This is a genomic window from Paraburkholderia kururiensis JCM 10599 = LMG 19447 (assembly GCF_003986935.1).
Classification (GTDB): domain Bacteria; phylum Pseudomonadota; class Gammaproteobacteria; order Burkholderiales; family Burkholderiaceae; genus Paraburkholderia; species Paraburkholderia kururiensis.
On sequence record NZ_RJZE01000009.1, the window covers coordinates 113,011 to 169,952 of the forward strand.

Consider the following 56,942-nt stretch of genomic DNA (forward strand, 5'->3'; position numbering starts at 1 on the left):
TGCATCTGGTAGGCCGCAAGCTGGGCCCGAACGCGTGGGCCGGCACCGCGTCGGAATGGGCGGATACCGAGTCCGTGGCGCGCGACCTCGTGCACGGGCTCTCGTTTGCGGAGCAAGTGGTCTCCGAGGTGAATTCGGTAGTCGTGATCGTCGACCGCGCGGGGCGCATCCAGCGCTTCAACCGCCTTGCCGAAGAACTCACCGGCATGAAGGAAGAGGACGTGGTGGGCCGCAACGTGTGGGCGCTCTTCATGTCCGAGGAAGCGGGCGCGGCGTCGAGCCAGAACATCTCGGGCTTTTTCAATCGCGGCGTCTCGTATGAAGTGGAACGGTGGGTGAAGACCGTTCATGGCGACCGACTCTTCCTCTTTCGCAACAAGTTCGTGCAAAGCGGCAGCGGCGTGAACGAGCAATACCTGATCTGCTCGGGCACGGACATTACCGAAGAGCGTCGTGCGCAGACGCGGCTCACCGAACTCGCCAACACCGATTCGCTCACGGGCCTGCCGAACCGCAACGCGATTCACGACAAGATTCGCGCGGCGATTGCCGACCGGTCCGCGGACGAGGCCGTCGGCATTCTGTTTCTCGACCTCGACAACTTCAAGCGGGTCAACGACCACTACGGCCACCTGTTCGGCGACAGGCTGTTGAAAGACGTGTCCGACGCGATACGCGCCTGCCTCGATCCGGGCGATACCCTCGCCCGGCTGGGCGGCGACGAATTCATCGTGCTGGCCGCGCCCACGACCCGGGCCGCGCTCGAGGCCACGGCGCAGCGCATCCTGGAGCGTCTGCGGGTGCCGTTCAGCCTGGGGCTCGTCGAGGTCTACACCGGCTGTTCGATCGGCATTGCCCTGTGCCCCGATCACGCGGGCACGCTGGAAACGATGGTGCGCTGCGCCGACACGGCCATGTACGTGGCAAAAGATGAAGGCAAACGCACCTGGCGCGTGTTTTCGCCCGAGATGAACCGCAAGGTTGCCGAGTACATGTGGCTCGATACCAACCTGCGACGCGGACTCGACGAAGGGCAGCTCACGCTCTGCTATCAGCCGAAGATCACCCTCGCGAGCGGCACCGTGCAGAGCGTGGAAGCGCTCGTGCGCTGGAATTCACCCGAGCGCGGCCAGATCATGCCGGGCGAGTTCATCCGTTATGCCGAGGAGTCCGGTCTGATCGGCGCGCTGGGTCAGTGGGTCATGCGCACGGCCGCGGACCAGGCCGCGATCTGGAAGGAGCGCGGCCTGAACCTTCGCGTGGCCATCAACGTGTCGCCGCGGCAGCTTGCCGATACCGACGTGGTGCGGCACTTCCGCGAGGCGCTCGAACAGGCGAAGCTCGACCCCTGCCTCATCGACATCGAGTTGACGGAAAGCTGCCTGATCGAAGATGAAGCGGCTGCACTGGAACGCATCCAGCAGTTCCGGCAGTTGGGTGCACAAGTGCACCTCGATGACTTCGGTACCGGCTACTCGTCGCTTTCGCAGCTCGGCCGCATTCCGCTCGACGTCATCAAGCTCGACCGCAGTTTCGTGCATGCGATTCATGAGAAGCCGAAATCGCAGGCACTGGTTCGGTCCATGGTGGCCGTCGCACAGGAACTGAACCTCAAGGTCGTGGCCGAGGGCATCGAGACCGTGGCGGAAGAGCTGTTCATGCAGGACCTGGGTGTCGACTACGTGCAGGGCTATCTCTACGCGCACGCCATGCCGGCCGCGGATTTCGAGGCGTGGCTGCGGGAAAGGCAGCGGCCGAGGTTGATCGCCTGAGGCGGCACGGGACGACTCTCGGCGACAGCGTCTGGAACAGCGAAACGCCGGGCACGGACGTGCCCGGCGTGCGTGTCCGCGCCGAAGGTGCTGTTACTTCATCACTTCGGCAAAGCTCCGTTGAGCGAACTGAGCAGGCTCGTCGCGGGGCTGAGCGGACTCACGGTGCCCCCGCCCGCATGAGACGCCGTGTTCGTCACGGAGGCCACGAGCCCCGTGACCGGTGCAAGCAGACTCGCCGTGGACGGACCCGCCGACGCCCCGAGCGCATTGGCGCCGGACGCCACCGCAGCACCTGTCGCGTTCGCGCCCACGCCGATGGCGTTGCCCGTCGCGGCAATCGCGCCGCCGAGTGCGCTTCCCCCTGCTCCGAAGCCCGCGCCGAGCGCACCCGCCCCGGCAACGGCTGCGTTGGCGCTCGAACCCGCCACCGTGTTGAGCGCCGTGGCGAGCGGCGCGATGGACGCGCCGCCGCTGCCCGGCGCGGGCACGGCGTTCGTCAGCGCGCCGAGGGCGGTCGTGAGAGGCGCGAGCGGATTGCCGCCGCTCGCCGGGTTCGGCAGCGAACTGAGAATGCTCGTGATCGGCGCGATCGGGCTGCCGCCGTTGGTGACGCCGCCGAGGGCGTTGGTGAGGGGGGCGAGCGGATTGCCGCCGCTTGTGGGGTTCGGCAACGAGCCCAGCACGTTCGTGATCGGCGCCAGCGGGTTACCGCCGCTCGTGGGATTCGGCAGTGAGCCGAGGACGTTCGTGATGGGCGCCAGCGGGTTGCCACCGCTTGCTGGATTCGGCAACGAGCCCAGCACGTTCGTGATCGGCGCGAGCGGGTTACCGCCGCTCGTGGGATTCGGCAGTGAGCCGAGGACATTCGTGATCGGCGCCAGCGGATTGCCGCCACTCGCTGGGTTCGGCAACGAACCCAACACGCTCGTAATCGGCGCGAGCGGGTTACCGCCGCTCGTGGGATTCGGCAGTGAGCCGAGGACATTCGTAATCGGCGCCAGCGGATTGCCGCCACTCGCTGGATTCGGCAACGAGCCCAACGCCCCCGTCACAGGCGCAAGCGGATCGCTTCCGCCGGGCAGCGCGCCGCCCGGCAGACCGATGCTCGCGCCGCCCATCGGCAGCGTGAGGCTCGCGTTCACGGTGCCGCCGCCCGAGCCGATGCTCGCGCCGCCCGCGCCGCCGACCGTCACGTTATTGCCATCACTGGCGGCACCACCGTTGCCGCTGATTGCCCCTACCGGCAAGCCTGCTGTCGTTGTCTCCGCTATCGCCACACTGCTTTGTGCCATTGCAAAAGCCGCCATTGCGCCCAGCGCGGCAGCCGCAAGCGTGAAGCTCTTTTTCATGTCGCCGACCTTTCGAGTGAGTACTGCGGTTGAGAAGGCGGCCTCTCTCAGCAGAATGCGTGCCATATCAATCGGTGGGCACGTCGGCGGGGCAACGGGCTTGCGGGATCAAGGCGTGAGGCCGCCAGTCGCAGCCATGGCGCGCAGTCAGCGGTCACCACGCGCGCGTCATGTGGCGCAGAACATCGCGGCTGTTACGGGCGGCGTCACGTAACGCCGCCCGCAAAGCCGCTCGTCCAAGGCAAACGCGAAACGAACACGAAATAAACACGAAACAGGAAGAACGCCGCTCAGACCGCTTGCGCCATCTGCATCCGCGTCGCGGACGTGCGCCGGTTCTGCAGCGTGACGAGCCGTTCCATGAACGCGAGGTCCTTTTCCTCGATCGAAAACGCGGCGTCCACCCAGTCTTCGGTGATCTCCATCAGCTCCGCGCGCGAAAGCTGCAGCACGCGCTGGCGCGCGCGGATCATCGCGCGAATGCCGTTCAGCTTGGGCCGCAGCGTATCGATGAAGGTGCGCGTCGCCGTGTAGGCCTCGCCCGGTTCGAACAGCTGATCCACGAGGCCGCGCGACGCATACCATTCGGCCGTGTGCGATTCGCCGCCGCCGATCAGCTCTTCGGCGAGCCGCATGCCGGCGCGCCGCGCCACGAGTGAATAGCCGCCCATGCCCGGGAACAGGTTGAAGGCGATCTCGGGAAAGCCGAGTCGCGCGTCGTTCTGCGCGAGCAAGAAATGATGCGCGAGCGCGGCTTCGAAGCCGCCGCCCAGCGCCGTGCCTTCCACCATCGCGATCGATACCGCGCCCGTGTCGAACCCGCGCGAGGCCGCGTGCACGCAGTCCACGCAGGCGCGCGCGTAGGCCATCATCTCCTCGCGTCTGCCCGCGCGAATGGCCTCGGAGAAAAAGTCGAGATCGCCGCCCACGTTGAACATGGACGGCACGAGCGAGCCCGTGACCCAGAAATCGATGGGGAGTCCGGACTGCCGGGCGGCGCGGGCGAGCGCCAGGATGTCGTGAACGAGTTCGAGGTTGAAGCACGGACGAGGCTGCGAACGCAGCATCATCCACATGACGTTGCGCCCTTCTTCGTAGTAGGCACAGAGCTGGGAAAGATGGCCGGCATCGACGAACGGGCGGCAAGCGTGGTGATTTTGGAGGCTCATTTTGATCGGTCCTGTTTAGGTGATTTCATGGGGGTAAAGCAATACGAGCCTAAAACAGGCGTCCATTCGAAGAGGATGGTTACGTCACATAATCGAGTAGAAACCCTGATCGGTCATGAGCGCTGGCGCACAAAAGCCAGGGCGGCCGCTGTTGTACGGCGCGCCTTTCCTGGTGCCGGGAGGCGGGCGATCGGCCGCCTTGCACGGAGGTTCATCTCACGCGCAAAAAGCGATGCGATCGTATGAAACGCAATAGAGAGATATTGGTAAGCGGGCGAAAGGGCTTTAATTATTTTTTGCGCGCCTTTTTCGCCGTAAAGCTCATTGAAAGAGAACGGGATTTATGCTTGCCGCATATTGAATTTCGCTGCGCCCGCGAATTGCGCGTGGCCTGCTTGCACGAAGAGCAAGGAACGTGATGCGGCAGCGCAGGAAGCCGGCGCCCTCACCTTGCCCCACGTCGGCAGGCCGTTGCGCCGCCGCGTATTCAATCCACGCCGGCCGCCCAGCGGCGTGCCTCGTCGGCGGGCATGCCGGCCGCTATCGCGGCGTCGTGGATCTGCTCCCACGTCGCGGGATCCACGGGCACGCCGTGCGCTTCGCGTTGCGCGCGCATCTCGCGCTCCGGCTCGCCCGGCGCGTAGATGCGCTCCACGCCCTCGGCGCGCGGCGACGCCTTGACCCACTCGATGAACGCCTCGGCTTCGGCTTCGGCATTGCCGGCGTCGAACGCGTTCGGGTCCACGATCACCGACAGCATGCAGTTCACGATCGCGCTCGTTTTTTCCAGCGTGTCGGCATGCGTGGTGTAGCCGCCCGAAAGCGCCCCGCCGAAAATCTCGCACATCGCCGCGAGCCCGTAGCCCTTGTGGCCGCTGGCTTCTCCCCCCGTCGGCATGAGCGCGCCGAACGGCGCCTCGTGCATCACCTTCGGTTCGACGGTGGGCCGCCCCGCGTGATCGATCAGCGCACCGCCCGACACGCGCTTGCCCTGGTTGTAGGCCACGCGCGTCTTGCCGTAGGCAATTGCGCTCGTCGCGAAATCGAGCACGAGCGGCGGCTTGCCCGTGCGCGGAAAGGCGGCGCAAAACGGATTCGTGCCGATGCGCCGGTCGATGCCGCCGAACGGCGCGACGAGCGGGTCGCCCGCCACATTGGCGAAGTGGAACGAGACGAGCCCGGCCTGGGCGCACTGCTCCGCCCAATGCCCGATACGCCCGATGTGATGCGCGTTGCGCAGCCCCACCGCACAGACGCCCAGCTTCGCGGCGCGCTCGATGCCGCGCTCCATGGCCTCGGCGGCCACCACCTGGCCGAAGCCGCGGCCGCCGTCGATGGTCAGCACCGCGCCCACATCGCGCACCACCTGGGCGTGCAGGTTCAGCTTCAGTTCGCCCTCGCGCAGCGACGCCACATAGCGCGGAATCATGCCCACGCCGTGCGAATCATGGCCCGCCAGATTGGCGGCCACGAGATGGTCGGCCACCAGCCGCGCTTCCTGCGCGGCACTCCCGGCATGCTCCCAGATGGCGCGCACATAGGCGTGCAGCCGGTCGGGCAGGATGCGTGGCGAGGCAGCGGCAGTCGTGCGGGTGGCGTCGTTCATGGACGGAGTCGCTCCTGGGTGGCAAATGCAGTGGAAAGATGAGAAGCCGGCGCGGCGCCCCTCGCGGGCACGACGCGCCGGAAAGACGTCACGGCGCGGCCGCGATCACTTCGGCCACGGTAGCCGTGAGCTTCTTCGCGTACGGCACATGCAGGAATTCGTTCGGGCCATGTGCATTCGATTTCGGTCCCAGCACGCCGCACACCATGAACTGCGAGTTCGGGAAGCCCGCCTTCAGCACGTTCATGAGTGGAATCGTGCCGCCCTGGCCGATGTAGGCGCAATCTGCACCATAGTGCTCGCGCGAGGCGTCGTTGAGTGCAGACGACAGCCACGGCGCGAGGTCCGGCGCGCTCCAGCCGGTGGCCGCGCCCGCGTCGGGCTTGAACGTGACCTTCGCGTTGTAGGGCGGATCGAGTTCGAGCAGCGACTTCAGCTGCGCCACGGCCGTAGCCGCATCCACGAGTGGCGGCAGGCGCAGCGAAAGCTTGAACGCCGTGCGCGGACGCAGCACGTTGCCCGCGTCGGCAAGCGACGGCAAGCCCGCCGCGCCGGTCACCGAAAGCGACGGACGCCACGTCGAGTTCAGCAGCGCCTGCTGCGGATCGGTGGTGGTGGGCAGCACCGGCCGGCCGTCCTGTCCGCACGCCCAGGGCACGCTCTTCCAGACGCTGTCGCCGAGAATCTTCGCGGTGGCCTCGGCCTCGTGCAGCCGCTGCGGCGGAATCGGGCAGTGAAAGCCTTCGGGCAGCAGGTTGCCCGTGGCCGCGTCTTCGAGCCGTTCGAAGAGCTGCCGCATGACGCGGAAGCTCGACGGCGCGATGCCACCATAGCCGCCCGAGTGAATGCCTTCGTCGAGCACCTGCACTTCGAGGTCGCCCGCGACGAGCCCGCGCAGCGACGTGGTGAGCCACAGCTGGTCGTAGTTGCCCGCGCCCGAATCGAGGCACACCACGAGGCCGACGTTGCCGAGCCGCTCGCGCAGCGCGTCCACATAAGGCAGCAGGTCGTAGCTGCCCGACTCCTCGCAGGTCTCGATCAAGCCCACGCAGCGCGGCCGTTCGATACCCTGGGCGTCGAGCGCGGCCAGCGCTGTGATGCTCGCGTAGATGGCGTAGCCGTCGTCGGCGCCGCCGCGGCCGTAGAGCTTGCCGTCTTCGAGCTTGGGCGTCCACGGCCCCAGGTCGTTGCGCCAGCCCGAAAACTCCGGCTGCTTGTCGAGGTGGCCGTAGAGCACGATGGTGTCGGTGCTGCCCGAGCGCGTGGCGGGCGTTTCGAAGAAGATCACCGGCGTGCGGCCCGGCAGACGCACGATTTCGAGCGTGAGGCCGCGCACCGGCTGCTTTTCGGCCCATTGCGCGGCGTCGGCCACCACGCGCTCGATGTAGCCGTGGCGCGCCCAGTCGGGATCGAACGCGGGGCTCTTCGCGGGCACCGCGATGTAGTCGGTCAGCGCCGGCACGATCTCGTCGTTCCACTTACGCTCGACGAATTCGCGCAGCGTGTCGTGATTCACCTGATGGGCTTCTTTCGTGTCGGAGATCATGATGGGCTGACCCTGCAAATGAAAACGCCCATGATAGACCGATCCGTCTGGCGACGTGGTTCGCGCCGCGCACGCGCGGAACCGCGCGCGTAGGCGAGGCGGGCCTGACGGCACGGGGCACCGACATCCCGTTCACGCGAAAATCGGCACATTCAGGGTGCACTGCCCTGCACCATTCAAAGGGAGGGCTATGGGAAACAATCTGCTCGTTCAGGCGGTCGAGGTGTTCGCCGCGCTGACCCTCTACTTCCTGCCGTCGATTCTTGCGGACCGGCGCAAGCGCCGCGACGTGCTCACGATCGCCCTCTTCAACGCTGTGATGGGCTGGACCGTATTCGGCTGGTTGCTCGCGCTCTACTGGTCGCTGCAGCCGAACCCGCCGGAAAATGTCGCTGTGGACGTAACGGAGAAACGGCGTCTGCTCAGCATGGGGCGGTTTTCGCGTGCACTCGCCGAGCGGGTCAGTACACGTGTGAGGCGCACCGCTGCACGCGACCGGGCGCAGAAATAGCGAACGGCCAGTGCATGTCGAGCGCGCTTCTCGGGTGCGCTTCTCGGGTGCACTTCGCGGGTGCATGAAATAATCAGCACCCGAATGCATCTCACGTCCGCCCGCGATGAAGTGCGGGCGCCCTCCGCGGAACCCGCCCCTCACCACCTCACCCGACAGGAGCCCGCAGTGCCGCAAACCACCCACCTGCTCGCTTTCGCCGCCGTCGCCCTCGGCATGGCGCTCACGCCCGGACCCAACATGGTCTACCTGATCTCGCGCTCCATCTGCCAGGGGCGCACGGCAGGGCTGATTTCGCTCGGCGGCGTGGCGCTCGGCTTCGTGTTCTATATGTTGTGCGCCGCGTTCGGCATCACCGCGCTGCTGCTCGCCGTGCCGTTCGCCTACGATGCGCTGCGCTTCGGCGGCGCGCTGTATCTGCTGTGGCTTGCGTGGCAGGCCTTGCGTCCGGGCGGCCGTTCGCCGTTTCAGGTGCGCGAGCTGCCCGCGGACAGCTCGCGCAAGCTCTTCGCGATGGGCTTCGTCACCAACCTGCTGAACCCGAAAATCGCGGTGCTCTATCTCTCGCTGCTACCGCAGTTCATCGATCCCGTGCACGGCAGCGTGCTCGAGCAGTCGCTCGCACTCGGGGCCGTGCAGATTGCGCTTAGCATTTCGGTGAACGGAATCGTGGCCATGACGGCCGGTTCGATCGCCGCGTTCCTGGCCGGCCGGCCGGCGTGGCTCGCGCTTCAGCGCTGGCTGATGGGCACGGTGTTGATCGGCCTCGCCGCCCGCATGGCAACGGAAGCGCAGAAATGACGCGGGACGCGGCTGTAGACGCGGCTGCGTTGCCCATCCGCCCGCTCACACCGGACGACCTCGACCTCGTGTGCCATCACCGGCACGCGATGTTCCTCGAGGCAGGCAAAGACCCCGAGGACCTCGCGCGCATGACGCCGGCGTTTCGCGCGTGGCTCGCCCCGCGTCTCAACGACGGTTCGTACTTCGGGTTCGTGGCGATGGACGGCGAGCGGCCCGTTGCCGGGATCGGCCTGATGGAAATAGCGTGGCCGCCCCACCCGCTGCATCCGGACCAGGACCGGCGCGGTTACGTGCTGAACGTCTATGTGGAACCGGCGTACCGGCAGCGCGGACTGGCGCACGCGTTGATGAAGTGGGCCGACAACGCCTTCAGCGCGCGCGGTCTTCACTATGCGGTGCTGCACGCTACCGACATGGGGCGGCCACTGTATGAACGGCTGGGTTGGTCGCAGACCACTGAAATGGCGAAGGCGGTCTAGAGCGGGCGCGACGGCTGAGGCGTTGGCACGAGACAGCGCAAGACAGCGCGCGACGGTTCGTCGGCCGCCGCGCTGCCTCGCCACGTATGTCAGATGCGCCCGACGGTGGCGATGCCGAAATACTGATGCATCTGCACCGAGCCGGGCGGAATGGACCGCGGCTCGAGCCGCACACGGTCCTGCGCAAACATGTCCTGCCGCAGCTCGCCCTGCTCGTCGAACCATTGGCACACGAGCCAGTCCCCGTTCGCAAATCCCACCGGTCCCACGTAGGTCACCGTCATGCGCGGCCCGCCCGATCTGAGCGCGACGACGTCACCGATGCCGATGTTCTGCTCCTGCTGCATGTCGATCAGGGTTGCGCTGGACATGAGGATCCCCAATGGAAAACCGTGACTTGAAGCCCGTGGCGGGGTGGCATGGCGAATTGCCTTGCGCCTTTTTCGCTTTTCTTCGCGCCGACTGGCACGAAGCGTTAAAAGGCCAGCCAAGATTAACAATGCCAATAACCGTCTGCAAGCGATTTTTATAAATTCGATTTACAGGCAGATGAATATACCTGGGGAAATCCTGGGTGCGGGCAAAAACGCGCCAAGCCGCGCGCCGCCCCGCGCGACATGGCGCCGCAGCGGGCCTTGCGGCGGCAGGTCTTACGTATTCTCGAACGAACGTCCGTAAAACATGCCGAAGTGCGCACGCTGGCTGCGCACCCGGCATTAATCAACAAATAATCATACTGTTTTCATGATGGCGATTTTGTCAGCAATGGCATTTACGGCGCACTGCACAATATCTCACGTATATCGAAAACGTTTTTCCGGCACTTCTTTAATCGTTATGCATTTATCTGTAAAAGAGCGGTTCACCGGTGAGCAGGGGCATGGCGTATTTCAGCCCGCCGGCGTCTCGCGCGGCGCACGCGAAAGCAGTTCGCTGATTTCGACGTGGCTCACGGCGTCCGCTGCGTAGGTAAAGGTGCCGCGGTCGTGCATCTCGCGCGCGGCGCGCAGGAACGCCCCGTATGCGGCGCGCGCGAGCGACCCGCCCACGCTGATCCGTTTCACCCCCAGCGCCTCCAGTTCGGCGACGCTCAGCACGGCGCCCTGCAATCCCATCAACACGTTGACGGGCCGCGTAAGCGCGCTCACCACGGCCGCAATGTCCTCGCGCGAGCGCAGGCCTGGCGCGTAGAGCACGTCGGCGCCGGCCTCCTCGTAAGCCTGAAGGCGGCGAATCGTGTCGCGCAGGTCGTCGCGGCCGTGCAGGTGATTTTCGGCGCGCGCGGTCAAGGTGAACGGAAACGGCAATGCACGTGCCGCCTTCACGGCCGCACGCACACGCTCCACGGCCAGTTCGAACGGATAGATGGGATCGTCGGCACGGCCGGTGGCGTCTTCGATCGAGCCGCCCACCACACCCGCCCCGGCGGCGAGGCGTATGGTCTGCGCCGCAGTTTCGGGCGCGTCGCCGAAACCGTTCTCGAGATCGGCGCTCACGGGCAGGTCGGTGGCCGCGGCGATTTCTGCGAGGTGCACGAGCATTTGTTCGCGGCCCACCGCGCTGTCGGGCACGCCGCGCGAGAACGCATAGCCGGCGCTGCTGGTGGCGAGCGCCTTGAAGCCTGTCGCGGCCAGCAGCCGCGCCGAGCCGATGTCCCAGGGGTTAGGAATCACGAATGCGCCCGGCGCTTCGTGCAAGGCGCGCAAGCGCCGGGCCTTTGCCGCCTGGGTTTCCGCCTGGGTTTCCGCCTGGCTGATGGGGTCATGGGCCAACGGGCCAGTGGCACCACCTGCGGCCCCCTCTCCCGAAGGTCGGGTTGCTTCGGTCGTCATGATGGTTGTTGTCCTTGTAAAGTGAGTGTCAGAGAGAGCGCCGCCGGCGCGCCTGCGGTTACGCAACGGCTGCACGGCTGCATGGCCGCGATGGTGGCAATGCAGTGGCGATACGGCGGCAAATGAGGTAGCAATGAGGCGGCAAATGGGGCGGAAAGTGGGGCGGAACCGCGGAGCGCACGTTCTGCCCGATGGGCTCGCTCAACTTTCCAGTTTCGCGTCCATCGTGATGGTGGCGTTCAGCACTTTCGAGACCGGGCACCCCGCCTTTGCATCGGCCGTGGCCTTGTCGAATGCAGCCTTGTCGCCGCCCGGAATCTTCACGGTCACGTCGAGGTGCACGGCGGTAATGGCGAAGCCTGCCCCCGCCTTGTCGAGCGTGACGGTCGCGGTGGTCCCGATGCGCTCCGGCTTGATGCCGGCCTTGCCGAGTTCGGCGGACAACGCCATCGAAAAGCAGCCGGCGTGCGCTGCCGCAATCAGTTCCTCGGGATTGGTGCCGATGCCGTTTTCGAAGCGCGTCGAAAACGAATACTGGGTGTCCTCGAGGACGCCGCTATCGGTGGAAATGGAGCCCTTGCCGTCCTGCAGGCCGCCTTGCCAGACTGCCGATGCCTTGCGCTTCATCGCACTCTCCAGTGTGTGCCGCGCCGGCGGGGCCCGTCTCGCGCAAGCGATGCCCGCCGCAACGGTCGCGCCCTGGGGGAGTGGCGCAGGCATCGATCGCAGGCACACACGCCGGCGAGCGTGGGCGCGAACCGGACTTCATCATAGGCGGTTCTTCCCGATGCTGTGTTTTCGGCGCCCGCTGCAGAATCTTTCCGGTCGGTCCGGCCCCGCCGTGAACCTGCACTATTCTTCGAACGGCAACGTGTCCTGCCCCTGGGCGCGCATCTCGAAGACGTTCAGCGTCATCGCGACCAGCGCGTAGTAGCCAAGCAGGCCGACCAGGTTGATCACCACTTCATGGCCGAAGCGGGCCACGGCCTTCGCGTAGGTGGCATCGGAAACGCGCTTCATGTCGTAGAGTTCCGACGCGAAGGCGTGGATTAATGCATCGTCGGGATCGTCGAATTCGGGGGGGTTGCCCTGGCGCAGTGCCTCGGCGAGCGCCGGCGGCACCCCGGCTTCGAGCGCGATCGGATAGTGGATGTGCCACTCGGCCTGTGCACGCCAGCGTGCCGCCGTCACGAGAATCGCGAGTTCGGAAAGCCGCAGCGGCAGCCCCGTCTGATAACGGCAAAAGGCGCCGAGGCGCTGTGCGTGCTGAGCCAGTGCCGGGCTGTGGATCCAGCCGAGAAACGGGCCGTTGAGATTGCCGCGCGGGCCGGAGAGGATCTCGTCGAGCACGGCGCGCTGCGCGGGCGTTGCGTGCGAGAGATCGAATGGGGGAAGACGTTCGCTCATGAATGGCAGTGCCTTGACTGAAAAGGTTCGCTTCGCCTGAATCACGCGGCCGCATATCGGCACAACATGCCGGCAACATACCGCAGACATACCGCAGATAGAGAGCCGCGCAGACAGCCGCTCGCAGCATCATGCACTGCCGTTCAGCAAGTTCCGGTCGCGACGCCGCTCTTTCGCAACGCGGCTTCGATCGCTTCGGCGAGGCGTTCGACGATCGTGTCGATGTCAGTGGCCGTGCAGATGAACGGCGGCGCCAGCAGCACATGGTCGCCGAACCTGCCATCCACCGTGCCGCCCATGGGATACACCATCAGACCGCGCGAAAATGCCTCGCGCTTGATCGCGGCATGCAGTTTGAGTGCAGGATCGAACGGCGCTTTCGATGCACGATCGTGCACCAGTTCGACACCCACGAAGAGCCCGCGGCCCCGCACGTCGCCGACATACGGATGCCGCGCGTAACGTTCGAGCAAGCGGCCGCGCAGTTGCTCTCCCCTCGCCTGCACGTTGTCGAGCAGGCGATCCTCCGCGACTACGCGCTGCACTTCCAGTGCCGCCGCGCAGGCGGTGGCATGACCGATGTAGGTGTGGCCGTGCTGAAAATAGCCGGTACCGCCCACGATGGTTTCGTAGATGCGCTCGCTCACGAGCGTCGCGCCGATCGGCTGATAACCCGCGCCCAGCCCCTTCGCGATGGTGAGCAGGTCCGGCGTGACGCCGTCCTCCTCGCACGCGAACAGATGGCCGGTGCGGCCCATGCCGCACATGATCTCGTCGAGAATCAGCAGCACACCGTAGCGGTCACAGACGGCGCGGATCTTCCGGAAATAGTCGCGCACCGGCGGCACGGCACCCGCTGTGGCGCCCACCACTGTTTCGGCGACGAAGGCCGCCACCGTGTCGGGACCGAGTTCGAGGATCTTCTGCTCGAGTTCGTCGGCAAGACGCTGTGCGTAGGCGTCGTCGGTTTCTCCGTCGCGCCGCTCTCGGTACGCGAAGCACGGGCTCACATGGTGGGACTCGATCAGTAGCGGCAGGAACGGCTCGCGCCGCCAGGCGTTGCCCCCAATCGCAAGCGCGCCCAGCGTGTTGCCGTGATAGCTCTGACGCCGCGCAATGAAGTGGCGGCGCGCCGGCTCGCCGCGTTCCACGAAGTACTGGCGCGCGAGCTTGAGCGCGGCTTCGATGGCCTCGGAGCCGCCCGAAACGAAATACACATGGCGAAGCCCTTGCGGCGCGGCGGCGGCAAGCCGGTCAGCAAGCGCCTCGGCAGCTTCGTTCGTGAAGAACGAGGTATGCGCATAAGGCAGTTGCCGCGCCTGCTGCGCAATCGCCTCGATCACACGCGGATGGCTATGGCCGAGGCATGAAACGGCCGCGCCGCCGCTTGCATCGATATAGCGCTTGCCCGTCGAATCGATGATCTCGATACCCTCGCCGGCTACGGCGACGGGCAGCGGCTGCTTCGGCATGCGGTGAAAGACGGTAGACATGCGGCTCCTCCGTTGCATTGCCGCACTGTATCACAACATTTGTTGTCAAATGAGATCGAAGCGGCAACACAGGCAAACGCGCGTACGCTCAAACACGACCGAATCTGCGAACCAGGGAGCAAGAACAGCGCCCGGATGCGGCCATACCGCGCGCGCAAAGCCGCAGGAAAGTGCTTATGAAGAGACGAAGCGTGAAGGACGAAGCAAGCGGGACGGAACGTCGAAACGCCGCCTGTCAGGGCACGTAGTCGCCTTTCGCGTGCAACGAACGCTCCGCCTGCTCGAGCTGCTCGACAGCACCCGCGCCTTCCAGCGCGAGCAGATGCGCCACGAGCGACTCGGCAATCGCGGTGGCCGCGACGAGCGACGGGAAGAACGACGGGCTCTCATGCGAGAAGATCAGCAACTTGTCGGCGTTGAGTGCGATGGGCGACACCGCGCTGTCGGTAATCGCAACCAGCTTGCTGCCCTTTTCGAGCGCGGTTTCGGCCACGCGCACCGCTTCCACCGAATACGGCGCGAAGCTGATCACAACCGTCGCGCTGTCGCGATCGATGGCTCGCAGCTGCATGTCGAGCGTGCCCGCTTCGCCTGTGAGCAACGAAACGGACGAACGGAAAAACCGGTAGCCATAAACGAGCCCGAAGGCCACCGCATAGCACGACCGGTAACCGGCCACGTGCACGTGGCGCGCGCGACGCAAAATGCGCGCGGCCTCGATCAAGGTGCGTTCGTTCTGCGCGGCCGTTACATCGAGATTGTGCTGCTGCGCGACGAGCAGATCGTGTGCGAGCGACTGTTTGGCGTTGCCCGCAACGAGCGAGCGGGCGCGATTCGTGAGCGGCTCGGGCCGCGTGCGCACGCGCGCCACGAAGAGTTCGCGCATTTCGTTCCAGCCGGGAAAGCCGAGTTGCTGCGCAAGCCGCACGAGCGACGCCGGCTGCACCTGGGCGCGATCGGCCACCTTGCGCATCGAGAGCACGGCCACTTCGTCGGGATGATCGAGCAGAAACGCCGCGCCCGTCTGGAATTGCGGGCTCAGCCCGGCAAAGCGGGCACGAATCAGAACGGCGAGCTGGTCGAAGGTATCGGGCATGCGGCGACAGCGAAGTGGCGGCGGCAACGAATGGTATCACCGGGGCATCGGGCGACATGCAAGACTCCGTGCGTGAGCGGCCTTGAGTTGCGCCGCCCACGTTCACCGGAATGCGAACGTGCCCCTACAGCACCGCGACAACCTTCACGTCGCCCTTGTCCGCCGATGCCACGACCTTGCCGTCCATACGCCGGAACACGATGGAGACCGAGCCCTCGCCCACCTGCAGGTCGCCGACTTCGATCCAGTCGATGCCCTCGGGCAGCATGGGCTGCTCGATGCGCACCTCGCGGCTCGCGGCGTCGATCGTGATGCCGAGGCACGCTTCAAGCATCATGAACGGCGAGCCGGCCGCCCACGCCTGCGGCAGACACGCGACGGGATAAGCCGTAGGCGGTTCGCCGCGGCGGCGCGGGAAGCCACAGAAAAGCTCGGGCAGACGCATGTCGAAGGTCACGGCCGCTTCGAACAGCGCCTGCAGCAGCCGCACGGCCACGGCCTTGCCGCCGTAGCGCACGAGACCGCGCGCACAGAGCGCGTTGTCGTGCGGCCACACGGACCCGTTGTGATACGCCATCGGATTGAAGCGCGGCTGGCCCGCCGCCAGCGTGCGTACGCCCCAGCCCGTGTGGAACAGCGCGGAGTCGAGCGCGTCCACCACCTGCTTGCCGCGCTCCGGCGCAGGCAAGCCGAACGCGAGCAAATGCCCGGCATTCGATGCGAGCACACGACACAGTTCGCCGTGGCCATCCAGCGCGATGCCGTAGAAGCCCGATTCGGGCATCCAGTAGCGTTCCTCCACGCACGCGCGAATCTTCGCGGCGCGTGCGGCCCAGGCGGCGGCGTCCTTACCGAGGCCGCGCAGGGCCGAGAAATGCGCCATCGTGTCGAATGCCGCAGCCGCGTAGGCCTGCACCTCGACGAGCGCGATTGGGCCTTCGGGAAAGCGGCCGTCCGCGTGGAAGACCGAATCGTGGCTGTCCTTCCAGCCCTGGTTCGCAAGGCCCCCTTCGGACTCGCGCTGATAATCGAGCAGCCCGAAACGATTGCGATCGCATACGCCGGCCACCCAGTTCGCGGCGCGTTCCAGCGCGGGCCACAGTTCGTCGATGAGCGCGAGGTCGTGGGTGCGTGCCGCGTAGGCGCCCGCCAGCACGATGAAGAGCGGCGTGGTGTCCACACCGCCGTAGTACTGCGCGAACGGCACTTCGCCCGTGGCCGCCATCTCGCTCTTGCGCATCTCATGGATGATCTTGCCGACCGCTGCGTCACGGAACGGCGAGTTCTCGCGCGCCTGGTGCTCGGCCTGAAAGCGCAACACGCCGCGCGCAAGCGCCGGCTGCATCCAGAGGCTCTGCAGCGCCGTGATGACGGCATCGCGGCCAAACGGAGTGGAGAACCACGGAATGCCCGCGTACGGATACGGACCGCTTGCCAGATCGGTCGTGAGGAGACCCAGGTCGGCAAGCGAACGCTCGATCCACCCGTTGAAGAGCGGATTGCTGGAACGCACGCGCGCCGTCGTGCGCCTGCGCTCGCGCATGACGAGGTGGGCATCCACCATCGCCGCACGCACGGCGGCCCGGCCCACACGCGGGCGCGCCGCGTCGATCTGCGAGAGGTGCGCCTCGCTCACGAGATGCGCGGGCTGCACCGGTCCCGCGCTCGGCGTGTCGCGCGGTGCGTCGGGCAGCGCCTCCACGTGCACCGAAACCGACAGATAGACCGATACGCACGCCTGCGCCGGCAGCCGCACGGAATAATCGGCGCGGTCGCCGAACAGCTTGTCGGGCGCGGGCGAAAACGCGATGCGCACACGCCGTGCCACACGGTCGAGCCCGATATAGTCGAGCCGCACTTCGTCGTTCTCGATGCGTGCGGGCTCGATACTGCCGCGCTTCTCGCGTTTCAGGCCGCGCACTTCGAACATGTCGCGAAAGTCGCTCGCGAACGAGATGGAAAGCGGCACGACAGCGTCGCTCGTGCCGTAGTTGGTGAGTTCGATCGCCTCGTTGAGCACGGTGCCCGAGAGCACGCGCACACGCTGAACGTGGATTACGCCTTCGGGGGTGCTGCTGCCGCCGAGCGGTGGCAGCGGCCGGTTGGTGAGATGCGCGGTGAACGCCGTGTTGTCGTTGCTGACGCTGCCTGAGAGCAGCGACGGCGCGCGCCCGCCGAAGGTGAGCCTCAGCGACGAGAGCACGCGCGTGTCGTTGACGAAGAGACCGTCGTCGTGGCCCGTGATGTCACCCAGCGAGTCGTTGACGATAAACGTGTCGCCGGACTTCAGCACGTGCTGGGTCATGCTGGCGACATGCGCGGCCTCTGTCGGGATGAACGCGCCGTCTGCATCGTGCTGGGGAGACGGGGCGTGGTCCACGCCCCCTGCGTGCGTTACACCGCCGAGTGCTTCTGGATCCTGCATTGCATCGCTCCTGTGCCGTGTCTGCCGAATGCATCGCGTGCGCCGCGTTTAGCCGACGCACGCCGCCGATTGTAGAGGCTTCGAGCAGAGGGAGCGATTTTGGTTCAGAGCAATGCGGTGACGGCCTCGATTACCGCTTCGCGATCGGCTTCGCCTCGCGCGGCGTGGCGCCGATGAACAGCTGGCGCGGACGGCCGATCTTCTGCTCAGGGTCGGCGATCATTTCGTTCCACTGCGCGATCCAGCCCACCGTGCGTGCCATCGCGAAGATGCAGGTGAACATCGAGGTCGGAATGCCCAGCGCGCGCTGCACGATGCCCGAGTAGAAGTCCACGTTCGGGTACAGCTTGCGCGACACGAAGTATTCGTCTTCCAGCGCGATCTTTTCGAGCTGCATCGCGAGCTTGAAGAGCGGGTCGTCGTGCAGGCCCAGTTCTTCCAGCACTTCGTGGCACGTCTCGCGCATCAGCTTCGCGCGCGGGTCGTAGTTCTTGTAGACGCGGTGGCCAAAGCCCATCAGCTTCACGCCCGAGTTCTTGTCCTTCACCTGGCGGATGAATTCGGGAATGTTGTCCGGCGAGCCGATCTCTTCGAGCATGTTGAGCGCCGCTTCGTTGGCGCCGCCGTGTGCCGGGCCCCAGAGACACGCGATACCGGCCGCGATACACGCAAACGGGTTCGCGCCCGACGAGCCCGCGAGACGCACCGTCGAGGTCGATGCGTTCTGCTCGTGGTCCGCGTGCAGAATGAGGATGCGGTCGAGCGCGCGCACCAGCACGTCGTTGACCTTGTACTCCTCGCACGGGTTCGAGAACATCATGCGCATGAAGTTCGCGCTGTACGAGAGGTCATCGCGCGGATACACGAACGGTTGACCGATGCTGTACTTGTACGCCATCGCCACCAGCGTGGGCAGCTTGGCGATCATGCGGATCGCCGACACGTCGCGATGACGCGGGTTATTGATGTCGAGCGAGTCGTGGTAGAAGGCCGAGAGTGCGCCCACCGCGGCCACGAGAATCGACATCGGGTGCGCGTCGCGACGGAAGCCGCGGAAAAAGAGATGCATCTGCTCGTGGACCATCGTGTGGCTCGTGACGGTCTTCACGAACTCGTCCTTCTGGGCCTGGTTGGGCAATTCGCCCTTGAGCAGCAGGTAGCAGGTTTCGAGGAAGTCGGCGTTTTGCGCGAGGTTGTCGATCGGGTAGCCGCGGTACAGCAGTTCGCCCTTGTCCCCGTCGATGTACGTGATCGCCGAATTGCACGCCGCCGTCGACATGAAGCCCGGGTCGTACGTGAATTTGCCGGTCTGGCCGTACAGTTTGCGGATGTCGATGACGTCCGGGCCCAACGTGCCCTTGTAGACGGGCAGCTCGATGGTCTGGTCGCTATCGGAAAAGCGCAGCGTGGCGTGCGTGTTCGATTCGTTCATCTTCGGAGTCCTTTTTTGCCGGGGCATGAAAGACGCGGTGTGCCGTCGCGCGGGTTGCGGCGACCTGTCGCGGCTCTGGCCTCGCATTCTAAGGCGAGGAACTGGCCAAATTGATGCTGTGCAACACAACAAACCGTCTCGGGACTCGCAATACTCGAAGCAAGCAGACTGTAAGCGTCTTGCGCCTTGAAGACGAAGCGCGCATCAGCGCTCACATGCCGTGCTCTGGCACCCTCGCCTTCACGCCTGCGATGAACGTATCGACGTAGCGATTGAACGCCGCGGGATGCGCGAGGTTCATGCCGTGTGACGCGCCCTGCACTGTTTCGCGCCGTGCATCGGGCAGCCACGCGTCGAGCGCGCTGGCGGTACGCCGAAACATGTCCGGGCTTTTTTCGCCGTCGATCAGCAGGACGGGGCAACGCACGTCGGCAGCGTCCGCTGGCGTATAGGCCGGCAGCGGATCGCGAAACTGGCGGGCGAGCGTGTGCGCGTTGTCGGTGGCCATGGTGCGGAACGTCGTGGTGCTTTTGGCCCAGAAGCCCGGGCGGCTCACCGAATCGACGAACAGTTGGAGCCCGGCGTCGACGTGACCGTCCTCGATCAGTTGCGCCGCGCGGGCCCGCAACGCATTCACCGTTTCCGGCAATTGCGCGGGCGGGCGGCCCTCGATCTGCAACGGACCGCCGGGGTCCGCGAGCGTCAGCGTGCGTACGTGCTGCGGATGCCGCCGTGCGAAATGGAACGACACGCAGCCGCCGCGCGAATGGCCCACCACGTGCGCGGGGCCAGCACCGAGGCGCTCCACGAACGCCGCAAGTTCGTCCGCGTGGCGGCTCCAGCTGAAGGGCACGGCGCTCTGCCGGTCGGCGTCGGGCCAGTAATGCGTGAGACTCACGGCCACGCAGCGATAGCGGGCGGCAAGGCCATCGAGTTGCGGTTGCCAGTAGCGGTAGTCGCACAGCGAACCGTGCACGAAGAGCAGCAGTTCGCCCCTGCCGGCCTCGACGTAGGGCATGCGTAAGCCGTTGGCGAGCGCAATGAAGGACGGGACGAAAGCCGCGCGAGCGGAATCGGCTCGAACGGAGTGAGCCAGAGCAAAAGCGGGACGTTGATTCACAGACAAGAGAACGCGCCGCAGCGGGATCGAAACATCCGCTGAAAATGGGCGCAGAGACAATGAAGGAACGGCGGATTGTCCCACGGCAACGCTTTGCGCGTGCGACGCGGCTTTCCTCATACCGTGCGGGCGTGCCGGCTGCTCGCGCCTGTAGCGCTTATTCGAACGCGTACTCGTCCAGCACCTGCCCGGCCGCGCCTGCACCGCGCACGGCGCAGGTCAGCGGCTCGTCGGCGATGCGCACCGCCACGCCGAGTTCCGCCGCAAGGCACCGGTCCAGGTTCGCGAGCAGCGCGCCGCCGCCCGTGAGCACGATGCCCGTGCTCGCGATGTCGGTGACCAGTTCGGGCGGCGCGTTTTCGAGTGCGTCTTTCACCGCGCCGATCACCTGCTTGAGCGGCGACACGATTGCGTCGGCCACATCGTGATTGCTGAGTTCAACGGTGCGCGGCAGGCCGTCGTCGAGGCTGCGGCCGGTCGCGTTCATGCGTTGCCGCGGCACGTCGCGCATCGCCGAACCGATGGTCTTCTTCACGTGCTCCGCCGTGGGCTCGCCGAGCAGCACGCCGAACAGGTTGCGCACGTAGCTCACGATCGCCTGGTCGAACTGGTCGCCGCCCACGCGAATCGAGCCGCTGTAGGCAAGGCCGCCCAGCGCCACGACGCCCACCTCGGTCGTGCCGCCGCCAATGTCCACGACCATCGAACCCGTGGCGGACGACACCGGCAGGCCGGCGCCCACCGCGGAAGCCAGCGATTCGCCGATCAGGTTCACCCGCCCCGCTCCAGCGGCCACAGCCGCCTCGCGAATCGCCCGGCGCTCTACATGCGTCGCGCCCGCGGGCACGCAGATGGTGAACGACGCGCGCCGCCCGAACAGCCGGCGCTGCTGGGCCATGTCCACGAACTGACGGATCATGTGCTCGGCCGCGGAGAAATCGGCAATCACGCCGTGGCGCATGGGCCGTACCGTTTCGAGGTTGCCGGGGGTTCGGCCGAGCAGTTGCTTCGCCTCGCTGCCGACAGCCGCCACGCGGGCTTCGCCCGGCGCGGCGTGTTTCTGGAAGCACACCACCGACGGCTGATTGAGCACGACGCCCTCGTCGTGCGTGTAGATGAGCGTGTTCGCCGTGCCGAGATCCACGGCCACGTCGTGGCGGAACAACCGTTTCAGGAAGGAGGGGTGCGGCGTTGTTCTGGCCATGAGTGGGCTCGGCTCGTGTCGTCGACCGCCCCGCCCGGGCGATCGGAATCGTCGCCGCCCTGGCGCGCCGCGCGGTGGCGAACGCCGCGCTACCTCACGCGCCGGACGGTTCCTGCTGGCCATGACGGCCTATTGGAACCGTTAACGGCGCATGCCGCCGCAAACTTTAGCCGCGCCAGAATAATTTGGCATCCCGGAATGTTTCCGCGTATTTCGGCGAGGGCCATGGAGCGAGTCTCCATGCGCACCGCCCTTTGCTAAAGGGCCGAAAAGGCGCGCGCCAATGCGTCGCGACCCAGCACGGCGCCCTGCGACGAAATGGTGTGGCCGACGCCCGGCAACGCATAGGCACCCACGGCGAAGCCGGCGTCGCTGAACGCGTTGGCCGCCCGTTCGAGCTCCGCGATGGGAATGACGCCGTCCTCCACACCGTGCACGAGCGTGAGCGGCGTGCGGCTGTGCGCGGTGATCGGCACGGCGAGCCGCCCGGAGTAGGCCACGACGGCCATGGCGCCCTCATCGTGCGTTGCAGCGTGATAGAGCGACATGATGGACCCTTGCGAAAAGCCTACGAGTGCAAGCTGACCGAAACCCTGCAGCCCCCAATGCGCGAGTTCGGCGCGCAACATGCGTTCGAGTGCAGGCCAGGCGGCGGCGACACGCTCACCGCGACGGGTCTCGTCGATGTCGCGCAGGCTGAACCACTGGCGCCCGCCGAAACCTCCGTCGAACGGCTCGCTGCCGTCGAGCGATGCCCACGCCACGTCCTGCGGCAGCGAGCCGCGCCATGCGTCGGCGAGCGGCACGAGATCCTGCGCGTTGCTGCCCACGCCATGCAGCAGCACGACGAGCGCCCGCGCGGGCGCGTCGGCCGGCGCAAGGCGCCAACCGTGTTCAAACGATTCCCAGCTCATTGCAATCCCCTGCATGTGGTTTTGCGGCATGGTCCAGCGACTCATGCCCGGGCGCGTGCCCAAACGCGAGCATACCGCGCGTTTCAGTGCAGGCGTCCTGTGCAGGCGTCCTGTGCAGGCGCCCATGCCGGCGCCCTGAAATTTGCGGACGGCGACCGCTGCGCACGGCGCCGACGTGCATGTCCGAATGCGGGTAAGCTTGGCCCGATTCGCATCTTTCGCGGCGCCTTGCCGCATTCCGCCGCACGCCGTCGCATGTTCGTTGCGAGCTGGCGTCTTGTGTGAGCGGTTTGCGTCGATATTTCGCGCCAACGTTTCTGCGCGCTGTCGAGGCCGGTGTCTTCCCGTGGCTGCACACCGGCTGATCGGTGTGAGCCGGCCGCCCCGTCGGCACATGCGGCCCGATTTTCCGGAGATATCGCTTGAATCCGCCACGGACTGCGTCTGCTACGCCGGCCGCGCCTTCGCCGGCTTCCGCGCCCGCCGCCGCTGCCCCGCCGCCGCTCGCCGGCGGCCAGCTCGTGCTCGCCACCATCGCCGTTGCGCTTGCCACGTTCATGAACGTGCTCGACACCTCGATCGCCAACGTCGCGATTCCCACTATTTCGGGCGACCTCGGCGTTTCCGTGGACGAAGGCACGTGGGTCATCACGGTATTCGCGGCCTCGAACGCCGTGTCGATTCCGCTCACCGGCTGGCTCACGCAGCGCATCGGCCAGGTGAAGCTGTTCGTGGGCGCCATCCTGATGTTCGTAGTGGCGTCGTGGTTGTGCGGCGTCGCGCCCAGCCTGCCGGTGCTGCTCGCCGCGCGCGTGTTGCAGGGCGCCGTGGCCGGACCGCTGATCCCGCTCTCGCAGGCCATTCTGCTCGGCTCCTGGCCGAAGGAAAAATCCGCGACCGCGCTGGCGCTATGGGCCATGACGGCGACCGTCGGGCCTATCGCGGGGCCCGCGCTGGGCGGCTGGATCACGGACAACTACAGCTGGGCCTGGATCTTCTACATCAACATTCCAGTCGGCATCTTCGCGGCCGCCATCACGTGGTCCATCTATCGCAAGCGCGAATCGGCCACGCGGCAGCCGCCTATCGACGTAGTGGGGCTCGGGCTGCTCATCACCTGGGTGGCCTCGCTGCAGATCATGCTCGACAAGGGCAAGGACCTCGACTGGTTCAACTCGCCGTTCATCGTGGGACTGGGCGTGACGGCGTTGATCGGCTTCGCGTTCTTTCTGGTCTGGGAACTGACGGAGCAGCACCCTATCGTCGACCTGCGGCTCTTTGCGCAGCGCAACTTCCTGGGCGGCACGGTGGCGATTTCCGTCGCGTATGCCGTGTTCTTCGGCAATCTGGTGCTGCTGCCGCAGTGGATGCAGGAATACCTGAACTATCGTTCCGTCGATGCCGGCCTCGTCACCGCGCCGCTCGGCATTTTCGCGGTGATCCTCGCACCGGTGATGGGGCGCGTGCTGCCCCGCTCGGACGCACGCATCATCGCGACGCTCGCGTTCGTGGGGTTCGCCATCGTTTTCTACATGCGCTCGCGTTACGTGATCGAGATCGATACCTGGCACCTCGTGCTGCCCACGCTGCTGCAAGGCATTCCGATGGCCATGTTCTTCGTGCCGCTCACCGCGATCATTCTCGCGGGGCAGCCGCCGAACAAGGTGCCGGCCGCGGCGGGCCTGTCGAACTTCGTGCGCGTATTCTGCGGCGCCATCGGCACCTCCATTTCCACCAACGCCTGGAATAACCGCACCGTGCTGCACCACGTGCGCCTCACCGAGCAGGCAACGGTGGACAACCCGCTCTTTCGCCAGCAGATCGATTCCACGCAGACGCTGCTGCACCTGAGTCAGCCGTCGGCGAATGCACTCTTCGAGTTCACGCTGAACACGCAGGCCGCGATGATGGGGCTGAACGACATCTTCTACGTCTCGGCCATCATCTTCGTGCTGATCATTCCGTTGATCTGGATTACGCGGCCCGCAAAGGGCGGCGGCGGAGATGCAGCCGGAGCGCATTGAAGTGCAGTTCGTCTGCGGTTCGTCGGGGTTCATCGGGTTCGCGATAATCCGGCTGCGGAATGTCGCGTCCAGAGGCGCGCCTTAGCGGAAATATCGTGCAGGCGTTTCGCCGAGTGCATCGCGAAAGACCGCGATGAACGACGACACGTCGTTGTAGCCCACTTCAAGCGCCACGTGGGTCACGCTTGCGCCTGCGCCGAGCTTCTCGAGCGCGACGAGCAGACGCAACTGCTGGCGCCACTGACCAAACGTGAGCCCCGTTTCCCGGACGAAGAGACGCGCCGCTGTACGGGCCGTCACGCCGGCCGCTTCCGCGAGTTCATCGAGCACGCGGGAATCCGCCGGGTTCGTGACCAGCATGTCGGCCACGCGCTGGATGCGTGGGTCGCGCGGCAGGAACAATGAAAGCGGCATGACGGCGAGTTGCGGCACGCGGTCCAGGATGACCTGCACGAGCCGCGCCTGAGCGCCCTCTTCCGTATAGCCCAGGCCGAAGATGGCCGCGGCTCGCAGCAGTTCGTCGGTTAACCGGTCGATGGCCACTACGCAGCCTTGTGCGGGCACGAACGCAACGGGCGGCACGGCCGCGGCGGCCGGTACGAGCAGCGGTTCGCCTTCGGCGTAGAGCGTATGGAGCGCCAGCGGCGCCGTGGACGACAGCCGGTGCAGCACGCCCGGCAGCACCCAGACCGCATGGCCGGGCGGCGCCACCCAGAGCGCGGACTCCGTGCGCACGGTCAACACGCCACTACCCGAGCGAATCAACTGGGCACGCGGCTCCGCACGCCACGGCACTTCGCTGCCTTCATGCCGTTGCTCGAGCACGTAGACGGCGCGCACCGGCGCCGTCGGATCGCGGCTTTCCATCATGCTGTCTGTTTCCCCCGGATCAGGGCGGGAACAAACCAGATTAGCACAGCCTCCACGGGATGAAACCACGCCGCGGAACGCGGCGGCGCCTGCTGCATTGCAGTCCCGATTACAATGCCGTCCCACGTCGTCTGCACTGAACTGCATTGCACTACGCTGCGTCCCTCGTGGGCGCAGGCACTGAAACGCAGGTGCCGAAGCAGCCTGCACCGTCGAGCATCCGACTGACTGTATTCGCCTTCGCCCGTCTCTTGCCCTCATGAACTACACCCCGATCCTCGAGCAGATTCGCCACGACGTGCAGCCCTACCTCGGCACCGGACGCGTGGCCGACTACATTCCCGAACTCGCACGCATATCCGGCGACCGCTTCGGCATGGCGGTCGTGACAATCGACGGTCAGGTGTTCCGCACGGGCGAAGCCGACACACGCTTTTCGATCCAGAGCATCTCGAAACTCTTTGCGTGCACGCTCGCCTTCAAACTGCTCGGCGACGACCTATGGCACCGCGTGGGACGCGAACCGTCGGGCACCGCGTTCAATTCGCTGGTGCAGCTGGAAGCCGAACATGGCAAGCCCCGCAACCCGTTCATCAATGCAGGTGCGCTCGTGGTGACAGACGTCCTGTGCCGCCGCTTCGTGCAGGCGGAAACGGCACTGGTCGAGTTCATCCGGCGGCTCTCGGGCGAACCCGGCATCGACTACGAGGCTCGTGTGGCGGAATCGGAACTGCAGCACGCGCATCGCAATCGCGCGATGGCGCATTTCATGGCGAGCTTCGGCAATATGGAAATGCCCCCGGAAACCGTCGTCGATGCGTACTGCCGCCAGTGCGCGATCTCGATGAACTGCGTGGAGCTGGCACGGGCCGCGCTCTTTCTCGCCAACGGCGGCGTGTCGCCCGCCACCGGCGAACGGGTACTGGACGCCAGTTCGGCCAAACGCCTGTCCGCGCTGATGCTCACCTGCGGGACCTACGACGCGGCCGGCGACTTCGTCTACCGTGTCGGCCTGCCGGCAAAGAGCGGCGTGGGCGGCGGCATTGTCGCGGTTCTGCCCGGCGAGATGGCGGCGTGCGTCTGGTCGCCGGCGCTCGATGCGAACGGCAATTCGCTGGCGGGCGTCCAGTCGCTGGAATGGCTGACCACGCTTACGGGACGGTCTATTTTTTGATGGGTGCGGCGTGAGCGGTCTGCATTGATTGATCCGCTCAATGCAGGCGCGAGGCGTTGGACTCATTGCCTTCATTCTGTTGACCGCGTTTGCTTGCCTGCGCCGACGGCCTTTGGCGGCTCGTCGGCATTCGAGTGCAGGCTTGCTTGCGCTCCTCTATGGCGCCCGTCATGTTGGCGCCCGCCCGGTTCCTGAGGATTGAGTGTCGAAGATAGCGTCGATTTCGATACTTTCGGCCTTTCGACCGCCTTCAGACCTTCAGCCTGAGCGCCTTCCTTCTTTTCCTCTATTCGTCAGCCGTCAGCCCGTCTTCCTGCCCGGCTGACTGCCGCGCCCGCGGTGTACGCGGGCGCATCGGCAAGGCAGCGTCAGGCGGCAGCGCCCGGCTGGAAGCCAGCGTCGATCTCGACCCGCGACAAGTGAGCGACCGTGTTGACGAGCGTCTTGCCCGCCACGGCCATTGCAATCGCCACCGCCGCACGACGATCGAAACCCGCCGCCTTCAACGTGTTGACGTCGCTATCCGACACCTGGGTGCGCTTCAACGCGATGGCAGTCGCGAACTGGCGCACCGCTTCCAGCTTCGGATCGGCGAGCACGCTGCCGCTGCGCAGCGCATCGACCACGTCTGCAGACGCGCCGAGCTTGCCGGCGAGCGTCGCGTGAACAGCCACGCCATAGTCGGCGGCATTCGCCCGGCTTGCCGCGGCCATTGCGACCTGCTGTGCCACCGCATCGAGCGAAGTTGTACCGAGCGAATGGAGCCAGGCCAGGTATGCGGAGAGCACTGGCGGCTCGACCGCAAGTGCATGGCCGAGATTAGGCACGAAACCGAACACGCCACGCATGGCGTCGAACAGCGGCCCGGTTTCATCCGACGCCGGCATGTCATTCAGTGCACCGAACAATGCCGGACCTTGCGCAACGTCCAGCGTCCGCGCGAAGAATGCCCGAACGATGCCTGCCACTTCGTCCAGATGCGATTCGAGCGGGAAGTGGCCTGCATCGACAAAACGCACCTCGGCATCGGGGATGTCGCGCCGGAACGCCTCGGCCCCTGCCGGCAGGAAGAACGGATCGTTCTTGCCCCACACAGCCAAGGTCGGCGGACGATGCGTGCGGAAATATTCATGAAAGCGCGGATAGGCGGCGACGTTGGCCTTGTAATCGCCGAACAGGTCGAGCTGGATCTCGTCGTTGCCCGTGCGATCGAGAAAATGCTGGTCGAGCGTGTAGCTCTCCGGCGCGATATGCGACGTATCACGCTCGCCATGCTCGTACTGGAACCGCGTGGTCCCTGCCGCCAGAAGGCTGCGCAGTTGCGCACGGTTCGCATCGGACGGGTCCTGCCAATAGGCGCGTATCGGGTTCCATCCTTCGCTCAAACCTTCCTCATAGGCGTTGCCGTTCTGCGAGACGAGCGCGGACACGCGGTCCGGGCGGGACGCAGCGAGGCGGAAGCCCACCGGCGCGCCGTAGTCGAACACGTACAACGCATAGCGCGTCAGGCCGATCACATCAGTGAAGCTTTCGATCACTTCGGCGAGGTGGTCGAAGGTATAGCCGAACGTCTTCGCGTCTGGTGCGTCGGAAAAGCCGAAACCGGGCAGATCCGGCGCAACCACGCGGTACTTGTCGGCCAGACGATCGATCAGCCCGCGGTACTGATGGCTCGAAGTCGGGAAACCGTGCAGCAACAGCACGGCGGGTGCGTCCTTCTGCCCGGCTTCGCGATAGAACAGGTTGACGGCGGTGCCGGTGCGGCGGTCGGAGACGGAAACGGTTTGATACGTGGCGAGCGTGGACATCGAGTTCTCCTGGATCACGGAAAGAGGCGTCGGTCTGAATTGATTGCGCACATTCACTGAACCGAACGATCGGTACAGTAGTAGGTGAGGATGCGCGTGTCAAGGATTGATTTGTGGATCAAGGCGACTTACCCTTTCGATCTGTACCGAACGATCAGTTTTCTGGAGAGGCGAAAGAACCATGGCTACCGCTCAGGCATCGAAGGACGAGATCATCGACCGGCTGTTCACCGTGTTCCGGGACCGCGGGTTCGAGGGGGCGTCGATTGCTGATCTGTCGCGCGCAACGGGCCTCGGCAAATCGAGCCTCTATCACCATTTCCCCGAAGGAAAGGAACAGATGGCTGCGGCGGTACTCGAGCGCGCCACGGCGGTGATCGATCGTGAAATCCTGAACGCGGCCCAATCGGCCGGCACGTTGAAAGCCCGCATCCGCAAAATCGTGGCCGCGCTGGATCGGATGTACCTGGGTGGACGCACGCCCTGCGTGCTCGGTCAACTCGCGACGTCCAATATCGGGTCGGTTGCGAGGCACGGTCTGCTACTGGCGTTTTCGCACTGGATCGACGCTGTCGAAGCGTTGGCGCGCGAAAGTGGCATGTCGCCAGCACGGGCGCGGCATTTCGCGGAAGACTGGGTTGCGCGCCTGCAAGGAGCGTTGATTCTGCAGGCTGCAAATGGGGATCTCGGGCCGTACAAGCGGGCCATGGCCGCATTGACCGAACTCGCAAAGGACGGCACGGACCGGACTTCCGAGTAGATGAATGCACGTCGTTCTGCGGCGCGAGCGAAATGCAATTCTCCGGTCGCAGCCAGGACACAGCGAAGACGTAAAAGTCCCAATCAAGCTGTGGCCGCCTCAGACGCTTCCGATATGCAACGCGTCATCGGCACCGTTCGTAAATTGTCGCGGTAACAGCGCCTCTGCTGAAATCGATTACGAAGACCCGCACTTCCCCATCTGGATTTTGCTTCGAGAATGGGGGCCATCACCTCAATGAACTTTTCCTTCGCGTCGTCAGCCACGAAGAACATGCTCGACGCGATTGCGGCACCAAGCATAGCGGTCCGCTGAGGGCGGGCACGCTACGCCTCATCCCTCAGTGTTCCGGAAAACGGGCTTTCAGGTCATCTGCCGCCTCCTGGAAAAACTCACCCACCCATTGCCGGAGCGGCGCCGCGCTGATGCCTGTCTCGGCCGACGCGCCGCGCGCGGCGCCGCCCTTTTCCTGACTCGTATCGAGCCTACCCACCGGTGGCGTGGACCTGCCACTTCACCGATCTCGACGCGACAGAGCATTCCGTGCGGCCCCGGTAATCGAGCGGCGCTTAGGTGTGGCTGCAGATTTCGCCGCCTATAGAAACTAGCCGGCGATAGCCAACACACATTCGAGCTAAAAACCGTTTGACAGACGCTCTTACGATATATATCTTAAGATACGTTTTACGACACTTATGAGGAGTCATCCCATGCGTCATCACCCGTTTTCCCGACACGGCGGCGCCCATCCGTTCCGTGACGGCTTTTCACTTCATGCGCTCTGGCACGCCATGGGCCGCCACCATCATCGCCGCGGCGGCACGTTCTGGGGCGAGGGATTCGGCGGCCCGGGCGGCTTCGGCGGCGAAGGCGACGGCTTCGGACGTGCACGAAAATTCACCTCCGAAGACCTCCAATTGCTGCTTCTCGCGCTGCTCGCGGAACAGCCCAGCCACGGCTATGAACTCATCAAGGCGCTCGATGCACGCTCGAACGGCTTCTATAGCCCGAGCCCCGGCATGGTCTATCCCGCACTCACCTATCTGGAGGAAGTGGGTTACGTCACGGTGCAGGTAGAAGGCAACCGCAAACGCTATGAGCTGTCCGATGCCGGCCGCGTCTATCTGGCCGAGAACCGTGAACGCGCCGACCTGATGCTCGCCAAACTCACGCACATCGCTCGCAAGATGGACATCATGCGTCGCGCGTTCGCGGGCGAAGAAGCTCCGGACACGACGGAAGGCGGCTGGGTGCCCGAACTCGTGGAAGCGCGACGCGCGCTCAAACATGCACTATTGCGCCGCACCGATGCGACGCCCGACGAGCAGCGCCGCATTGCCGCCATCCTCGCCCGCGCCACGGCGGAAATTGAGGGCGACGGCGAGCACGGCGGTCAGCACGGCGGTCAGCGCGGCGGCCGCCCCGCAGACGACATCTGAACGCCAATGCATCCAATCTGGAGGGCTTCATGCAAGAGAATGCCAGTCTCGACGTAATACGTATCCGTCATCCCTTGAAGTTCCGTTTGGTACAGGTCGCGCGAGTGCATGCAGTCACGCCCTCGCTGGTACGAGTCACGCTCACGGGCGACGACCTGCATGATTTCGAGTCCGCCTCGTTCGACGACCACGTAAAGGTCTTTTTCCCGGAACCGGGCGCGATGAAACCCACTCTGCCTACCCTGGGCCCCGAAGGCATTGTCTGGCCGGAAGGTCTGCCCAAACCTGTTGCACGCGACTACACCCCGCGCCGCTTCGACCGTGCCGCGCGCGAACTCGACATCGAATTCGTGCTGCACGATGCAGGGCCTGCTTCGGCATGGGCTGCGCAGGCAAAAGCCGGTCAATACCTCGGCATTGGGGGGCCGCGTGGGTCGATGGTGATTCCGGCGGGTTTCGACTGGCACCTGCTTGTCGGCGACGAGACCGCGTTGCCCGCCATCGCCCGCCGCCTGGAAGAACTGCCGCAAGGCGTGCGCGCGGCGGTCGTGCTCGAAGTGGGCGATCCGTCCGCGCGTATCGAGTTTCGTACGGCCGCCAGCCTCTACACCGTCTGGCGCTATCGCGACGAGGCGTGGCGCGGCGATGCGTGCGGACTGGTCGAAGCCGTGCGCGAAACGTATCTGCCGCCGGGCACCGGCTTCGTCTGGGCCGCGGGCGAGTCGTCAGCGATCCGCGCCGTGCGCGAGTATCTGTGCAACGAGCGTGGCGTCGACAAGAAGTGCATTCGTGCGTCGAGCTACTGGCGCCGCGGCGCACAGGCGGTGCACGAGTCGATCGACGACTGAATATGCAGCCGCGCGCCCATATGCCTTGGTGGGCTTGAACCGCCCTGACAGACGAGCGCGCAGCGGTATGGAGTGACGTGCAATAAAGTTCAGGCGCGACGGCGTGCCCGCACGGCCTCGGCGAGTTCCTGCAGCACCGGCTCCGTCTGGCTCCAGCCAAGGCATGCGTCGGTAATCGACACGCCACGCTTGAGCGGCACGCCCGGCTTGAGGTCCTGGCGTCCCTCTTCCAGGTGACTCTCGATCATCACGCCCACAATGCGGCGTTCGCCCGCCGATAGTTGCAGCGCCAGATCGTGGGCCACGTCGCGCTGACGCAGGTGGGACTTGTTCGAGTTCGCATGCGAGCAATCGACCATGACCTGCTCGGGCAACCCCGCCGCATGCAGCGCGGCGCAAGCTTCGGCAATCGATGCGTTGTCGTAGTTCGGCCCCTTCTTGCCGCCGCGCAGGATCACGTGCGTGTCCTCGTTGCCGCGCGTTTCGAAGATCGCGGCCATGCCCATCTTCGTCATGCCCATGAAGGCGTGGCTCGCGCGCGCCGCAACGATCGCATCCGCGGCGATCTGCACGCCGCCGTCCGTACCGTTCTTGAAGCCGATCGGGCAGCTGAGGCCGGAAGCGAGTTGCCGGTGGCTCTGGCTTTCCGTCGTGCGCGCACCGATTGCGCCCCACGCGACGAGGTCCGCAATGTATTGCGGGCTCAGCAGATCGAGAAACTCCGTTCCCGTGGGCAGACCTAGCGCGTCGATGTCGAGCAACAACTGGCGCGCCGCACGCAGCCCCTCGTTGATACGGAAGCTGCCGTCCAGCCGCGGGTCGTTGATGTAGCCTTTCCAGCCCACCGTGGTGCGCGGCTTTTCGAAATACACGCGCATCACGATCAGCAATTCGTCACGCAGCGCGTCGGCACTGCGCTTCAGGGCATGTGCGTATTCCATGGCCTGATCGTGATCGTGAATCGAGCACGGCCCTACCACCGCGATGAGACGGTCGTCGCGCCCCTTCAGCACATTCGCAATGGCGGCGCGGCTTGCTTCCACGAGCGTCTGCGTCGCCTCGGGCACAGGCAGTTCGTCGAGCAGCAGCGCCGGGGAAATGAGCGGGCGCACCGCGCCGATGCGCACGTCGTCGATGCGGGTGGTGTCCTGGGTGGCGTCGGCCACGCCGGCTTCCTGATCGTGCTGCGGGTTGTCGATGCGCGTCACGGCATGCTCCTGCGGATACGAAGACTGGTGGAAAGTCACGGATTATCTCACCGCGCGGGCGCCAAAGCGCCGGCTGCGGCAACACTGGCCAAGGACGCGAGCCGCTGCGACCATGCGCCTCAACTGCTTCCGAAGATTCAAGGGCCTGAGAGCTCGGACCCATTCCTCGGGGCGACGATGCATGCAGAACGCAAACATCGAACAACGAGGCATGGAAAATTCTCACGCGACCACACTTCAGCAACTTCGCGCTGCTGCCGATATCAAGGCCATACAACAACCATGGATATGCGCGACGTTCGCTTTGGAACACCCGTTTCAGTGCCATGCCGCAATCCGCTTTCTGGGAGCCAGCATGTTTGTCGCCATTGGATGGGTGGTCGTGATTGGGTCGGTCATCGGCAGTTTCGTGGGCGTGGGCGGGCATCTGCCCGCGCTCGTGCAACCGTTCGAATTCCTCTGCATCTTCGGTGCCGCCGTGGGCGCGTTCGTGGTCAGCAATCCTGTCTCCACACTTCGCAAAACGTTGAAAAGCCTGCCCGCGTGCTTCAAGGGCCCCGGCTACTCGAAGGAAAAATATCTCGAGCTCATCGCCCTGCTGTACGAGCTGCTCCAAAAGGCGCGCAAGGACGGCATGATGGCGCTCGAGGCGGACGTCAACGCGCCGGAGGAAAGCGCGATCTTCCAGAAGTACTCGCACGTGCTTGAAGACCATCATCTGCTCGACTTCATCGTGGACTATCTGCGCATGATGTCCACGGGCAACGTCAACGTGCTCGAAGTGCAGGACTTGATGGACGAAGAGCTTGCAACGCATCACGCCGAGTCTTCGGTGGCGGCACAGGCCATCCAGAAGATGGCAGATGGCCTGCCCGCGTTCGGCATCGTGGCCGCCGTGATGGGCGTCGTGCACACCATGGGGTCCGTAGGCGCGCCGCCCGCGGTACTTGGCGAGATGATTGCCGGCGCGCTCGTGGGCACCTTCCTCGGCATCCTGCTTTCGTATGGCTTCATCGGCCCGGTTGCAGACCTGCTCAGTGCACGCGGACGCGCCGAAGCGAAACCGTTTCAGTGCGTGAAGGCCGTGCTGCTCGCGTCGTTGAGCGGCTATGCGCCCGCGATCGCCGTCGAGTTCGGTCGCAAGGTGCTCTTCACTGCGGACCGCCCGAGCTTCCAGGAACTCGAAGACGCGGTGCGCGCGACGAAGTCGCCCAAAGCGGCCTGACCCGCGGGGAGTCACGTATGGCGACGAAACCTCCCAACGGGAACCGGTCCTCGCAGCGCGAAGAACTGGCGGCCATCATCGTGCGCCGCGGGCGGCGCCACGAAGAGCATGGGCATCATGGCGGCGCATGGAAGATCGCCTATGCCGACTTCGTGACGGCCATGATGGCGTTCTTCCTGCTGATGTGGCTGCTCGGATCCACGTCGAAATACGAGAAGCAGGGTATTGAGGATTACTTCAATACGCCTCTCTCGGTCATGCTCGGCACGAAGGACGGCTCGGGCGCCTCGCGCCCCAATGTCGTACAAGGCGGCGGCCGCGACCTCGCGAACACGAAGCCCGGCGACGGTGCGCAACAGCAGCCGCAACCTGCATCAGCTCACGCGGCGTCGGTCGCGGTGCCCGCGCCGGCCGACACGGAAAAGCTCAAGCAATTGAAAGCGAAGCTCTCCGCGTTGATCGAGCAGACCCCTGCATTGCGCGCGTTCAAGGACCAGATCCGCATCTCCATCACGAACGAAGGGCTGCGCATCGAAATCGTCGATTCGCAGAACCGGCCTATGTTCGCATCAGGCAGCGCGAAACCGGAGAGCTATGCGACCACGATCCTCATGCAGATCGGCTCCGCACTGAACGACGTGGAAAACCGCATCTCGATTGCAGGCCACACCGATGCCGTACCCTACAGCGGCGGTACGGCCGGCTATTCGAACTGGGATCTCTCGTCAGATCGCGCGAATGCGGCGCGCCGCGCGCTCGTAGCCGGCGGCATGCGTGAGGACAAGGTGCTGCAGGTGCGCGGCCTCGCCGACGTGCTGCCGCTCGATCGCAACGTGGCCGACGAACCCACCAATCGTCGCATCAGCATTCTCGTGCTCAATCATGCAGCGGAGCAGGCGTTCTTCAGCGACGGCGGCCGCACGACGATAAACGGTGGGCAGCCGTTGAACCTGCACGGCACAAATGCGCCCGTAGTCAGCACCGCCGCTGCGGCGCCGGTTGCAACTCAATAAGTCTCCAGATGCAGGCGCCCTTCCCGGACAAGGCGCGGCCATAGCGTGTCCCACGCGAGGCCGTGCTGCCCGGCGATGTCCCGCAGTGTCTGCAGTACGCCCTCCTCCATGCCCTTCAAGCCGCACACATAGAGGTAAGTGTTGGCATCCCTGAGCAATTGCGCAACGTCAGCAGCACGTTCGCGCATCGCATCCTGCACGTAGCGCTTCGGCTCGCCTGGCGTTCGCGAGAACGCCAACGTGGTATCGATGAAATCCTTCGGCAAGTTCGTGAGCGGCCCGAAATACGGAAGTTCCTCGCGCGTGCGCGCACCGAAGAACAGCATCAACTTGCCCGTTGCACCCTTCAGCCTGCGGCGACGCCGATACTCCGTCATTGCACGCATGGGCGCGGATCCTGTTCCCGTGCAGATCATGAGCAGATGCGAATCGGGATGGTTAGGCATCAGAAACGTGCTGCCGAACGGCCCGATCACCTGCACGCGGTCGCCTTTTTTCAGATCGCAGAGATAGTTCGAGCACACGCCGTGCGCCGCATCGCCATGGTGGTCGCGCGTCACGCGCTTCACCGTGAGCGACACGTTGTTGTAGCCCTTGCGCTCGCCGTCGCGTGGACTCGCAATCGAATATTGCCTTGCATGGTGCAGTTTGCCGTCTTTCGTCGCGCCCGGCGGCAAGATACCGATGGACTGGCCTTCCAGCACGGGAAACGGCAATGCGCCGAAGTCGAGCACGATGTGATGGATGTCGCTTTCGGCGGTCTCGTCGGTCACGCGGTAATTGCCGGCCACTGTCGCAACCACAGGCGCCTTGTGCGTGTAGAGATTCACGTAAGGTTTCGCGGCCGACCATGGCGGCACCGTGGAACCACGCACGGTGTCCACGTCGGGTCCTTCGGATTCGTCGTCTTCCATGCCCGCTGTTCTCGCCGCGCCGTTCCCCTCGAGCGCCGTCTGCTGGGCAAGCGTGTCGAGTGCCGCACTCGCCGCCGTACTTTGTGCCGGCAACGCGTCCCACGTGAACTGCTCTTCGATGCCGTATGCGTCGGCCTTCAATACCGTGCGCCAGTTGTCGATCGCGCCCGTGGGGCACGGCGGCACGCACGCCATGCAGCCGTTGCAGACCTCAGCGTCGACCACGTAGTTGTTGCTGTCGTGCGTGATCGCGTCGATGGGGCAGGTTTCCTCACAGGTGTTGCACCGGATGCAGATCTCAGGATCGATCAGATGCTGCCGGAGGACTTCGATGGGTGCGGGTCCGTTCATGTCTGCTCCCCTTTCCGCGGCGGCGGCTATCTTGTGCGGCATGACACCGTGTGCCGCCGCGCGGAAAGACTTAGTTGAAACGCACGTACTCGAACTCGACGGGCTGACGGTTGATGCCCATCGCAGGCGGCGCAATCCAGTTCGCAAACTTCCCGGGCTCGGCCACGCGACCCATCAGCGAGGCCACGTAGGCACGGTCTTCTGCGGAAGGCAGCCACGCAGCTTCATTCGCGGCCCATTCCGTTTCGCTCACGATGCGGCCATCCGGCGAGACACGAACACCCGCGAACGTGCCGATGCGGCGATTGAACGCCTTGTGCGGCACCGTCAGGCGGAAATCGATGCCGGCCTTTTCGAGGACCTTGTTCCAGCGATTCACGCCCGCCACGGAGTCTTTGATGTAATCGTCGCGCAGCACCTCGTTCATCGCGTTAAGCATGGGAACCTCGCGCTCCACGAGCCGGCCGTCCTCCACGTCGAGCAGGCGATATTGCTGGCCGTTCAATTGATGATCGTCGTCGCGCTTGCCCTCTTCGTAGCGTCCCTTCAGGCCAGAGCTATAGAACGTTGCGGCATTGGACGACTGGTCCGCACCGAACAGGTCGACCGTCACCGAGTAGTGAAAATTGAGATACCGCTGGATCGTGTCGAGGTCGATCACGCCTGCAGCGCGCAGCCGTGCCGGGTCTTCGGTGCGAAGCTCGTTCATCACCTGGGCCGTGCGCTGCACGACACGCGAGACACCCGATTCGCCCACGAACATGTGATGCGCCTCTTCCGTCAACATGAACTTCGTCGTCCGTGCCAGCGGATCGAAACCCGACTCCGCAAGTGCCGACAACTGGAACTTGCCGTCACGATCCGTGAAGTACGTGAACATGAAGAACGAGAGCCAGTCAGGCGTTCTTTCGTTGAACGCGCCCAGAATGCGCGGGTTGTCTTCATCGCCCGAACGGCGACCGAGCAACGCTTCGGCTTCCTCACGACCATCCCGGCCGAAGTAACGATGTAGCAGATAAACCATCGCCCACAGATGACGACCTTCTTCCACGTTCACCTGGAAGAGGTTGCGCAGATCGTAGAGCGAAGGCGCCGTGAGGCCCAGATGACGCTGCTGCTCCACCGACGCCGGCTCCGTGTCCCCCTGCGTGACGATGATGCGGCGCAGATTCGCACGATGCTCGCCCGGCACGTCCTGCCACGCGGGCTCCCCCTTGTGTTCTCCGAAATGAATCTTGCGGTCGGCCTCGCCCGGCGTGAGAAAAATGCCCCAGCGATAGTCGGGCATCTTCACGTAATCGAAATGCGCCCAGCCACCGGGATCGACGCTCACGGCCGTGCGCAGATACACGTCGTAGTCGTGCGAGCCGTCCGGGCCCATGTCGGCCCACCACGAGAGGAAGTTCGGTTGCCATTGTTCGAGCGCGCGTTGCAGCGTGCGATCGTCGGCGAGATTCACGTTGTTCGGAATCTTCTCGCTGTAGTTGATCGAGGTGATCGTGGACATATCGGTTCCTTGTGCGAATGCTGCGAGTGTCGGTTTGCGTTGCGCCTGTGGCGAATGCGGCTTCAGACGCGGGCCACGTCGAACTGCGCCTTGCTGCCCTTGCCGTACACCTTGAGCGCGCCCTTCTCGCCCACCGCGTTTGGCCGGTTGAAAATCCAGTTCTGCCAGGCAGAGAGGCGGCCGAAGATGCGTGTCTCCATTGTCTCGGGTCCGTTGAAGCGAAGGTTCGCTTCGAGGCCTGTCAGGGCGTCCGGCGACATCGCGGTGCGCTCTTCAAGCGCGATGCGGATCTCGTCGGCCCAGTCGATGTCGTCGGGCGCAGCGGTGACGAGACCCAGACGATCGGCCTCGACCGGCTTCACTGACGTTCCGATCGTGGCGCGCACGGCGTCGAGCTGCGCGGCATCGTCGTAGAAACGACGCGCAAGGCGCGACTGATGCGTGACCATGGGATACAGACCGAAGTTGACTTCGGAGAGCGTGATGGCGGGCTCTTCGTCCTCGTTGGCGGGCAGCGCCGCCATGTAGCTGCGGTCGGCGGCGAACGCGAGTTCCGCGAACGTGCCCGCGAAGCAAGAACCCGGCTCAATGAGCGCGAACAAGGAGCGCGACGATACGTCGATACGTGCGAGCGTGCGGCGCAGCATGCCGATGGTCTCGCGCACCAACCAGTGCTCGCGATGCGCCATAAGCACCGCGTCGGCGGCGAGCACCGCGCGTGCGTCACCTTCCGTCTTGAAGATCCACGTGCCGATGTCGAGCTCGTTGGTGCGCATCGAGAGAATCGCGTCGTCGAGTTCGCGCGCGAACTGCAGCGGCCACCAGTTGGCGCCGGCCGCCACGATGGCGTCGATGTTGTCCGGCTGCGGCCCTTGCGGCGCTTTCGCCGTGAAGGTGGCGATTCGGCGCGCACGGTCGATCGCGACTTCAACGGTGTGATACGAGAGTCCGTTCTCGCGGTCCGTGCGTTCGATACGCGTGAGCGCTACGCCTTTCGCCTCCGCCGGACGGTCGCTCTGCGCAGCGAGTTCCAGCGCGCGCGCCTTGATAGCGTGATCGAACTGATTCGGCTTCACGACCTCGTCCACGAGGCGCCACGCCTTGGCGCGCTCGCCGCGAATGCCCTCCACCACCGTGCAGAAGATATCGGCGCGATCGTGACGCACATGGCGCTTGTCGGTCAGACGCGTCAGTCCGCCCGTGCCCGGCAGCACGCCGAGCAGCGGGACTTCCGGCAGGGCCACCGACGACGAGCGGTCGTCTACCAGCCAGATTTCGTCGCACGCCATGGCGAGTTCATAGCCGCCGCCCGCGCACGCGCCGTTTACCGCGGCGAGAAACTTGAGTCCGGAATGGCGCGACGAGTCTTCCATTCCATTGCGCGTTTCATTCGTGAACTTGCAGAAGTTGACCTTCCATGCATGCGAAGACAGGCCGAGCATGAAGATGTTGGCACCCGAGCAGAACACGCGGTCCTTCAGGCTGGTCAGCACCACGCTGCGAACTTCAGGATGCTCGAAGCGGATGCGCTGGATTGCATCGTGCAGTTCGATGTCGACGCCGAGATCATATGAATTCAGCTTCAGGCGGTAGCCGTCGCGAATGCCGCCATCTTCGGCGATGTCGATGCCGAGCGTAGCCACGGGGCCCTCGAACGTCAGCTTCCAGTGGCGGTACTGGGATGGATCGGTACGGTAGTCGACGCGAGTGGCTGCGACCCCGAGCGGGGCTGCGGCGGAAGGGGTGGAAGCGGTGGCATGAAGCGGGTGAGCGGCTTGCGCTGAGGACATGGGTGTCTCCTGGACGGTGCAGTGCATGCTGTTTCACCGAAACATAATGCACTACATTTCCCATGTAAAGCCTATAAATGCATTTTAATGCATGTTAGCGGGTAAACCCCGACCGCCGCCCCGGTGTGGGTGAACCTGCCGTTAGCGCTAGCCCGCCCGCGAAGCTTCCCTGTCGGCTTCAGCCGCCAGCCTGACGGCAAGCCGGTCGCGCAGTTGCAGATAGGCGTCCGCGAGCGTCTTTTCGCTCGTATCGAAGGTCATGTCGGCGCGGCCGTAGAGTTCGTCGCGTCCCGCCAGAATGCGTTTGAGGTCGTCCATCGCCTCGCTGTTGCCGGACATGGGACGCAGGTCGCCCTGCGCCACCACCCGGCGCATGTGCTCCTCCGGGCTCGCCTGGAGCCAGACCGTGAAGCAGTGCGCAAGCAGCGTGTTGAATGTGCCGGGTTCGGAAACGAGCCCGCCAGGCGAGGCGATTACAGCCCGCTCATGCTCGCGGATCACGGCCTCCAGCGCGCGATGCTCATAACGACGGTAGGCACTCGCGCCATAAAGCGAGTGAATTTCAGCGGGCGGGCAGCCAGCCAGTTGCTCGATCACGCGCGTGAGTTCGACGAACGGCGCCTTGAGTTCCTGCGCCAGCATGCGGCCCAGCGTGGACTTGCCGGCGCCGCGCAGGCCGATCAACGCAATGCGGTGCTGGCGGTGCGGGTCGCGCGGCGCCTGCGAGAACATCTCGGAAAGCGCAATGCGTGCGCGTTGCAGCGCGGCCTGGTCGCGCCCGTGCAGCAGCTCGCGAATCAGCAGCCACTCCGCCGACGACGTCGTTTCGTCGCCGATGATCTCCGCCAGCGCGCAGTTGAGTGTGGCCGCAATCTGCCGCAGGACAAGCACCGAGGCGTTTCCCGTGCCGGACTCCAGATTCGCAAGGTGGCGTTCCGAAAGCCCCGACTCAGAGGCCAGCGACTTGCGGGTTATGCCCCGGCGCGCCCGCAGCAGACGCACGCGTTCGCCCATTGCCGACAGGAAGGGATCGCGTGTTTCGCGCTCTGCTTCGGTCTTGCCCAGTTCTTCCGCGGCCTCGGCACGCAGCTCTCCGGCGTAAGTTTGCTTCATGTTTTGCGGTCCATGCTTATCAGTAGATGTACTATAGTGCTTGACATGCATCATGGCGAACGGTTAATTTTCGCCACAAATGACTTCGATCACAAATCTTCCGCTGCGCCCCGATCGGAGTCCGATGCGTCTCTGCCGCGCCGAAGCAGGCAGCAGCGGCAATTCACTGCCGCCGCTGCACCTGCCAGGCTCGCTGCCCACATCGCACCCCGGGCACGCGCTAGCCACGCAGCCGCATGAACTTGCGTGCATACGCCAAACACTGGAGAGAGACAGGCATGTCCCCTCAGGAATTCCAGCGCCTGATTGCAGGCGTGACGGAACAGATCGCCGGCAGACCGCTAGACGATGCCCTTTCCACATGGCTCAACGCAACCTGGCCAGAAGGCAGCCCGATGTTCCGGGACCTGGCGGACGCGTGCCGTGCGGGCGTGACCCAAGGCTGGCTCTGTAACCGGGAAGCGGGCGGCATCCGCTACGGGCGCGTCTTCAAGCCAGTGCCGGAACTGCATGGCTTTTCTGTCGACGTGGTGGACATGAACGAGATTGCCGGTCCACATCATCGTCACCCCAACGGCGAGATCGACCTGATCATGCCGCTCACCGAAGGCGCCTTATTCGACGGCCGCTCTGCCGGCTGGTGCGTGTACGGCCCCGGCAGCGCGCATCGGCCCACCGTTTCCGAAGGCCGCGCACTGGTGCTCTATCTGCTGCCGGAAGGCGCAATCGAGTTCACTGCATCCTGACGAGGCGAGACACACCCATGACTGAGCTTCTGAAGAATCATGCAGGCGGCCGCTGGGTTGCCGGCCAGGGCGACGGCACGATCCTGCGCGATCCTGTAACGGGCGAAGCGCTCGTGCGCGTGTCGAGCGACGGGATCGATCTGCCGGATGCATTCCGCTTCGCGCGGGAGCAAGGCGGCAGCGCGCTGCGTCAGCTCACGTATGCCGAGCGCGCCGCGCGGCTCGCTGACATCGTGAAGCTGCTGCAATCGAAACGCGACGACTACTATGCGATCGCCACCGCCAACTCCGGCACGACACGCAACGACTCGGCTGTCGACATCGACGGTGGCATTTTCACGCTCTCGTATTACGCGAAGCTGGGCGCATCGCTCGGGTCCGTGCGCGCGCTGCGCGAAGGCGCCGCCGTGTCGCTCAGCAAGGACCAGTCGTTCGCCGCTCAGCACGTGTTGACACCCACGCACGGCGTGGCGCTCCTCATCAACGCGTTCAACTTCCCTTCGTGGGGACTGTGGGAAAAAGCCGGCCCCGCCCTGCTTTCGGGGGTGCCGATCATCGTCAAGCCCGCCACCGCGACGGCCTGGCTCACGCACCGCATGGTGGCCGACGTCGTGGAGGCCAACATCCTGCCGCCCGGCGCGCTCTCCGTCATCTGCGGCAGCGCGGCGGGTCTGCTCGATCAGATTCAGGCGTTCGACGTGGTTTCCTTCACCGGCTCTGCGCAAACTGCGGCGACGCTGCGCGCTCACCCCGCTTTCGTCGAGCGCGGTGCGCGGCTGAACGTGGAGGCCGACAGCCTCAATAGCGCAATGCTCTGCGCGGGCACGTCGCCCGACTCGCCCGCATTCGACCTGTTCGTGAACGAGGTAGCGCGTGAAATGACCGTGAAGTCCGGCCAGAAATGCACGGCGATTCGCCGCGCGTTCGTGCCGGCGCCGCTTTTCGACGCGGCTGTGGAAGCCCTCAAGGCCAAACTCGCCAGGGTCACGGTGGGCAACCCGCGCAACGAAAGCGTACGCATGGGGTCGCTTGTGAGCCGTGCTCAACTCGAGAACGTGCGCGCAGGCATTGCGCTGCTGCGCGAAGAGGCCACGCTCGCATTCGACGGATCGACCGTGCCGCTCGTCGATGCGGACGCCTCCGTTGCCGCATGCATCGGCCCGCATCTTTTCGCCATGCGTGACCCCGACACCGCGAAGCACCTCCATGACGTCGAAGTGTTCGGCCCTGTGGCCACCGTGGCACCGTACCGCATCGAAAGCGCAGGCGTCCCTTCAGGCGACACCTTGCCCGAAGCGCATGCCATCGCACTCGCGCGGCGCACTCACGGGTCGCTCGTTGCATCCGTCTATGGCGACGACGACGTCCACCTCGCCCGCGTGGCGTTGGCGCTTGCCGATTCGCACGGTCGCGTGCACGTCGTCTCGCCGAACGCGCAGACCAGCCACACCGGCCACGGCAACGTCATGCCGATGTCGCTCCACGGCGGCCCGGGCCGCGCAGGCGGTGGAGAAGAACTGGGCGGTCTGCGCGCGCTGCATTTCTACCACCGGCGTGCCGCGATCCAGCAGGCTGCCGGGGGAATCGACGCGATCGCGCAACTCACCACGCGAATCGATCAACCGTAACTGGCAGCAAAACGATAGACCCGAGAGACACAACCCGCCACACGTCAAAGCCGTCAACGAACGGCAATGCGTTCAGCCGGCACATGCAAGCGCATTGAGATCAGAGAGACGAGACACACGCGGCCCGCAGAGCCCGACGCAGATCGGCCCTTGGCCGCACAAGCCTGGAGGAACCATGGAAGCCTTGCTGGAAACGCCGGCCAACCGGCCCGTATCGATTGCCGAACCGCCGCCGGCGCAGTTCAATTTCGCGACGCACGTGTTCCGTCTGAACGAGGCGCGTGCGAGCAAGGCGGCCTATATCGACGATGCAGGCGCCACCTCCTACGGCGAACTCGAAGACCGCGCGCGGCGCTTCGCCAGTGCACTGCACGCCCTCGGCATTCACGCCGAGGAGCGCCTGCTGCTCGTCATGCAGGATACGGTCGAGTTGCCGGTCGCGTTCCTCGGCGCGCTCTACGCGGGCGTCGTGCCTGTGGTGGCGAATACGCTGCTCACATCGGCCGACTACACCTACATGCTCTCGCACGGCCACGCGCGCGCCGTGATTGCGTCGGGCCCCGTACTCGCCAACGTGCGCGAAGCGCTCGCGGGCGCAGAAAGCGACGATTGCATGCTGATCGTCTCGCGTCCCATGGACGCGACCGCCGAAGCACCGCAGCGCGTGCTGCACGAGCTGACCGATCAGGCCGCGCCCGCCGCGAAGCCTGCATCCACGGGTGCCGACGACATCGCCTTCTGGCTCTACTCGTCGGGTTCAACGGGAAAGCCCAAGGGCACCGTGCATACTCACGCGAACCTGTACTGGACCGCGGAGCTTTACGCCAAACCCGTTCTCGGCATTCATGAGGATGACGTAGTGTTCTCTGCGGCCAAGCTTTTCTTCGCGTACGGACTCGGCAACGGCCTCACGTTCCCGCTCTCGGTGGGCGCCACCACTGTACTGATGGCTGAGCGCCCCACGCCCGCCGCCGTGTTCGAGCGCCTCGCGAAGCACCGCCCCACCATCTTCTACGGCGTGCCGACGCTCTACGCGAACATGCTCTCGTCACCTCAGTTGCCCCCTCGCGACGATGTGGCACTGCGCGTGTGCGCCTCGGCCGGCGAGGCCTTGCCACGCGAAGTCGGCGAGCGCTTTACTGCGCATTTCGGCTGCGAAATTCTCGACGGCATTGGCTCGACGGAAATGCTGCACATCTTTCTCTCGAATCGGCCGGGCGAAGTGGAGTACGGCACGACGGGACGCCCTGTGCCGGGCTACGAGGTCGAACTGCGCGACGAAGCCGGGCAGCCTGTGGCCGAGGGCGAAGTGGGCGACCTCTATATCAAGGGGCCTAGCGCCGCGCTCATGTACTGGGGCAATCGCGAGAAAAGCCGCGCCACGTTTCTGGGCGAATGGCTGCGCAGCGGCGACAAATATCGCAAACTGCCCAATGGTTGCTACGTCTACGCGGGGCGCAGCGACGACATGCTGAAGGTCAGCGGTCAATACGTGTCACCCGTGGAAGTCGAGATGGTGCTCGTGCAGCACGAGGCGGTGCTGGAGGCCGCAGTGGTGGGTGTCGATCACAGCGGGCTCGTGAAAACGCGGGCTTTCGTTGTGCTCAAGCCCGGCATTGCGCCACTCGATAGGCTCGTGGACGAGCTGAAGGCATTCGTGAAGGAACGGCTCGCACCCCACAAGTATCCGCGCGACATCCAGTTCGTGGACGACCTGCCGAAGACCGCAACGGGTAAGATTCAACGGTTCAAACTACGCGAACTGCTTTGAGGTGCGTGTTCATGTCCGTTATGTCCGATTCCGCCAGCGTCCTGCCCAGCGCTACCGCAACGGAACACGCGTTTGCCGCGCTACCGGCTACGCGCTCGCACGGCCCGCTGCGCATCGAATACCGTTGGCTCAACGCCGGACTGCACGATGCGCCGCTCGCCATCTTTCTGCACGAGGGGCTCGGGTCGGTGGCGATGTGGAAGCAATGGCCGCAAACGCTCTGCGACGCACTGGGTTTTCGCGGGCTTGTCTACTCGCGTCCCGGCTACGGCAAGTCCACGCCGCGCGCCGCGGAGGTCAGATGGCCCGTTGAATTCATGCACCAGCAGGCACGAGAGATTCTGCCGGATTTGCTCGACGCGCTCGGCATCGATGCCGCTGAACGCGAACGCATGTGGCTCGTGGGTCATAGCGACGGGGGATCCATCGCACTGCTTTATGCTTGCGCTTTTCCGCAGGCGCTCGCCGGTGCTGTCGTTATCGCGCCACACGTGGTCGTGGAGCAGGTTTCGGTCGAGAGCATCGCGAAAGCGAAGATCGAGTACGACGACGGCAATCTGCGCGACAAGCTCGCGCGTTATCACGACGACGTAGACTCCGCGTTCTTCGGCTGGAACGACATCTGGCTCGACCCCGCGTTTCGGGCCTGGGACATCACGGCCGTGCTGCCCGACATTCGCTGCCGCCTGCTCGCCGTGCAAGGCCACGACGACGAATACGGCACGATGGAACAGATCGATGCAATCCAGCGTAGCGTGGCGCACGCACGCCTCGTGAAGCTGACTGACTGCGGACACTCGCCGCATCGCGATGCGCCCGCCGCATTGAATGCCGCGATCGCGGACTTCGTGCGGCACGAGGACTAAGAGGACACGCCATGCAGCCCGCCACGACGCTCGAAACGCCACGCCTCGTTCTACGCCCGCATACCGCGGACGATTTCGAAGATAGTCTCGCCATGTGGTCCGACCCGCAGGTGACGCGTTATATCGGCGGCAAACCGTTCAGCCGCGAAGAAGTCTGGGCGCGGCTGTTGCGTTACGTGGGTCACTGGGCGCTGCTCGGTTTCGGCTATTGGGCCGTGCGCGAGAAAACGACGGGAAGGTTTGTAGGCGAGGCAGGCTTTGCGGACTTCCAGCGCGAGATCGAGCCGCCGTTCGACGGCACGCCCGAAATCGGATGGGCGCTCGCGGCGTGGGCGCACGGGCAAGGTTATGCGACCGAAACCGTACGTGCGGCGCTCGCATGGGCCGACGAAAAATGGCCCAACACGCAAACCGTCTGCATGATCAGCCCTGCCAATGCAGCGTCGATTCGCGTGGCGAGCAAATGCGGTTACCGCGAAAGCGGCAGCGTGCTCTATAAGGAGCGGCCCGTCACCGTGTATCGGCGCACGCCGGGAACCCGCTAGCGCAGCGCACCTGCACCGCTGCCCTCAAATCCCTTCTTCCAGCACGAGCAGGTTGTCGTGCGAAAAACCCAGCGCCACAGGTTGCCCGCGCTCGGGCAACTGACGCCCCGGGTCGTTGAACACGTCGAGCGACAGCACGGCCTCGTTCACGCGCGCGCGAATCCGCACCACGGAGCCGAGAAAGTTCACGTCCTCCACCGTGGCTGCCAGCGTATTGCGGCCCGGCGCCGGTGCTTCCAGCACGATGGCCTCGGGACGCAACGCGAGCAGCCGCTTCTTGCCGGCATCGTCCGATGCGAGCGCGCGGGTCGTGACGAGCTCCTGGCCATCCACCGCCATGCGCCCCGTTGCCGGGTCCACCACGTGCCCCGTGAGGATGTTGAGCGTGCCGACGAACGACGCTACGAAACGCGTGCGCGGGAAGTTGTAGATCTGCGCGGGCGAGCCAACCTGCTCGATGCGACCTTCGTTCATCACGACGATGCGGTCGGAGATGGAAAGCGCCTCCTCCTGGTCGTGCGTGACGAAGATCGACGTAATGCCCAGTTCGCGCTGCAACGTGCGAATGTCTTCGCGCAATGAAATGCGGATTTTCGCGTCCAGCGCCGAAAGGGGTTCGTCGAGCAGCAGCACTTCGGGCTTGCCTGCCAGCGCGCGCGCCAGTGCCACACGCTGCTGCTGCCCACCCGAGAGTTGCCACGGGTAACGCGCGGCGAGTGCGGGCAGCTTGATGAGTTGCAGCATCTCGTCCACGCGGCGGCGAATCTCATCGGCCGACTTGCCTGCCACGCGCAACCCGAAGCCGATATTCTCGGCCACAGTCATGTTCGGAAAGAGCGCATACGACTGGAACACCATGCCCACGTTGCGCTGACGCGTGCGCATGTGCGTAACGTCGCGCCCGCCGATGCGAATCGTGCCGCGCGTGGGCGTTTCGAAGCCCGCGATCATGCGCAGCACGGTCGTTTTCCCGCAGCCCGACGGCCCCAGGAACGTGACGAACTCGCCGCGTTCGATCTGCATATCGAACTGATGCAGCGCCGTGTTGGTGCCGAAGGTCTTGTGCAGGTTTTCGATTTCGAGAAATGCCATGACTTGTTGCCTTGCTGGATCGGTTGCGTTGCGGCGTCAATGGCCGGGGGCGCTCGCGGCGCGCGCCGAGCCGAACACCTGGATCAGACCCATGGAGGCCCACGTCACCACGAACGCGATGATGGCGAGCGCCGACGGTTCATAGGCGCGGTTCGCGCCGATCAATTGCAGATACGGACCGAACGCGGGCCGGTCGAGCAGGCTCGCAATCGTGAATTCGCCCATTACCACGGCAAACGTGAGGAATGCGCCAGAGAGAATGCCCGAGCGGATGTTGGGCAGGATCACGCGAAAGAGAATGGTCGGCCAGCGCGCGCCGAGGCACTCCGCTGCTTCGGTAAGCGAACGGACGTCCACGGCGCGCAGGCCGGTGTCCACCGCGCGATACATGTAGGGCAGCGCAAGCGTCACGTACCCGCACACGAGCAGCAAATCGGTCGCGCGTTCGTTGCCCGTGAGCGGCAGGATCGAACTGCTGTTGTAGATGCGCAGATAGCCGAACACGATCACGATGGCGGGCACCACGAGCGGCAGCAACGTGATGAATTCCACGATGGGCCGCAGCTTCGGCAGACGCAGCCGCACCCAGTACGCCGTGGGCACGACGAGCAGAATGCCCACCACGATGGTGAGCAACGCCATCAGAATGGAATAGCCGAACGAGGCCTGAAAACGTGGGTCGGCCAGCACCACGCGATACGCGTCCAGGCTATACGTGTCGCGCCGCATCCGCAGGCTGAATTCGAACGTTGCAATGAGCGGCACGAGGAAATATACGGCGCCTACGATCATCGCCGTCCATGCGCCTACGCGCGATTGCGTCTTCATCGGCGCCCCCTTTCTGCGCGTGAACGCAGCCAGATATAGCCGCCGTTCGAAAGACCGGTGACGAGAATCATGCCGAGCGCGAGCGCATAGCCCAGGTTCTGGTTATGCAGCACGTCCCCGCGAATCTGCGCATAGAGCAGGATCGTCACGATATTGAGCGAACTGCCCGTGAGCGCATACGCCGTGGCCACGGCGCCAAACGAATTCGCAAAGAGCAGCAGCATGGCGCCGAGCACGCTGGGCCACAGCACGGGCAACGCGACGTAACGCCAGTACTGCCAGGCGGTGCCGCCCAGCGAATCGCAGGCCTCGCGCCATTCGCGTTTCAGGCCGTCGAGTGCGGGCGTGACGATCAACACCATCAGCGGAATCTGGAAATACAGGTACGTGAGCGTCAGCCCCCAGAAACTCAGGATGCTGAAACCCGTGGCATACAGATTGATGCCCACATATTTCTTGAGCAGAAACGTGACGAGACCCACACGGCCCAGCGTGCAGATGAACGCGAAAGCGAGCGGCACGCCGGCGAAGTTCGACGCGACGCCGGAAAACGTCATCAGCGTGGGACGAATCCAGCGCGGCAGTTTGCCATGCACCGCGGCCCATGCGAGCAGCGAGCCGAGTACGGCCCCGCCCGCGGCCGACGCCGCGCTGACCTTGAAGCTGATCCAGTAGGCGTCGAGCACGCCTTCCTGAAACAGCTGCCTGAAATTGTCGAGCGTGAAGTGGCCCTGCGCGTCCTGGAACGCACCGACCATGAGAAACGCGGTCGGCAGAATCAGAAAGAGCACGGCAAAAACGAAAAACGGCAATACGCCGATCCAGACCAGCAGCCCCGAATGCTGTGCCGGGTTGACCTGGGGCGCCGGCGCGGGCACGCGCGGAACGACGAGTTCCGGCGACCCCGGGCCGAGATCCTGTGAAGCAGCCATCAATATTCCCCGAGAAGGCGGCCCCGTGGGTACGGAGCCGCCTGGTCGCAACTTCGGTTACTTCACTTACTTCACGTTGGCGCCGACAGCCCCGTCCCACTGCTTCGTGATCGTGTCCTTGTACGCGTCCTGCTCGGCGAGCGTCGGGAACACGGCAGCCTTGTAGGCAGCAGCCGGCGGCAGCTTGTCGAGCAGCGCCTGCGGCACCTTCTTCGCCGAAATCAGTTCGTTGTAGCGGATGGGGTGGCAGTAACCCGTGAGCCAACCGATCTGGCCTTCGTCGGAGTACAGGTATTCCATCCACAGCTTCGCGGCATTCGGGTGCGGCGCGTAGGCGCTGATGGCCTGCACGTAGACGCCTGCCACAACGCCCGTCTTCGGCACTACGACGTGCACCTTGGGGTTGCCCTTGAGCGTGTCGCGGTCTGCGAGCGCGTTGTAGTCCCAGCGCACGATGATGGGCGTGGTGCCCTGCGCGAGCGACGCCGCCTTGCCGATCACGGGCACGAAGTTGCCGCTCTTGTTCAGGTCCGCGAAGAACTTGAGGCCCGCCTTGTCGGCCGTAGCCACGTTGCCCTTCGTCTGCGAGAGGCCTGCCGCGAACACAGCCTGGATGGCCTGGTTCGCCGTACGCGGATCCCCCGCGAGCGAGACGGCATTGCGGTAGTCGGGCTTGAGCAGATCGCTCCAGTCGGCCGGCACCTTGTCGATCATGTCGCCGTTCACTTCGAACGAGAGCACGCCGTAATAGTCGCCGTACCAGTAGCCTTCAGGGTCTTTCGCCGAATCGGGAATCGACTTCCACGTGGACACCTTGTACGGCTGCAGGAGGCCCGCAGCCTTCGCGGTGGGACCGAACGAGAGACCTACGTCGATCACGTCCGGCGCCTGCGGTCCCTTGTTGCCCTTGTTGGCCTTGATGGCTTCGACCTCGTCGCCCGAGCCGGCATCCGGGTTCAGTTCGTTGATCTTGATGCCGTACTTCGCCTGAAAGGCGCTGATCATGGCGCCGTAGCCGCACCAGTCATGGGGCAAGGCGATCACCGTCAGTTGCCCTTCCTGTTTCGCCGCGGCGACGAGCGCGTCGGGCGGCGCAGCCCATACCTGCGTCATGCCCGTGGCCGCAACCAGTGCGGCGGCCGCGACAGCCGACATCGAAACAAAACGGCTTGACCTCGTGCGGTTCATGGTGTTTCCCATCCTCTGCCGAAATTGCTGCGTTATAAAAAATTGCAGAAAGACTGCAGGCGGCTTCCCGTCGCCGCGTCTGCGAGCCTCCGCCCGCCCGTTGTTCTGTCAGGACGTTACGGGCGGCGCGCCCGATGGTAGCGGCGGAATGCGTCAAATTCGTGTCACGCAAGAGCACATGCGCGATGCACAGAGGTCGTGCGCAGAGCACGGTGCCCGGTGTGAGCGAAGGCTAATTTCAAATGCACAAATATGCAAGTCCACAAAAAAATACAACGAAGGAACGCGGCTCGTACAGGTAAGCTACGCGTGCTGCGGCCTGCTGTTCGCCGCCTCACTTCAAGACAGAGCACCCTTCAAATGTGGCAGGAAGACCGTCATCAGAGAATCCGTACGCTGCTCTCCACGCTGCACCGCGTTTCCACGGAACGCATCATGGCGGAGCTGGGCGTATCGCGCGAAACCGTGCGGCGCGATCTGCTGGACCTGGAAGCCATGGGCGAGCTGCGCCGCGTGCATGGCGGCGCGGTGCGCCCCGCTGACGAAGCGCCTATCGACGAACGCGCCCATACGCGCGTGAAAGCGAAGTCCGCTGTGGTAAAGGCCGCAACGGGCATGGTGGCGAGCGGGCAAACGCTCTTCGTGGACGCGGGCACCACGACGTCGCTGCTCGCCGAGCAACTGGCGAAGCTCGCCAACCTGACGGTGGTCACCAACTCGATCGACGTGGCGCTGAAGATGCGCGGCGCAAGCGGCGAGGCCGAAGCGCCCAACGAAGTGATCCTACTGGGCGGGTCGATCAGCAATCGTGCGGCGGCCACCATGGGGGCCGCCACCGTGCTCGACATCCATCGCTATCGCGCGGACCTCGCCCTGCTCTCGCCCGTGGGCATCGACGCCCGGCACGGCGCGACCAACTACGACCAGGGCGAAGCGGACGTAGCCCGCGCGATGGTGGCCAACGCGGACCGCGTGGTCGTGCTCGCCGACTACAGCAAGATCGGCCAGCGCAGCCGCATTACGTGGTGCCCGCTCGAGCGAATCGACGTCTTGATTACGAACGCAAAGGCCGCCGAGGCAGCGGGCTTTACGTCGTTGAAACGAAAATTGAGACGCGTGCTGCTGGCTTAGTGTCAACACTCGGTGTCTACACTTCGCCCAGCTCCGCAAGCGGATGCGCGTCCCTGCGCCACGGCGACGAAATGAAGTGGCGCACGCGTTCGGGCCGCACTTCGAAGAGCGTGAGCGGTGCCCAGCGCGGACGCCGGTCTTTGTCTACCAGATGCGCCCGCACGCCTTCGCAAAAATCGCCGTCTTCAATAGCCCGCGTCACGATGCCCAGCTCCATGCGAAAGCACTCGGCCAGCGTCATCTGCCGCCCGCGCAGCAGCGCCTCGCGCGTGACGTAGAGCATGGTGGGCGAATGCGACGTCAGGGCGTCGTAAGTCACCTGTAACCACTGACGAATCTCGCGCGGCGCCTCACGCTCCAGGTCCTGCTTCAGCGTCGCGACCATGCGATCCACACCCGAGCGCCGGTCGAAGTGCCGCAGGATCAATTGCGTAAACGGTGCAAGCGGCGCGTGCGGAACGACGTTGCAAGGCGGCTCGAATACGCGTCGCAATGCCTGGAGCAGATCGCCGTCATGCGGCATGCGCAAGAGTCTTTCCTCGAACGAGGCGAGCCATTCCGCGGGCACGCAAAGGTCGGCCAGTTGCAGACGCAGCGCGTCTGCGCCCGAAAGCGTGGCGCCCGTGAGGCCCACGTACATTTCCATCTCCGCGGGCATCACGCCGAGAAAACGCGTGGCGCCGACGTCGGGCAGAAAGCCGATGCGCGTTTCCGGCATCGCAAGCTTCGAGCGGTCCGTCACGATACGCAGACGCGCGCCCTGCCCGAGCCCCATGCCCCCGCCCATCACGATGCCATCGAGCAGCGCGATGACAGGCTTCGCAAACGTGTGAATCGCGTAGTCGAGCCGGTATTCGTCGATGAAAAACTGCTGCCATGCGGCTCTGGTCTCTGCATCGCGTTGCCTCGCGAGCGCATACAAAGCGCGCACGTCGCCGCCTGCGCAAAAACCCCTTTCACCTGCGCCGCGCAATACGACTGCAACGATCGCGTCGTCGTCGCGGCAGCGTCCCAGCAGCTCGGCAAGCTCGCGCACCATCGCATGCGAAAGCGCGTTGATGGCCGCGGGCCGGTTCAACGTGATGACCGCGACGCGATTCACCACGCGCAACATCACCTCTGGTTCAGTCATCGGCGCGAGGTTAGAGGGACTCGAAACCTGCGCCGACGCCTCGCGAAGCGCGCTCATCGTGTGCCCTCCGCTGTACTGCTCCTCGTACTGCTCCCCATACTGCTCCAACGCGGCGCGCGCTTTTCCAGAAATGCATTGACGCCCTCGCGTTGATCGGGATGATCGAACAGGTCCACGAAGCGCTCGCGTTCCACCGCAAGCGCTGCCGCACGCGGCACGCCGTTACGCGCCTGGTGCATCAACTGTTTGCTGAACGTGACGGCCTGCGGACTCAGCGTCGTAACGCGCGTCGCCATCGCCAGTGCCGCCTCACGAGCGGCGCCTGTTTCCACCACTTCTTCCACCAGGCCGATGCGCAATGCGGTCTGCGCGTTCACGCGTTCGCCCGTGAGGATCATTCGCTTCGCCCAGCCCTCGCCCACGAGCCACGGCAACGTCTGCGTGCCGCAGCCGCAGCACAGAAGGCCCACGGCGGTCTCGGGCACGGCGAGTTGCGCATGCTGCTCGGCGATGCGCACGTCGCAGGCGAGCGCACATTCCAGTCCGCCGCCCATCGCATAGCCGTTGATCGCAGCAATCACCACGGGCCGCGCGTTCTGCAATGCTTCGAATGCCGCGCCAAAACGCGCGGCCGCTTCGCGTGCCACGCGCTTGTCGCCGTCGGCGAACGTATTGAGGTCCGCACCTGCGCTGAAGAAGCGCGGACCGTCGCCTGTGATGACGAGCGCCCGCACGCATTCGTCGGCATCGAGCGTTTCCACGGTTCGCTGCAATTGCAGCAGGCCTTCGGGCGTGAACGCGTTCGCGGGCGGGCGCTTCAATGTGACGAGCGCGATGGCCCCGTCGTGCGTGTAGTCGAGTTCGATCATCACGCGCCCTCGCCGTCGCGATACAGCTTGATGATCGACGAGAAGTCGAGCCGTCCTTCGCCGCGGCTGCTCATCGCCTGGTAAAGCTGCTGCGCGAGCGCGCCGAGATACACCGGTTGATGCGCCGAACGCGCGGCGTCCGTAGCAAGTCCCAGGTCCTTGAGCATCAGGTCCGTGCCGAAGCCGCCCGTGTAGCCGCGCGATGCGGGCGCAGTCTCGATCACACCGGGAAACGGGTTATAGGTATCTGAACTCCAGCACCGCCCCGTCGACGTGTTGATGATGCCGGCAAGCACCTTGGTGTCGATGCCGAGCGCCGCGCCCAGCGACATGGCCTCCGCCACGCCCGCCATCGTGATGCCGAGCAACAGGTTGTTGCAGATCTTCGCGACCTGCCCCGTGCCCGTGTCGCCGCAATGCACGAGGTTCTTGCCCATCGCGGACAAGACCGGCCGCACGGCGTCGAATGCGGCCGCGCTGCCGCCCACCATGAAGGTCAACGTGCCCGCGGCCGCCCCGCCTGTACCGCCCGACACGGGCGCATCCACGAATGGATTGCCGTGGTCGGCCGCGAGCGCCGCGAACGCCTTCGCGCTCTGTGGATCGATGGTGCTCGAATCGATGATCGTCACGCCCGTCGCGATGCCGGCCAGCACGCCGTCCTTCGCCGTGAGCACGTCGCGCACGTGCGCCGCGGCGGGCAGCATCGTCATCACGCATTCAACGTCTGTAGCGGCAATCTTCGGCGACGCCGCCGCCTTCGCGCCCGCGTCCACGAGCGACTGCACGGCCTGCACGTTGAGGTCGAACACGTTGAGCGCGTGCCCCGCTTTCAGCAGATTGCGCGCCATGGGCGCACCCATGTTGCCGAGCCCGATAAAGCCTATTTTCATGGCCTGTTCTCCTGTTTGCCGTTCAGCGCAGGCTGATGGTCGTGTTCACGCCGTCGCTGGTCGTCGCGTCGTCGAACCAGCGCGCGGTCACGGTCTTGGTCTGCGTGTAGAACTGCACCACCTGCTTGCCGTACGGACCGAGGTCGCCCAACTTCGAACCGCGCGAGCCCGTGAAGCTGAAGTACGGCACAGGCACCGGAATGGGAATGTTGATGCCCACCTGCCCCACGTCGATCTCGCTCTGGAATTTGCGCGCCGCGGCGCCGCTCTGCGTGAAGAGGCCCACGCCGTTGCCGAACGGATTGCTGTTCACCAGTGCGATGGCCTCGTCGAGCGTGGGCACCGTCATGACGAGCAGCACCGGGCCGAAGATCTCGTTGCGATAGATGTCCATGCTCGTCGTGACGTTCGAGAAGAGGGTCGGGCCGATGAAGTTGCCGTCTTCGTAGCCCTTCACGCGCACGCCGCGCCCATCGAGCACGAGCGTCGCGCCCTGCTTCACGCCCGATTCGATCAGACCGAGAACACGCGCCTTCGCCGCTCGCGACACAACGGGCCCAATGTCCGTGCCGGGCTCGTGGCCCGCGTTCACCTTCAAAGCTTTGGCTTTTTCCACGAGGTCAGGCAGCCAGTCCTTCGCCGCGCCCACGAGCACGGCCACGGAGGTCGCCATGCAGCGCTGTCCCGCTGCGCCGAATGCGGCGCCCACGAGCGCATTGAGCGACTGCTCGCGATTCGCATCCGGCAACACCACCGCGTGATTCTTCGCGCCCATCATCGACTGCACGCGTTTGCCGTGCTCGCTACCGAGGCGATAGACGTGCGTGCCCACCGCCGTCGAACCGACGAACGAAATGGCCTTCACGAGTTCATGCGTGCACAGCGCATCCACCACGTCTTTTCCGCCATGCACGACGTTCAGCACGCCGCGCGGCACGCCGGCTTCCAGCGCGAGTTCGACGAGCTGCATGGTGGAGAGCGGATCCTGCTCCGAGGGCTTCAGCACGAACGTGTTGCCGCAGACCAGCGCCATCGGAAACATCCAGAGCGGAATCATGGCCGGGAAGTTGAACGGCGTGATGCCCGCGCACACGCCGAGCGGCTGGCGCAGCGTGTAGGTGTCCACCGTGCCCGCCACGTTTTCGAGAAACTCGCCCTGTTGCAGCGTGCCGATGGAACATGCGTGCTCCACTACTTCGAGCCCGCGAAAGATGTCGCCCTCGGCATCGGGCAGCGTCTTGCCCTGCTCCGCGGTCAACGTCTTCGCGATACGCGGCATGTGCTCGCGAATCAGCGCCTGGTACTTGAGCATGATGCGCATGCGCGCACCCACCGGCGTGTTCTTCCATGTCGCGAACGCGACATGTGCGGCCCGGATGGCGGCATCCACTTCATCGGCCGTCGCGAACGGTACGCGCGCCAACACGTCCTGCGTGGCGGGATTCACCACGTCGCGCCATTCCGTGGTTTTCGAGTCGACGAACTCGCCGCCGATCAGCAGTTTTACGGCAGGTGGTGCATCGGATGACGAAGCCGATGAAAGGAAAGAAGTGGAAGGAACGGCGCTCATGTTGTGTCTCCTGTGCGAGAGACGCCGCCGCGCACCAACACGCATGCGGCGGCGTCTGAAGATGAAGCGATGTGAAGTAGCGGCGAAGATGCGCGCAACGAAGCCTCGCCGCCCCGGTGACGATCAACGCAGATCGGGAAAGTCTTCTTCCCAGTACTCGCCGGGCAGGCGGTCGGGCTCAGTGGGCCGCTCCTCTTCGCGGCGCCTTAGCTCGACGCGGCGGATCTTGCCGGAGATGGTCTTCGGCAGATCGCTGAACTGCAGGCGACGAATCCGCTTGTACGGCGCGAGCTTTTCGCGCGAGAAGCGAAACACGCTGCGCGCAAGTTCGGGTCCGGCCTCGAAGCCCTGACGCACGGTGACGAACGCTTTCGGCACGGAAAGGCGCAACGGGTCCGCGCTCGGCACCACGGCGGCCTCGGCAATCGCCTCGTGCTCGATCAGCACGCTTTCGAGTTCGAACGGGCTTAGCCGGTAATCCGACGACTTGAACACGTCGTCGGCGCGGCCCACGTAGACGTAGTAGCCGTCGTCGCGGCGCATCGCCACGTCGGACGTGTGGTAGTAACCGTTGCGCATCGCGTGGTCGGTCGCGTTCGCGTTGTTCGCGTAGCCCGTCATGAGACCGAGCGGACGCTGCGCAAGTGGCAATGCGGGCAGCGCGATTTCGCCTTCGCTCGCGGGCTGATCGTCGGCATCGACCAGTTCCACCGTGTAGCCCGGCAGCGGCCGACCCATGGCCCCCGGCACCACGGGCTGCCCCGGCGAATTGCCGATCTGGCAGGTGGTTTCGGTTTGCCCGTAACCGTCGCGAATCGTGATGTTCCAGGCGCGGCGCACGCGCTCGATGATCTCGGGATTGAGCGGCTCGCCCGCGCCCACGATCTCGCGCAGCTTCACGTCGTACGAGGCGAGCGGCTCCTGCACGAGCATGCGCCACACCGTGGGCGGCGCGCAGAGCGTCGTCACGTTGAAGCGCACGAGTACCTCGAGTATTTCGCGTGGCACGAAGCGCGCGTAGTTGTAGACGAACACGCAGGCCTGCGCATTCCAGGGCGCGAAAAAGCAGCTCCATGCATGCTTGGCCCAACCTGGCGAGCTGATGTTCCAGTGCACGTCGCCGGACATGAGACCGATCCAGTACATCGTAGAAAGATGCCCGACGGGATAGCTCTGATGCGTGTGTTCGACGAGCTTCGGCTTCGACGTCGTGCCCGAGGTGAAATAGAGCAGCAGCGGGTCGGTCGCACGCGTGGGGCCCTCCGGCACGAAATGCGGTGAAGCTTCGCAAGCGTCGGCCAGATCGAGCCAGCCTTCGCGCCGCGCACCCACGGCAATGCGCTTCACGCTCGCGTCGATCGAATCGAACTTGGCCAGCTCCGCGCCGTCCACGATGACGTAATGCGCGCCGCCCAGCTGGACACGATCGCGCACGTCGTCGGGCGAAAGCTGCGTGGTGGCGGGCAGCACGACGGCGCCCAGCTTCATGGCCGCGAGCATCACGTCCCACAACTCCACGCGGTTCGGCAACATCAGCAGCAGACG

The 56,942-nt window shown here is 65.0% G+C and carries 48 protein-coding genes (2 of these 48 only partly in view); 17 read left to right on the top strand and 31 right to left on the bottom strand.

Annotated features, from left to right (window positions below):
* Window positions 1-1,772, top strand: partial view of a cyclic di-GMP phosphodiesterase gene (gene pdeR, locus PKKP23_RS12780; protein ID WP_126877161.1) — the 3' portion only. The gene continues 232 nt to the left of window position 1, outside the view; 1,772 of the gene's 2,004 nt are visible here — the last part of the coding sequence; its start codon lies beyond the left edge, outside the window; it ends in the stop codon at window positions 1,770-1,772.
* A gap of 101 nt (window positions 1,773-1,873) precedes the next feature.
* Here the strand turns inward: pdeR and PKKP23_RS12785 are convergent, their stop codons facing one another.
* From PKKP23_RS12785 to PKKP23_RS12800, 4 genes are all read right to left on the bottom strand, one after another.
* Window positions 1,874-3,124 carry an NEL-type E3 ubiquitin ligase domain-containing protein gene (locus PKKP23_RS12785; protein ID WP_126877162.1) on the bottom strand — a complete coding sequence of 417 codons (1,251 nt, stop codon included), beginning with the start codon at window positions 3,122-3,124 and terminating at the stop codon, window positions 1,874-1,876.
* 290 nt (window positions 3,125-3,414) lie between these two features.
* Window positions 3,415-4,293, bottom strand: a complete 879-nt coding sequence (locus tag PKKP23_RS12790; RefSeq protein WP_017775636.1) for a crotonase/enoyl-CoA hydratase family protein — start codon at window positions 4,291-4,293, stop codon at window positions 3,415-3,417.
* A gap of 487 nt (window positions 4,294-4,780) precedes the next feature.
* The gene (locus PKKP23_RS12795) at window positions 4,781-5,899 is read right to left on the bottom strand and encodes a malate/lactate/ureidoglycolate dehydrogenase (protein WP_126877163.1); all 1,119 of its coding nucleotides are present in this window, start codon (window positions 5,897-5,899) and stop codon (window positions 4,781-4,783) included.
* A gap of 88 nt (window positions 5,900-5,987) precedes the next feature.
* Window positions 5,988-7,445, bottom strand: coding sequence for a M20 family metallopeptidase (locus PKKP23_RS12800; protein ID WP_126877164.1), 1,458 nt, complete (start codon window positions 7,443-7,445; stop codon window positions 5,988-5,990).
* Window positions 7,446-7,635: 190 nt separating this feature from the next.
* On the opposite strand from PKKP23_RS12800, the gene PKKP23_RS12805 reads away from it, so the two are divergent.
* From PKKP23_RS12805 to PKKP23_RS12815, 3 genes are all read left to right on the top strand, one after another.
* Entirely contained in the window at window positions 7,636-7,956 is a 321-nt protein-coding gene (locus tag PKKP23_RS12805; RefSeq protein WP_017775633.1) for a superinfection immunity protein, read from the top strand.
* Between the two features lie 168 nt (window positions 7,957-8,124).
* A complete protein-coding gene (locus tag PKKP23_RS12810) occupies window positions 8,125-8,757 on the top strand; it encodes a LysE family translocator (protein ID WP_126877165.1) in 633 nt (210 codons plus the stop codon).
* Window positions 8,754-9,239, top strand: coding sequence for a GNAT family N-acetyltransferase (locus PKKP23_RS12815; protein WP_126877166.1), 486 nt, complete (start codon window positions 8,754-8,756; stop codon window positions 9,237-9,239). Before PKKP23_RS12810 ends, PKKP23_RS12815 begins: the two co-directional genes overlap by 4 nt.
* Before the next feature lie 89 nt (window positions 9,240-9,328).
* Here PKKP23_RS12815 and PKKP23_RS12820 read toward each other — a convergent pair whose 3' ends face one another.
* The 11 genes from PKKP23_RS12820 to PKKP23_RS12870 form a co-directional block, all read right to left on the bottom strand.
* A complete protein-coding gene (locus PKKP23_RS12820) occupies window positions 9,329-9,610 on the bottom strand; it encodes a YodC family protein (RefSeq protein WP_126877167.1) in 282 nt (93 codons plus the stop codon).
* Between the two features lie 519 nt (window positions 9,611-10,129).
* On the bottom strand, window positions 10,130-11,071 hold the full coding sequence (locus tag PKKP23_RS12825) for an isocitrate lyase/PEP mutase family protein (RefSeq protein WP_240658975.1): 942 nt from the start codon (window positions 11,069-11,071) through the stop codon (window positions 10,130-10,132).
* A 201-nt stretch (window positions 11,072-11,272) separates the two neighbouring features.
* The gene (locus tag PKKP23_RS12830; RefSeq protein ID WP_017775628.1) at window positions 11,273-11,698 is read right to left on the bottom strand and encodes an OsmC family protein; all 426 of its coding nucleotides are present in this window, start codon (window positions 11,696-11,698) and stop codon (window positions 11,273-11,275) included.
* Window positions 11,699-11,923: 225 nt separating this feature from the next.
* On the bottom strand, window positions 11,924-12,478 hold the full coding sequence (locus PKKP23_RS12835) for a carboxymuconolactone decarboxylase family protein (RefSeq protein WP_126877168.1): 555 nt from the start codon (window positions 12,476-12,478) through the stop codon (window positions 11,924-11,926).
* Window positions 12,479-12,621: 143 nt separating this feature from the next.
* Complete coding sequence (locus tag PKKP23_RS12840) at window positions 12,622-13,971, bottom strand: aspartate aminotransferase family protein (RefSeq protein WP_126877169.1); 1,350 nt, start codon at window positions 13,969-13,971, stop codon at window positions 12,622-12,624.
* A gap of 235 nt (window positions 13,972-14,206) precedes the next feature.
* Window positions 14,207-15,067 (bottom strand): MurR/RpiR family transcriptional regulator, encoded by an 861-nt coding sequence (locus PKKP23_RS12845; RefSeq protein WP_017775625.1) that lies wholly within the window; start codon window positions 15,065-15,067, stop codon window positions 14,207-14,209.
* Between the two features lie 124 nt (window positions 15,068-15,191).
* Complete coding sequence (locus PKKP23_RS12850) at window positions 15,192-17,492, bottom strand: amylo-alpha-1,6-glucosidase (RefSeq protein ID WP_017775624.1); 2,301 nt, start codon at window positions 17,490-17,492, stop codon at window positions 15,192-15,194.
* A gap of 130 nt (window positions 17,493-17,622) precedes the next feature.
* Window positions 17,623-18,924 carry a citrate synthase gene (gene gltA, locus PKKP23_RS12855; RefSeq protein WP_017775623.1) on the bottom strand — a complete coding sequence of 434 codons (1,302 nt, stop codon included), beginning with the start codon at window positions 18,922-18,924 and terminating at the stop codon, window positions 17,623-17,625.
* 211 nt (window positions 18,925-19,135) lie between these two features.
* Complete coding sequence (locus tag PKKP23_RS12860) at window positions 19,136-19,942, bottom strand: alpha/beta fold hydrolase (protein ID WP_126877170.1); 807 nt, start codon at window positions 19,940-19,942, stop codon at window positions 19,136-19,138.
* Window positions 19,943-20,201: 259 nt separating this feature from the next.
* On the bottom strand, window positions 20,202-21,248 hold the full coding sequence (mreB, locus tag PKKP23_RS12865; protein ID WP_026121626.1) for a rod shape-determining protein: 1,047 nt from the start codon (window positions 21,246-21,248) through the stop codon (window positions 20,202-20,204).
* Between the two features lie 257 nt (window positions 21,249-21,505).
* The gene (locus PKKP23_RS12870) at window positions 21,506-22,162 is read right to left on the bottom strand and encodes an alpha/beta hydrolase (RefSeq protein WP_126877252.1); all 657 of its coding nucleotides are present in this window, start codon (window positions 22,160-22,162) and stop codon (window positions 21,506-21,508) included.
* A gap of 422 nt (window positions 22,163-22,584) precedes the next feature.
* Between PKKP23_RS12870 and PKKP23_RS12875 the strand changes: the two genes are divergently transcribed.
* Window positions 22,585-24,186 (top strand): DHA2 family efflux MFS transporter permease subunit, encoded by a 1,602-nt coding sequence (locus PKKP23_RS12875; RefSeq protein WP_126877171.1) that lies wholly within the window; start codon window positions 22,585-22,587, stop codon window positions 24,184-24,186.
* Between the two features lie 81 nt (window positions 24,187-24,267).
* Here the strand turns inward: PKKP23_RS12875 and PKKP23_RS12880 are convergent, their stop codons facing one another.
* Window positions 24,268-25,056, bottom strand: coding sequence for an AraC family transcriptional regulator (locus tag PKKP23_RS12880; protein WP_126877172.1), 789 nt, complete (start codon window positions 25,054-25,056; stop codon window positions 24,268-24,270).
* Window positions 25,057-25,315: 259 nt separating this feature from the next.
* On the opposite strand from PKKP23_RS12880, the gene PKKP23_RS12885 reads away from it, so the two are divergent.
* A complete protein-coding gene (locus PKKP23_RS12885) occupies window positions 25,316-26,230 on the top strand; it encodes a glutaminase (RefSeq protein ID WP_017775615.1) in 915 nt (304 codons plus the stop codon).
* Window positions 26,231-26,598: 368 nt separating this feature from the next.
* Here PKKP23_RS12885 and PKKP23_RS12890 read toward each other — a convergent pair whose 3' ends face one another.
* Window positions 26,599-28,038, bottom strand: a complete 1,440-nt coding sequence (locus tag PKKP23_RS12890) for an alpha/beta fold hydrolase (RefSeq protein WP_126877173.1) — start codon at window positions 28,036-28,038, stop codon at window positions 26,599-26,601.
* Window positions 28,039-28,219: 181 nt separating this feature from the next.
* On the opposite strand from PKKP23_RS12890, the gene PKKP23_RS12895 reads away from it, so the two are divergent.
* The 3 genes from PKKP23_RS12895 (at window position 28,220) to PKKP23_RS12905 (ending at window position 31,085) form a co-directional block, all read left to right on the top strand.
* Window positions 28,220-28,798, top strand: a complete 579-nt coding sequence (locus PKKP23_RS12895; RefSeq protein ID WP_017775613.1) for a TetR/AcrR family transcriptional regulator — start codon at window positions 28,220-28,222, stop codon at window positions 28,796-28,798.
* A gap of 710 nt (window positions 28,799-29,508) precedes the next feature.
* On the top strand, window positions 29,509-30,237 hold the full coding sequence (locus PKKP23_RS12900; RefSeq protein ID WP_126877174.1) for a PadR family transcriptional regulator: 729 nt from the start codon (window positions 29,509-29,511) through the stop codon (window positions 30,235-30,237).
* 29 nt (window positions 30,238-30,266) lie between these two features.
* On the top strand, window positions 30,267-31,085 hold the full coding sequence (locus PKKP23_RS12905; RefSeq protein ID WP_126877175.1) for a siderophore-interacting protein: 819 nt from the start codon (window positions 30,267-30,269) through the stop codon (window positions 31,083-31,085).
* Window positions 31,086-31,174: 89 nt separating this feature from the next.
* Here PKKP23_RS12905 and PKKP23_RS12910 read toward each other — a convergent pair whose 3' ends face one another.
* The gene (locus tag PKKP23_RS12910) at window positions 31,175-32,293 is read right to left on the bottom strand and encodes a 3-deoxy-7-phosphoheptulonate synthase (protein WP_275094571.1); all 1,119 of its coding nucleotides are present in this window, start codon (window positions 32,291-32,293) and stop codon (window positions 31,175-31,177) included.
* A 355-nt stretch (window positions 32,294-32,648) separates the two neighbouring features.
* Here PKKP23_RS12910 and motA point away from each other — a divergent pair, with 355 nt between their 5' ends.
* Both motA and motB read left to right on the top strand, forming a co-directional pair.
* Window positions 32,649-33,518 (top strand): flagellar motor stator protein MotA, encoded by an 870-nt coding sequence (gene motA / locus PKKP23_RS12915; protein WP_017775609.1) that lies wholly within the window; start codon window positions 32,649-32,651, stop codon window positions 33,516-33,518.
* Between the two features lie 17 nt (window positions 33,519-33,535).
* Window positions 33,536-34,531 (top strand): flagellar motor protein MotB, encoded by a 996-nt coding sequence (gene motB, locus PKKP23_RS12920; RefSeq protein WP_126877176.1) that lies wholly within the window; start codon window positions 33,536-33,538, stop codon window positions 34,529-34,531.
* On the opposite strand, the gene boxA is transcribed toward motB, so the two are convergent.
* The 4 genes from boxA to PKKP23_RS12940 all read right to left on the bottom strand — a co-directional run bounded on the left by boxA (window position 34,525) and on the right by PKKP23_RS12940 (window position 40,206).
* Window positions 34,525-35,796 (bottom strand): benzoyl-CoA 2,3-epoxidase subunit BoxA, encoded by a 1,272-nt coding sequence (gene boxA, locus PKKP23_RS12925; protein WP_126877177.1) that lies wholly within the window; start codon window positions 35,794-35,796, stop codon window positions 34,525-34,527. The genes motB and boxA overlap by 7 nt on opposite strands.
* A gap of 70 nt (window positions 35,797-35,866) precedes the next feature.
* Window positions 35,867-37,294, bottom strand: coding sequence for a benzoyl-CoA 2,3-epoxidase subunit BoxB (boxB, locus tag PKKP23_RS12930; protein ID WP_126877254.1), 1,428 nt, complete (start codon window positions 37,292-37,294; stop codon window positions 35,867-35,869).
* A gap of 71 nt (window positions 37,295-37,365) precedes the next feature.
* Window positions 37,366-39,093 (bottom strand): 2,3-epoxybenzoyl-CoA dihydrolase, encoded by a 1,728-nt coding sequence (gene boxC / locus PKKP23_RS12935; RefSeq protein WP_126877178.1) that lies wholly within the window; start codon window positions 39,091-39,093, stop codon window positions 37,366-37,368.
* A gap of 147 nt (window positions 39,094-39,240) precedes the next feature.
* A complete protein-coding gene (locus PKKP23_RS12940) occupies window positions 39,241-40,206 on the bottom strand; it encodes a helix-turn-helix transcriptional regulator (RefSeq protein ID WP_126877179.1) in 966 nt (321 codons plus the stop codon).
* A 278-nt stretch (window positions 40,207-40,484) separates the two neighbouring features.
* On the opposite strand from PKKP23_RS12940, the gene PKKP23_RS12945 reads away from it, so the two are divergent.
* From PKKP23_RS12945 to PKKP23_RS12965, 5 genes are all read left to right on the top strand, one after another.
* Entirely contained in the window at window positions 40,485-40,952 is a 468-nt protein-coding gene (locus PKKP23_RS12945; RefSeq protein ID WP_126877180.1) for a DUF4863 family protein, read from the top strand.
* Window positions 40,953-40,969: 17 nt separating this feature from the next.
* Complete coding sequence (locus tag PKKP23_RS12950; RefSeq protein ID WP_126877181.1) at window positions 40,970-42,580, top strand: 3,4-dehydroadipyl-CoA semialdehyde dehydrogenase; 1,611 nt, start codon at window positions 40,970-40,972, stop codon at window positions 42,578-42,580.
* 175 nt (window positions 42,581-42,755) lie between these two features.
* Complete coding sequence (locus PKKP23_RS12955; protein WP_126877182.1) at window positions 42,756-44,351, top strand: benzoate-CoA ligase family protein; 1,596 nt, start codon at window positions 42,756-42,758, stop codon at window positions 44,349-44,351.
* Window positions 44,352-44,371: 20 nt separating this feature from the next.
* Window positions 44,372-45,217, top strand: a complete 846-nt coding sequence (locus PKKP23_RS12960) for an alpha/beta fold hydrolase (protein WP_126877255.1) — start codon at window positions 44,372-44,374, stop codon at window positions 45,215-45,217.
* 11 nt (window positions 45,218-45,228) lie between these two features.
* The gene (locus tag PKKP23_RS12965; protein ID WP_017775599.1) at window positions 45,229-45,762 is read left to right on the top strand and encodes a GNAT family N-acetyltransferase; all 534 of its coding nucleotides are present in this window, start codon (window positions 45,229-45,231) and stop codon (window positions 45,760-45,762) included.
* Between the two features lie 24 nt (window positions 45,763-45,786).
* Here PKKP23_RS12965 and PKKP23_RS12970 read toward each other — a convergent pair whose 3' ends face one another.
* From PKKP23_RS12970 to PKKP23_RS12985, 4 genes are all read right to left on the bottom strand, one after another.
* The gene (locus PKKP23_RS12970) at window positions 45,787-46,854 is read right to left on the bottom strand and encodes an ABC transporter ATP-binding protein (protein ID WP_017775598.1); all 1,068 of its coding nucleotides are present in this window, start codon (window positions 46,852-46,854) and stop codon (window positions 45,787-45,789) included.
* Between the two features lie 36 nt (window positions 46,855-46,890).
* Window positions 46,891-47,682 carry an ABC transporter permease gene (locus tag PKKP23_RS12975; RefSeq protein ID WP_126877183.1) on the bottom strand — a complete coding sequence of 264 codons (792 nt, stop codon included), beginning with the start codon at window positions 47,680-47,682 and terminating at the stop codon, window positions 46,891-46,893.
* Entirely contained in the window at window positions 47,679-48,614 is a 936-nt protein-coding gene (locus PKKP23_RS12980) for an ABC transporter permease (protein WP_126877184.1), read from the bottom strand. Before PKKP23_RS12980 ends, PKKP23_RS12975 begins: the two co-directional genes overlap by 4 nt.
* A gap of 66 nt (window positions 48,615-48,680) precedes the next feature.
* The gene (locus tag PKKP23_RS12985; RefSeq protein WP_026121620.1) at window positions 48,681-49,802 is read right to left on the bottom strand and encodes an ABC transporter substrate-binding protein; all 1,122 of its coding nucleotides are present in this window, start codon (window positions 49,800-49,802) and stop codon (window positions 48,681-48,683) included.
* A gap of 360 nt (window positions 49,803-50,162) precedes the next feature.
* Here PKKP23_RS12985 and PKKP23_RS12990 point away from each other — a divergent pair, with 360 nt between their 5' ends.
* Window positions 50,163-50,933, top strand: a complete 771-nt coding sequence (locus tag PKKP23_RS12990) for a DeoR/GlpR family DNA-binding transcription regulator (protein WP_017775594.1) — start codon at window positions 50,163-50,165, stop codon at window positions 50,931-50,933.
* A 16-nt stretch (window positions 50,934-50,949) separates the two neighbouring features.
* Here PKKP23_RS12990 and PKKP23_RS12995 read toward each other — a convergent pair whose 3' ends face one another.
* The 5 genes from PKKP23_RS12995 to PKKP23_RS13015 all read right to left on the bottom strand — a co-directional run.
* The gene (locus tag PKKP23_RS12995; protein WP_126877185.1) at window positions 50,950-52,122 is read right to left on the bottom strand and encodes an enoyl-CoA hydratase/isomerase family protein; all 1,173 of its coding nucleotides are present in this window, start codon (window positions 52,120-52,122) and stop codon (window positions 50,950-50,952) included.
* Window positions 52,119-52,934 (bottom strand): enoyl-CoA hydratase, encoded by an 816-nt coding sequence (locus PKKP23_RS13000; RefSeq protein ID WP_126877256.1) that lies wholly within the window; start codon window positions 52,932-52,934, stop codon window positions 52,119-52,121. Before PKKP23_RS13000 ends, PKKP23_RS12995 begins: the two co-directional genes overlap by 4 nt.
* Window positions 52,934-53,827 carry a 3-hydroxyisobutyrate dehydrogenase gene (gene mmsB / locus PKKP23_RS13005; RefSeq protein WP_126877186.1) on the bottom strand — a complete coding sequence of 298 codons (894 nt, stop codon included), beginning with the start codon at window positions 53,825-53,827 and terminating at the stop codon, window positions 52,934-52,936. The genes PKKP23_RS13000 and mmsB overlap by 1 nt, the downstream gene beginning before the upstream one ends.
* Window positions 53,828-53,849: 22 nt before the next feature.
* Window positions 53,850-55,397: a CoA-acylating methylmalonate-semialdehyde dehydrogenase gene (locus tag PKKP23_RS13010; protein ID WP_126877187.1), complete on the bottom strand. Its 1,548-nt coding sequence runs from the start codon at window positions 55,395-55,397 to the stop codon at window positions 53,850-53,852.
* 123 nt (window positions 55,398-55,520) lie between these two features.
* Window positions 55,521-56,942, bottom strand: the 3' portion of a protein-coding gene (locus PKKP23_RS13015; protein ID WP_126877188.1) for an AMP-binding protein. Its footprint extends 288 nt past the window's final position; only the last 1,422 of its 1,710 coding nucleotides appear in the window; its start codon lies beyond the right edge, outside the window; it ends in the stop codon at window positions 55,521-55,523.

Excerpts from the sequence above, each read along its gene's own strand:
- PKKP23_RS12785 (WP_126877162.1), bottom strand. The coding sequence starts at position 3,124 with ATGAAAAAGAGCTTCACGCTTGCGGCTGCCGCGCTGGGCGCAATGGCG.
- PKKP23_RS12790 (WP_017775636.1), bottom strand. The coding sequence starts at position 4,293 with ATGAGCCTCCAAAATCACCACGCTTGCCGCCCGTTCGTCGATGCCGGC.
- PKKP23_RS12795 (WP_126877163.1), bottom strand. The coding sequence starts at position 5,899 with ATGAACGACGCCACCCGCACGACTGCCGCTGCCTCGCCACGCATCCTG.
- PKKP23_RS12800 (WP_126877164.1), bottom strand. The coding sequence starts at position 7,445 with ATGATCTCCGACACGAAAGAAGCCCATCAGGTGAATCACGACACGCTG.
- PKKP23_RS12805 (WP_017775633.1), top strand. The coding sequence starts at position 7,636 with ATGGGAAACAATCTGCTCGTTCAGGCGGTCGAGGTGTTCGCCGCGCTG.
- PKKP23_RS12815 (WP_126877166.1), top strand. The coding sequence starts at position 8,754 with ATGACGCGGGACGCGGCTGTAGACGCGGCTGCGTTGCCCATCCGCCCG.
- PKKP23_RS12820 (WP_126877167.1), bottom strand. The coding sequence starts at position 9,610 with ATGTCCAGCGCAACCCTGATCGACATGCAGCAGGAGCAGAACATCGGC.
- PKKP23_RS12825 (WP_240658975.1), bottom strand. The coding sequence starts at position 11,071 with ATGACGACCGAAGCAACCCGACCTTCGGGAGAGGGGGCCGCAGGTGGT.
- PKKP23_RS12830 (WP_017775628.1), bottom strand. The coding sequence starts at position 11,698 with ATGAAGCGCAAGGCATCGGCAGTCTGGCAAGGCGGCCTGCAGGACGGC.
- PKKP23_RS12835 (WP_126877168.1), bottom strand. The coding sequence starts at position 12,478 with ATGAGCGAACGTCTTCCCCCATTCGATCTCTCGCACGCAACGCCCGCG.
- PKKP23_RS12840 (WP_126877169.1), bottom strand. The coding sequence starts at position 13,971 with ATGTCTACCGTCTTTCACCGCATGCCGAAGCAGCCGCTGCCCGTCGCC.
- PKKP23_RS12845 (WP_017775625.1), bottom strand. The coding sequence starts at position 15,067 with ATGCCCGATACCTTCGACCAGCTCGCCGTTCTGATTCGTGCCCGCTTT.
- PKKP23_RS12850 (WP_017775624.1), bottom strand. The coding sequence starts at position 17,492 with ATGCAGGATCCAGAAGCACTCGGCGGTGTAACGCACGCAGGGGGCGTG.
- gltA (WP_017775623.1), bottom strand. The coding sequence starts at position 18,924 with ATGAACGAATCGAACACGCACGCCACGCTGCGCTTTTCCGATAGCGAC.
- PKKP23_RS12860 (WP_126877170.1), bottom strand. The coding sequence starts at position 19,942 with ATGCCCTACGTCGAGGCCGGCAGGGGCGAACTGCTGCTCTTCGTGCAC.
- mreB (WP_026121626.1), bottom strand. The coding sequence starts at position 21,248 with ATGGCCAGAACAACGCCGCACCCCTCCTTCCTGAAACGGTTGTTCCGC.
- PKKP23_RS12870 (WP_126877252.1), bottom strand. The coding sequence starts at position 22,162 with ATGAGCTGGGAATCGTTTGAACACGGTTGGCGCCTTGCGCCGGCCGAC.
- PKKP23_RS12880 (WP_126877172.1), bottom strand. The coding sequence starts at position 25,056 with ATGATGGAAAGCCGCGATCCGACGGCGCCGGTGCGCGCCGTCTACGTG.
- PKKP23_RS12885 (WP_017775615.1), top strand. The coding sequence starts at position 25,316 with ATGAACTACACCCCGATCCTCGAGCAGATTCGCCACGACGTGCAGCCC.
- PKKP23_RS12890 (WP_126877173.1), bottom strand. The coding sequence starts at position 28,038 with ATGTCCACGCTCGCCACGTATCAAACCGTTTCCGTCTCCGACCGCCGC.
- PKKP23_RS12895 (WP_017775613.1), top strand. The coding sequence starts at position 28,220 with ATGGCTACCGCTCAGGCATCGAAGGACGAGATCATCGACCGGCTGTTC.
- PKKP23_RS12900 (WP_126877174.1), top strand. The coding sequence starts at position 29,509 with ATGCGTCATCACCCGTTTTCCCGACACGGCGGCGCCCATCCGTTCCGT.
- PKKP23_RS12905 (WP_126877175.1), top strand. The coding sequence starts at position 30,267 with ATGCAAGAGAATGCCAGTCTCGACGTAATACGTATCCGTCATCCCTTG.
- motA (WP_017775609.1), top strand. The coding sequence starts at position 32,649 with ATGTTTGTCGCCATTGGATGGGTGGTCGTGATTGGGTCGGTCATCGGC.
- motB (WP_126877176.1), top strand. The coding sequence starts at position 33,536 with ATGGCGACGAAACCTCCCAACGGGAACCGGTCCTCGCAGCGCGAAGAA.
- boxA (WP_126877177.1), bottom strand. The coding sequence starts at position 35,796 with ATGAACGGACCCGCACCCATCGAAGTCCTCCGGCAGCATCTGATCGAT.
- boxC (WP_126877178.1), bottom strand. The coding sequence starts at position 39,093 with ATGTCCTCAGCGCAAGCCGCTCACCCGCTTCATGCCACCGCTTCCACC.
- PKKP23_RS12940 (WP_126877179.1), bottom strand. The coding sequence starts at position 40,206 with ATGAAGCAAACTTACGCCGGAGAGCTGCGTGCCGAGGCCGCGGAAGAA.
- PKKP23_RS12945 (WP_126877180.1), top strand. The coding sequence starts at position 40,485 with ATGTCCCCTCAGGAATTCCAGCGCCTGATTGCAGGCGTGACGGAACAG.
- PKKP23_RS12950 (WP_126877181.1), top strand. The coding sequence starts at position 40,970 with ATGACTGAGCTTCTGAAGAATCATGCAGGCGGCCGCTGGGTTGCCGGC.
- PKKP23_RS12955 (WP_126877182.1), top strand. The coding sequence starts at position 42,756 with ATGGAAGCCTTGCTGGAAACGCCGGCCAACCGGCCCGTATCGATTGCC.
- PKKP23_RS12960 (WP_126877255.1), top strand. The coding sequence starts at position 44,372 with ATGTCCGATTCCGCCAGCGTCCTGCCCAGCGCTACCGCAACGGAACAC.
- PKKP23_RS12965 (WP_017775599.1), top strand. The coding sequence starts at position 45,229 with ATGCAGCCCGCCACGACGCTCGAAACGCCACGCCTCGTTCTACGCCCG.
- PKKP23_RS12970 (WP_017775598.1), bottom strand. The coding sequence starts at position 46,854 with ATGGCATTTCTCGAAATCGAAAACCTGCACAAGACCTTCGGCACCAAC.
- PKKP23_RS12975 (WP_126877183.1), bottom strand. The coding sequence starts at position 47,682 with ATGAAGACGCAATCGCGCGTAGGCGCATGGACGGCGATGATCGTAGGC.
- PKKP23_RS12980 (WP_126877184.1), bottom strand. The coding sequence starts at position 48,614 with ATGGCTGCTTCACAGGATCTCGGCCCGGGGTCGCCGGAACTCGTCGTT.
- PKKP23_RS12985 (WP_026121620.1), bottom strand. The coding sequence starts at position 49,802 with ATGAACCGCACGAGGTCAAGCCGTTTTGTTTCGATGTCGGCTGTCGCG.
- PKKP23_RS12990 (WP_017775594.1), top strand. The coding sequence starts at position 50,163 with ATGTGGCAGGAAGACCGTCATCAGAGAATCCGTACGCTGCTCTCCACG.
- PKKP23_RS12995 (WP_126877185.1), bottom strand. The coding sequence starts at position 52,122 with ATGAGCGCGCTTCGCGAGGCGTCGGCGCAGGTTTCGAGTCCCTCTAAC.
- PKKP23_RS13000 (WP_126877256.1), bottom strand. The coding sequence starts at position 52,934 with ATGATCGAACTCGACTACACGCACGACGGGGCCATCGCGCTCGTCACA.
- mmsB (WP_126877186.1), bottom strand. The coding sequence starts at position 53,827 with ATGAAAATAGGCTTTATCGGGCTCGGCAACATGGGTGCGCCCATGGCG.
- PKKP23_RS13010 (WP_126877187.1), bottom strand. The coding sequence starts at position 55,397 with ATGAGCGCCGTTCCTTCCACTTCTTTCCTTTCATCGGCTTCGTCATCC.